Here is a 50,807-nt window from a genome sequence, read left to right as displayed (position 1 = left end):
CGCCTCCCCCGCCGAAGGCAGGGGAGGCGCTTCCGGAACACGGCCTACGCCGACATGGGCCGCTGCATCTTCACGGACTGCAGAATCCCTATGGCCACGAAGTTGGCGAACATCGATGATCCGCCGTAGGAGACAAAGGGCAAGGGGATGCCGGTCACCGGCATGATGCCGAGCGTCATACCGATGTTCTCGAAGGACTGGAAGGCGAACCAGGCGACGACGCCGGCCGCCACGATGGTGCCGTACAGGTCGGTGGCGTTGCGGGCGATGGAGCAGGCCCGCCAGAGGATCACACCGATCAGCAGGACGATGAACGCGCCGCCGACGAAGCCCAGTTCCTCGCCGGCCACCGAGAAGACGAAGTCGGTCTGCTGCTCGGGCACGAACTGCCCGGTGGTCTGGCTGCCGTGGAACAGGCCCTTGCCGAGCAGCCCGCCGGAGCCGATCGCGATCCGGGCCTGGCTGGTGTTGTAGCCGACGCCGGACGGGTCGAGCGCGGGGTTGGCGAACGCCGCGAACCGGTCGATCTGGTACTTGTCGAGGATGCCGAGCTGCCAGACCAGGATGGAGCCGACCACCCCGGTGACGATCAGGCCGAACACCCAGCGGGTGGACGCCCCGGAGGCGAGCAGCACGCCGAGCACGATCGCGCCGAGCACCATCACCGACCCGAGGTCGGGCATCATCAGGATGACCAGGATGGGCAGCGCGGCCAGCGCGAGCGACTGCATCACCCGGCGGTGGTCGGGGTGCTCCTGGTCGCCGGCGTCGACCCGGGCGGAGAGCACCATCGCCATGCCGATGATGATGGCGATCTTCACGAACTCCGTCGGCTGGAGCGAGAATCCGCCGCCGATGATGATCCAGGAGTGCGCGCCGTTGACGGTCGAGCCGAGCGGGCTGAGCACCGCGAGGATGCCGAGGATGGACAGCGCGTAGAAGAACGGCACGATGGTGCGCATCCGGTGGTGCCCTATGGCCATGGCGCCGATGCACAGCGCCAGGCCGATACCGGCGTTCATCACATGGCGGATCAGGAAGTAGTACTGGTCGCCGTGGGTGAGGTTGGTGCGGTGCCGGGTGGCCGAGTAGACCAGCAGCGAGCCGATGAAGCACAGCAGCACCGTGGCGAGGAAGAGCAGCCAGTCCATCCGGCGCACCACGGAGTCCCGCGCGAGCAGCTTGCCCATGGTGGAGCGCTCCGGCGTGAACCGCCGGACGGAGTAGGTGTTCGCGCTCATCATGTGTTCTTCCTGCCGTACAGCAGCTTCTCGGTGCGGGTCGGGGTGAGCGCGGCCAGTACGGGCGCCGGGTCGCCGCCTCCCGCTCCGGCCGGGGTGTTGGCGAAGCTGTCGGCGACCGCGGTGGAGTACGCGGCCTGCTGGGCGCTCACCGCCGCACCGTCGGCGGAGATCTTCGGCAGCGTGGTGACCGGCGTGGGCATGATGCCCTTCTTCGCGTCGATCTTGGTGCTGTCCTTCTGGATGCCGTACATCGACTCGTAGATCCGGCGGATCGCGGTACCCGAACCGCCGGAGCCGGTACCACCCTGGGAGATCGTCATGACGATCGTGTAGTCCTTGGTGTACGTGTCGAACCAGGAGGTGCTCTGCTTGCCGGAGACCTCGGCGGTACCGGTCTTGGCGTGCAGCGGGATCTTGTCCTGCGGCCAGTTGCCGAACTTCCAGTCGGCGGTGCCCTCGGTGACCACGCCGGCCAGTGCCTGGTTGATGTACTTCAGCGTGGACTTGGAGTCGGGGAGCTTGCCGGTCACCTTCGGCTTGATGGGGGTGACCGTCTTGCCGTCGGGGCTTATCACGGCCTTGCCGATGGACGGCTGGTAGAGCGTGCCGCCGTTGGCGAGGGCTGCGTAGATCCGGGCCATCTGGATCGGGGTGACGAGGGTGTCGCCCTGGCCGATCGCGTAGTTCACCGAGTCACCGGCGCGCAGCACGTAGCCGTCCGGGCAGTTCTCGATGGCGATGGCGATGCTCAGCGGCGGGTTCTTGTCGTTCTTGTGCTTCTTGGCGGTCGCGCACCAGTCGGCCTTGTTCTCCTCCCAGAAGTCCTGCTTCCACTGGCGGTCCGGCACCCGGCCGGTGACCTCGCCCGGCACGTCGATGTCCGTCTTCGCGCCGAGGCCGAAGTCGTGGGCCGTCTTGTAGAACCAGTCCTTGGGGTGCTTCGCGTCGGTCCCGCCGTCCTTCTTCCACTGGTCGTAGGAGATCCCGTAGAAGACGGTGTCGCAGGAGACCTCGAGCGCGCGGGCGAGGGAGATCGGGCCGTAGCTCTCGTTCTCGTCGTTGTGGAAGACCTGGGAGCCGATGTTGAACGACGACGAGCAGTCGTACGGGCCGTCCTCGCTGTAGCCGGCCCGGATCGCGGCGGAGGTGGAGACCACCTTGAAGGTGGAGCCGGGCGCGGACTCGCCCTGGATGGCGCGGTTGAGCAGCGGGTAGTTGGACTTGGTGTTGGTCAGCGCCGCGTAGTCCTTGGCGGAGATCCCGCCGACCCACTCGTTCGGGTCGTAGGTGGGCTCGCTGGCCATCGCGATGACCTGACCGGTCTTGTTGTCCATGACGACCGCGGCACCGGAGTCGGCCTTGAAGTTCTTGTGGGTGACCGGGTCGTACGTCTTGCGGGCGGTCACCATGGCGTCGTTGAGTTCCTTCTCGGTGACCGCCTGGACCTTCGCGTCGATGCTGGTGACCAGGTTGTCACCGGGTGTGGCCGGGGTGTCACCGGCCTTGCCGATCACCCGGCCGAGGTTGTCGACCTGGTACTTGGTGACGCCGGCCTTGCCGCGCAGCTGGTCGTCGTAGGTGCTCTCCAGGCCGGAGCGGCCGATCTGGTCCGAGCGCAGCAGCGGGTTGCTGGTCTTCTCGGAAGCGGCCACCTCCTTGTCGGTGACCGGGGAGAGGTAGCCGAGCACCTGGGCGGCGTTGGCCTTGTCCGGCGCGGGGTAGGTGCGCACGGCGGTCGGCTCCGCGGTGATGCCGGGGAAGTCCTCGCGGCGCTCCATGATCTGGAGGGCCTGCTGGGTGGTGGCCTTGTCGGTGATCGGGATCGGCTGGTACGGCGAACCGTTCCAGCACGGGCGCGGGGTCTGCGCGTCGCACAGCCGCACCTTGTCCATCGCGTCCTGCGGCTTCATGCCGAGGACGTTCGCCAGCCGGGTCAGTACGGCCTTGCCGTCGTCCGGCTGCTGGAGCAGGTCGGTGCGGTTGGCGGAGACCACCAGCAGGGTCTGGTTGTTGGCGATCGGCACGCCCCGGTCGTCGAGGATCGAGCCGCGCACGGCGGAGGTGACGACCTGCTGGAAGTGGTTGCTGTTGGCCTGCGCGTCGTATTCCTGACCGTTGCGGATCTGGAGGTACCACAGCCGGCCGCCGAGGGTCAGCAGCAGCGAGACGACCAGCACCTGGAGGATGACCAGCCGGATCGTGACCCGCGATGTCCGCCCGGTCTCCGGGATGTTGCTCATCTCAATCGCTCACTTCTGCGCGCGCTCGGCACGAAACCGCACGCATCGTCGTCGTCTGCCGCCCGGCTGCCTCGCGCGCGTCGTTCGCCGTCATCGCCGTACACCCTTTGCCGTCATGCCGCCGCTGAACCTCGCCCGGCCGAACAGGCCGCGCTGCGGGGTGATGCCGGCGCCGGCGCCGGCCTTCGTACGGGATCGGCCGCGCGGCCGGAAGCGGCCGCCGGAGCCACCGCCGGAACCGCCGCCGAAGCCCCCGCCGAAGCCGCCCGCCGCGTCGTCGGCGAGCGGGTCGTGGTCGAAGCGGCGGGCCAGCGCCATGATGAGCGGGACCACGAACGGCGCGAGCAGCAGGTCGTAGAGCGTCGCGGTGAAGACCAGCTTGGCCAGGCCGACGTGCGCGCCCGCGGTGTCGCCGACCAGGCCGCCGACGCCCGCGTAGAGCAGCGTGGTGGCGATGGCGGCGCCGATCACCACCAGCATCGGTCCGGCGGCGGTGCGCAGTTGGCCGCTTTCGGGCTTGGCCAGGCCGGCCGCGTAGCCGATCACGCACAGCACCAGGGCGTAGCGGCCGACGGCGTGGTCCGCGGGCGGCGCGATGTCGGCGAGCAGTCCGGCGAAGAAGCCGATCAGGCAGCCGCCGACGTGGCCGTAGGTGAGGGCCAGGCCGAGCACCGTCAGCAGCAGCAGGTCCGGGACCGCGCCGGGCAGGTGCAGCCGGGCCAGCACGCTGACCTGGGCGACCAGGGCGATCACCACCAGGACGGTGGAGAGCACGATCCGGTTCAGGCGCATGGCTCAGTCCCCGCTGGTGGTGGTCGAATTGGTCGGCTTGGTGCCCGGGGGAAGCGCGGTGTCCGAACTGCCGGAGCTCGGGGTACCGCCTGGCGTCGGGGAGTTCTTCGCCTTGGGCTTCGCGGTGTGCGGCGGGGTGGGCCGCGGCGGCAGCACGCTGTCGCGCGGATCGGTGCGCGGGCCGACCACGACCACGCCGACCACGTCCAGCTTGGTGAAGCCGACGAAGGGCTGCACCTCGACGGTCTTGGTGAGGTTGCCCGCCGACGGTTCGACGCTGACCACCTTGCCGACCGGGACGCCGGGCACGAACGGCTTGTCCGCCTCGGAGCCGAAGGTGACCACCCGGTCGCCCCGGTGCACGTCGGCCTTGCCGTCGAGCAGTTGGTCCCGCATCGGCCGGTTGCCCTGGCCGCTGGCGAAGCCGATCTCCTGGCTGCCCTCCAGCCGGGTGCCGACGGTGAAGTCCGGGTCGTTGGCGAGCAGGACCGTGGAGGTGGAGCGGCCGACGGTGGTGACCCGGCCGACGAGCCCGTCGCCGTTGATCACCGTCATGTCGCGCTTGAGGCCGTCGTTGCTGCCGGAGTCGATGGTGACCGTCCAGGAGAAGCCCTGGGCCGCTCCTATCGCGATGACCTGGGCGCCCTTGACGGTGTACTGCCCGGCGCCGGCGACCTTCAGGAGCTTGTCCAGCTCCTGGGCGCGGGCGCGGGTGGTGTCCTTGCTGCCGAGTTGCTGCTTGAGCTCGGTGTTCTCGCGTTGCAGCCGCTTGATGGTGCTGCTGTCGTGGCCGGAGTCCCGGACCGCGTCCACGGCGTTGCCGACCGGGTCGACGACGCCGGACACCGCGTTCTCCACCGGGCCGAAGGCGGACTGGGCCGCCCGCCGCGGCCGGTCGAGCGGTGAGTTCTCACCGCCCCGGATGTCCACGGTGATCAGCGCGAGCGCCACCACCACCAGCAGTACCAGCAGCAGCCGGCTCTCCTTTGTGTCCCTCACGGGCGCCAGTCCGTGCCTTCCTCATCGGACCCGCCGCCGCTGGGGCCGCGGCCGGTCGGAGCTACTGTGCTGGGTTGCGCCCGCATCCGGCGCCGCGGTGGTGACCGCGCCTGCGCCGGGTGGGGCGGTTCGTCTTCTGCGTCATCCGCTTCTGCGTCATCTGCGCGGGGCCGCGTCGAGGACCTGCTGAAGCGCCTCGAACTCCTCCACGCACTTGCCCGCGCCGAGCGCCACGCAGTCCAGCGGGGACTCGGCGATGTGGATGGGCATGCCGGTCTCGTGCCGCAGCCGCTCGTCCAGGCCGCGCAGCAGCGCGCCGCCGCCGGCCAGCACGATGCCGCGGTCCATGATGTCGCCGGACAGCTCCGGCGGGCACTTGTCGAGCGTGGTCTTCACCGCGTCGACGATCGCGTTCACCGGTTCCTCGATAGCCTTGCGCACCTCGCCCGCGGAGATCACCACGGTCTTGGGCAGTCCGCTGACCAGGTCCCGGCCGCGGATCTCGGTGTGCTCGTCGTCCTTCTCGGCGGCGAACGCGGAGCCGATGGTCAGCTTGATCTGCTCGGAGGTGCGCTCGCCGAGCAGCAGGCTGTACTCCTTCTTGATGTGCTGGATGATCGCGTTGTCCAGCTCGTCGCCGGCCACCCGGATGGACTGGGCGGTGACGATGCCGCCGAGGCTGATCACCGCGACCTCGGTGGTGCCGCCGCCGATGTCCACCACCATGTTGCCGGTGGCCTCGTGCACGGGCAGCCCGGCGCCGATCGCGGCGGCCATCGGCTCCTCGATGATGTGCACGGTACGGGCGCCGGCCTGGGTGGCGGCCTCGATCACGGCGCGGCGCTCCACGCCGGTGATGCCCGACGGCACGCACACCACGACGCGCGGGCGGACCATGTAGCGGCGGCGGTGGATCTTGAGGATGAAGTAGCGCAGCATGCGCTCGGTGATCTCGAAGTCGGCGATGACGCCGTCCTTCAGGGGGCGCACCGCCACGATGTTGCCGGGGGTGCGGCCGATCATCTTCTTCGCCTCGGCACCGACCGCGAGGATGCCGCCGGTATTGGTGTTGACCGCGACGACCGACGGCTCGTTCAGGACGATCCCGCGGCCCCTGACGTACACCAGCGTGTTGGCGGTCCCGAGATCGACAGCCATGTCACGGCCGATGAACGACATGTTGTTCGCCATGTGGATACGTCTGGCCTTCCCGAGCGTGGGCGGAGGTTCCATCGTAGTCGCGCCGGGCTGAGCGCGGCGTCGGGGTTCCGACGCCCATTGTCATCAGAACACACAGCGGACCTCAGTAATGGTGACGCCGTGTCGGAGTGTTTGGTTCCCGTTCGGCCCGGTACCTGCCGGAACGGGCGCGGCCACAGCGGCAGTCGGACCGTGGTCGCGCCGACTCACGGGACCATACGCGTCGCCGCCGCGTTACGCCAAGGTGGGGAAGAAGAGCTTGATCTCGCGCGCGGCGGACTCCTCGGAGTCCGAGGCGTGCACCAGGTTCTCACGGGTGATGGTGCCGAAATCCCCCCGGATGGAGCCGGGTGCGGCCGCGATCGGGTCGGTCGGGCCGGCCAGTGCGCGCACGCCCTCGATCACCCGCTCGCCCTCGACGACCAGGGCCACCGACGGGCCGGACGCCATGAACTCCACCAGCGGCTCGTAGAACGGCCGTCCGACGTGCTCGGCGTAGTGCTGCTCCAGGGTGCCGCGGTCCAGGGTGCGCAGTTCCAGCGCGTTGACCGACCAGCCGGCCTTGCGCTCGATCCGGCCCAGGATCTCGCCGACCAGGCCGCGGCGAACGGCGTCCGGCTTGAGGAGGACAAGGGTGCGCTGGGACACGGGGCGGCTCCTGACGGGTATGACAAGCGAATGTGACGACGAGCCTACAAGGCACGTGCCGGTCGGTTGTCAGGCGGCTTGTGTCGCGTGCCGGGCCCTGATCTGGTCGACCTTGCGCCCGAAGTGGATCGACGCCCACCACAGGGCGGCGAAGATCACGCCGAGCACGAACATCGTACCGACCACGAAGCCGCTGGCGATCAACCCGATCTGGAGCGCCCAGCCGACCACGACCGCCCACGGGCGGGTGACCACGCCGCACAGCAGTACGCACAGCACCATCGCGATGCCGCACACCGTCCACACGGTGCCCATCGACAGGTCGGGATGCTTCATCGCGACCAGCCCGGCGAAGCCGATCACGAAGAACTCGCCGATCAGCGTGCTCGAACACAGGGTCCGCATACCCGGGCCCCCTTCCCTCTGAAATCCGTCTGAGTCCGCGTACGCGGGTGAGTCCGCGTGCGCGAGTAAGTCCGCGTGCGCGGGTGAGTTCGCGTACGCGAGTCAGCCCGCGTGCGCGAGTAAGTCCGTTGACGCGTCCGCATCCCCGGCTCCCCTACCGGCGGGCCAGCAGCAGGCGGGCCTGGCCGACCGTGATGACAGAACCGGTGACCAGCACCCCGGCGCCGGCGTACTCGCCCTCGTCCTCGGCGAGGGTCACCGCGGCCTCCAGGGCGTCGTCGAGGCGCGGTTCGACCTGCACCCGGTCCTCGCCGAACACCTCCACGGCCAGCGCCGCGAGCGCGTCCACGTCCATCGCCCGGGAAGTGGAGTTGCGGGTGACGACGACCTCGGCGAAGACCGGCTCGAACGCCTCCAGCAGTCCGCGGACGTCCTTGTCGCCGCTCGGCCCGACCACGCCGACCAGGTGGCTGAAGCCGAACACCTCGCTGATCGCGGCCGCGGTGACCCGCGCGCCGGCCGGGTTGTGCGCGGCGTCCAGCACCACGGTGGGGCTGCGCCGGACCACTTCCAGCCGGCCGGGCGAGGTGACCGCCGCGAACGCGCCGCGCACGGTGTCCATGTCGAGGGTGCGCTGGTGCACGCTGCCGATGCCGAAGAACGCCTCCACCGCGGCCAGTGCCAGGGCCGCGTTGTGCGCCTGGTGCTCGCCGTGCAGCGGGAGGAAGACCTGTTCGTACTCGCCGCCGAGGCCGCGCAGGGTCAGCAACTGGCCGCCGACGGCCACTTCGCGGTGGAGCACGCCGAACTCCTCGCCCTCGCGGGCGACCGTCGCGTCCATCTCCACCGAGCGCCGCAGCAGTTCGCGCGCCGCGTCCGGCGGCTGCTGGGCGAGGACCGCGGTGGCGCTCTTCTTGATGATGCCGCCCTTCTCGACGGCGATCTCACCGGGAGTGCTGCCGAGCCGGTCGGTGTGGTCCAGCGAGATCGGGGAGACCACGGCCACGGTGGCGTCCACCACGTTGGTGGCGTCCCAGCTTCCGCCCATGCCGACCTCGACCACCGCGACGTCGACCGGGGCGTCCGCGAAAGCCGCGTACGCCATGCCGGTGAGCACCTCGAAGAAGGACATCCGGTGCGGCTGGGAGCCGTCCACCATGTCGACGTACGGCTGGATGTCGCGGTGGACCTCGACGAAGCGCTCCGCGGAGATCGGGACGCCGTCCAGGCTGATCCGCTCGGTCATGGACTGCACATGCGGGCTGGTGTAGCGGCCGGTGCGCAGTTCGAAGGCGAGCAGCAGCCGCTCGATCATCCGCGCGGTGGAGGTCTTCCCGTTGGTGCCGGTGATGTGGATCGACGGGTAGGAGCGCTGCGGCTGGCCGAGCACGTCCATCAGCGCGGTCATCCGATCGAGGGACGGGTCGAGCTTCGTCTCGGGCCAGCGGCCCAGCAGCTCGTCCTCGACCTCGCGCAGCTGCCGGTCCAGTTCGGGGTCGGCGGGCCGGGCCGGCACGTCGTCCTCCGGGGCGGGCGGGGTGACGTGGGTGCGCAGCGTACGGCTGCCGGCCTCGATGACGGCCATGTCCGCCTCGCGCGGCCCGCCGCCCTCGCCGTCCTCCGAGTCGTCCTCGTCGGTGGCCTGGTGCGCGGCGTCGTAGTCGACCTCGTCCGCGGCCCGGTCGGCGGCGTCGCTGAAGCCGTCGTCCGGGAAATCGTCGTCCTGCCGGTGCTCGCTCACAGCGTCCAGTCTACGGAACAGGCCCGGGCCGAACGGCCCGGGCCTGTGCCACCCCGAGGGGTGCCGTGCGGTGGCTATGCCGCCGGGAGGGCGGCGAGCTGCGCGGTGATCCGGGCGATGTCCTCGTCGGCGGCGGCCAGCCGGGTGCGGATGCCCTCGACCACCTTCTCCGGCGCCTTGCCGAGGAACGCATCGTTGCCGAGCTTCCGCTCCGCCTGCTGCTTCTCCTTCTCGGCGGCGGCGAGGTCCTTCGCGAGCCGCTTGCGCTCCGCGGCCACGTCGATCGTCCCGGACAGGTCGAGGGCGACCCGCGCCGCGCCGACCGGCAGGGTCGCGGTGGCGTGGAAGCCGTCGCCGGCCGGCTGGAGCCGCAGCAGCTGCCGGATGGCGTCCTCGTGGGGCGGCAGGAGGGTGCCGTCGAGCGACAGCTCGGCCGGGACCTTCTGGCCGGGCTGGAGGCCCTGGTCGCTGCGGAACCGGCGGACCTCGGTGACCAGCCGCTGCACCTCGGCGATCTCCGCCTCGGCGGCCGCGTCACGGAAGCCGCCCGGCGCGTCGGCGCCAGCGACCAGCACGGCCTTCGGCCAGTCCGCGGTGACCACCGTCTCCTTGCCGGTGAGGGTGGTCCACAGCGTCTCGGTGACGAACGGCACGATCGGGTGCAGCAACCGCAGTGTGACGTCCAGCACCTCGCCGAGCACCCGGCTGGAGACGCGTGCCGGGTCGCCGCCCTTGAGGAAGGTGGTCTTGGACAGCTCGACGTACCAGTCGAAGACCTCGTCCCACGCGAAGTGGTAGAGCGCGTCGGAGAGTTTCGCGAACTGGAAGTCGTCGTAGAGGGCGTCGACCTCGGCGACGACGGTGTTCAGCCGGGAGAGCACCCAGCGGTCGGTCGCGGACATCTCCTCGGGCGCGGGCAGCGGACCCTCGACGGTGGCGCCGTTCATCAGCGCGAACCGGGTGGCGTTCCACACCTTGTTGGCGAAGTTCCGGGACGCCTGGACCCAGTCCTCGCCGATCGGCACGTCGGCACCGGGGTTGGCGCCGCGGGCCAGGGTGAAGCGGACCGCGTCGGAGCCGTAGGCGTCCATCCAGGTCAGCGGGTCCACCGAGTTCGGGTTGGACTTGGACATCTTCTTGCCGAACTCGTCGCGGACCAGGCCGGTCAGCGCGATGGTGTGGAACGGCGGGACGTCCTCCATGGCGTACAGGCCGAACATCATCATCCGGGCGACCCAGAAGAAGATGATGTCGTGGCCGGTGAGCAGCACGTCGGTCGGGTAGAACTTCGCCAGGTCCGGGGTCTGTTCGGGCCAGCCCAGGGTGGAGAAGGGCCACAGCGCGGAGGAGAACCAGGTGTCCAGGACGTCGGCGTCCTGGGTCCAGCCCTCTCCGGTGGGCTCCGCCTCGTCGGGCCCGACGCAGATCTGCTCGCCGTTCGGCCCGTACCAGACCGGGATGCGGTGGCCCCACCACAACTGCCGCGAGATGCACCAGTCGTGCATGTTGTCGACCCAGTCGAAGTACCGCTTCTCCATCTCCGGCGGGTGGATCTTCACCCGGCCGTCGCGGACCGCGTCGCCCGCCGCGCGGGCCAGCGGCTCGACCTTGACCCACCACTGGAGCGACAGCCGCGGCTCGACGGTGGTCTTGCAGCGGGAGCAGTGGCCGACGGAGTGGACGTAAGGGCGCTTCTCCGCGACGACCCGGCCCTGCTCGCGCAGCGCCTCGACGATGGCGGCGCGGGCCTCGAAGCGGTCCAGGCCCTCGAACGGACCGGGCGCGGTGATGACCGCCCGCTCGTCCATGATCGTCAGCGACTCCAGGCCGTGCCGCTGGCCGATCGCGAAGTCGTTCGGGTCGTGGGCCGGGGTCACCTTGACCGCGCCGGTGCCGAACTCCGGGTCGACGTGGGCGTCGGCGACCACCGGGATGGTCCGGTCGGTCAGCGGCAGCTTGATCCGGCGGCCGATCAGGTGGGCGTAGCGCGCGTCGTCGGGGTGGACGGCGACGGCGGTGTCGCCGAGCATCGTCTCGACCCGGGTGGTGGCGACCACGACGCTGTCCTCGCCGTCGCCGTAGCGCAGCGAGACCAACTCGCCGTCGTCGTCCTGGTAGTCCACCTCGATGTCGGAGATGGCGGTCATGCAGCGCGGGCACCAGTTGATGATCCGCTCGGCGCGGTAGATCAGCTCGTCGTCGTAGAGCTTCTTGAAGATGGTCAGGACGGCCCGGGACAGGCCCTCGTCCATGGTGAAGCGCTCGCGGGACCAGTCGACGCCGTCGCCGAGCCGGCGCATCTGGCCCAGGATGCGGCCGCCGTACTCCTCCTTCCACCGCCAGGTGCGGGCGACGAACTCCTCGCGGCCCACGTCGTGCCGGGACTTGCCCTCCTCGGCGAGCTGCTGCTCGACCTTGTTCTGGGTGGCGATGCCCGCGTGGTCCATGCCGGGCAGCCACAGCGCTTCGTACCCCTGCATGCGCTTGCGGCGGGTGAGGGCGTCCATCAGCGTGTGCTGGAAGGCGTGTCCGAGGTGGAGGGTGCCCGTCACGTTCGGCGGCGGGATGACGATGGTGTACGGCGGCTTGTCGCTCTTCGTGTCGGCTTCGAAGTACCCGCGCTCTACCCACCGCTCGTACAGCGGCCCCTCTACCTCGGCCGGCGTGTACTGGGTCGGCAGATGGGGGTCGCTGTGCTGCCCGCTGTCGGGGCGCGGATGAGTGTTGTCGGTCACGGTCCCGATTCTAGTGCTCCCGCGGCTTCACCCCCGACGGGTTATCCACAGGGCGGGTTGTCCACAGCTCTGTGACGAACCGGTTGCGCTTCTGATGCCGCGGCCGGATTCCGGCGCGGGAGGATGGCTGCTGGTCACGCCCCCGGATTCGGAAGCGAGCATGTCATCCGGGAGGATGGGCGGACTCGTTAACGGAGGGGACGAAACCATGAGTTACAACCAGCCGCCGCCGAACCCGTACGGCGATCAACCCCAGGGTGGCGGCTACGGCCAACCGCAGCCCGGCCCGCCGCCGCAGGGTGGCGGCTACGGCCAGCCGCAGCCCCCGCAGCAGGGCGGTTACGGCCAGCCGCCGCAGGGTGGCGGTTACGGCCAGCCGCAGCCCCAGCCCGGGTACGGCTACCCGCAGCAGGCCCCGCCCCCCGCCCCTCCCTACGGCGGCCAGCCGGCGTACGGCCAGCAGCCGCAGCAGCCCGGCTACGGCCAGCAGCCGCCCTACGGCCAGGTGCCCCAGCAGGGCTACGGCTACCCGCAACCGCCGCAGTCCGGCGGCAACGGCAAGCGCAACGGCATCATCATCGGCATCGTCGTCGCCCTGGTCGCGGTCGCCGGCGGGGTCTACTTCGCCACCAAGGGCAGTGGCAGCAGTTCCTCCTCGCTCCACGACGACGGCAAGAAGTACACCCTCACCACCCCGGACACCGTCGCCGGCGACTACGCCAAGGGCGACGACTCGGACAGCGACAGCTTCGACGACAGCGACCTCACCAAGATCAAGGCGCTGGGCGTCAGCGACCCGACCCAGGTCAACGCGGCCTACAAGGAAGGCAGTTCGGCCCTGTCGGGCAAGCTGCTGGAGTTCGCCGGCGTCTACGGCACCGTCAAGGACCCGGGCAAGGTCGTCGACGGCATGTTCGCGATGCTCAAGCAGGGCACCGAGCAGGACAAGAAGGACGGCACGAAGGTCGAGACCTCCGGCAGCCCGCAGTCCGTCACTCCGTCCGGCATGAAGAGCGAAGCGATCATGAAGTGCCAGACGATCAAGGAGACCGGCCAGGACTCCGGCCAGAGCTTCACCATCAACACGACGGTCTGCGTGTGGGCGGACTACAGCACGGTGGCGTACGTCATCCCGCTGGACTCCGCGCAGCTCGTCACCGGCGGCGGCTCCGCCCCGTCCATCGATGACGCGGCCGCCCTGACCGCCAAGGTCCGCAACGACGTCGAGGTGGAGGCGAAGTAGCCGCCACCGCAGACGAAAAGGGGCGCCCGGTCCGCGAGGGACCGGGCGCCCCCTCGCGTATCCGGGCCGACCGCGGACCCCGGGCGCTCCCGTCCTGCGCAAGGATGGGCGCACTCGTTGACGGAGGGGACGAACCCATGAGCCATGACCAGCAGCCGCCGAACCCGTACGGCAACCAGCCCCAGGGCGGCGGCTACGGCCCACCGCAACCGCAACAGCAGCCGCCGCAGGGCGGTTACGGCCCGCCGCAGCCGTACGGGCAGGTGCCCCAGCAGGGTTACGGGCAGCCGCAACCGCCCAGGTCCGGCGGCAAGGGCAAGCGCAACGGGATCATCATCGGCGTCGTGGTCGCGGTGCTCGCGGTCGGCGCCGGCGTCTTCGTCGCGCACAAGGGCAACAGCGGCTCGTCCGGGCTCCACGACGACGGCAAGAAGTACACCCTCACCACCCCGGACACCGTCGCCGGGGACTACGTCAAGTCCCCCGTGGGCAGCACCGGCCCGCAGCTCGACGACACCGCGGTCGGCACCCTGAAGGCGCTCGGCGTCGACGACGCCAAGAGCGCCGGCACCCTCTATCTGAAGGGCAGCCAGTTCACCGGCGTCTTCCTGAGCTTCGACGGCGTCTACGGCACCGTCAAGGACCCGGGCAAGGCGCTGGACGGCATGTTCGCGCTGCTCGACAAGGGCGGCACGAACCCGACCAGCGACGGCTCGAAGGTCACGGTCTCCCCGTTGGGCACCCCGCAGACGGTGAAGCCGGCCGGCCTGAAGCCCGACGCGCTGATGAAGTGCCAGAAGATCAACGAGACCCAGGAGCAGGACAACCAGAAGATCCCCTTCAAGACCACCATCTGCGCCTGGGCCGACCACAGCACGGTGGCCTATGTGAGCACGATCGACGACGCGCATGTCTCGGACGGCACCGCCACCTGGCCGTCGGTCGCCGACACCGCCGCGCTGGCCGCCAAGGTCCGTGCCGACGTCGAGGTGCCCGCGTCGTAGGGACGAAGCCCCGCCCGCGACCACGACGAAGGGGGCACCCGGTCCTGCGACCGGGTGCCCCCTTCGTGCTTCGTGCTGGGCCTGCGGTGCCGCCGGGGGCTACGCGCTCTTCTGCTCGCCCTGGCCCGAGATGCGCGGGTCGCGCGGCACCAGGGTCGGGTTGACGTTGGAGTGCACGACATCGGCGGTGATGACGACGCGGGCGACGTCCTGGCGGGACGGCACTTCGTACATCACCGACATCAGCACCTCCTCCATGATGGCGCGCAGGCCACGGGCGCCGGTCTGCCGCAGGATCGCCTGGTCGGCGATGGCCTCCAGCGCGCCGCGCTCGAACTCCAGCTCCACGCCGTCGAGTTCGAAGAGCTTCTGGTACTGCTTGACCAGCGCGTTGCGCGGCTCGACCAGGATCTGCAGCAGCGCCTCGCGGTCGAGGTTGTGCACGTTGGTGATCACGGGCAGCCGGCCGATGAACTCGGGGATCATGCCGAACTTCACCAGGTCCTCCGGCATGATCTCGGAGAACTGGTCGGCCATGTTCAGCTCGCGCTTGGAGCGGATGGTCGCGCCGAAGCCGATGCCCTTGGCGCCCGCGCGCGCCTCGATGATCTTCTCCAGACCGGCGAAGGCGCCGCCCACGATGAACAGCACGTTCGTGGTGTCGATCTGGATGAACTCCTGGTGCGGGTGCTTGCGGCCGCCCTGCGGCGGCACGGAGGCGGTGGTGCCCTCCAGGATCTTCAGCAGCGCCTGCTGGACGCCCTCGCCGGAGACATCGCGGGTGATCGACGGGTTCTCGCTCTTGCGGGCGACCTTGTCGATCTCGTCGATGTAGATGATGCCGGTCTCGGCCTTCTTGACGTCGTAGTCCGCCGCTTGGATCAGCTTCAGCAGGATGTTCTCGACGTCCTCACCGACGTAGCCCGCCTCGGTGAGCGCGGTGGCGTCGGCGATGGCGAACGGGACGTTCAGCATCCGGGCCAGCGTCTGGGCCAGCAGCGTCTTGCCGGAGCCGGTCGGGCCGAGCAGCAGGATGTTGGACTTCGCCAGCTCGATGGCGTCGTCGTGGCCAGGGCGGCCGCTCTCCCCTGCCTGGACCCGCTTGTAGTGGTTGTACACCGCGACCGAGAGGGCCTTCTTGGCGGGCGCCTGCCCGACCACGTAGCTCTCCAGGAACTCGTAGATCTCCCGCGGCTTGGGCAGGTCCTCCCAGCGCACCTCGGAGGACTCGGCGAGCTCCTCCTCGATGATCTCGTTGCAGAGGTCGATGCACTCGTCGCAGATGTACACACCGGGACCTGCGATGAGCTTCTTCACCTGCTTCTGGCTCTTTCCGCAGAACGAGCACTTCAGCAGGTCTCCGCCGTCACCGATGCGTGCCACGAGGTCTTTCCCCTTCGCCTGGGCTCCGCCGACCTTCAACGGAACCTGGTGCTTCTCTCATCGACGGTACCTTGCCGCGCCCCCCGTGTGGGCCCCCCTGGACGTACTCGCGATCCGAGTACGGGCGGGGGCACGCACGGAGGGCGCAGCTTACCCGTCCTTCAGACGCCCACGGACGTCTTGCGGGTGGACACGATCTGGTCGACCAGGCCGTAGGCCAGCGACTCCTCAGCGGTGAGGATCTTGTCGCGCTCGATGTCGTCACGGATCTGCTCGATCGGCGTGGTGGAGTGCTTCGCGAGCATCTCCTCCAGCTGCTGGCGCATCCGGATGATCTCGTTGGCCGCGATCTCCAGGTCGGAGACCTGGCCGCGGCCGGTCTCGCTGTACGGCTGGTGGATGAGCACCCGCGCGTTCGGCAGCGCCATCCGCTTGCCGGGGCTGCCGGCCGCGAGCAGCACGGCCGCCGCGGAGGCCGCCTGGCCCATGCAGACCGTCTGGATGTCGGGCTTCACGAACTGCATCGTGTCGTAGATCGCGGTCAGCGCCGTGAAGGAGCCGCCGGGGCTGTTGATGTAGACCGAGATGTCCCGGTCGGGGTCCATCGACTCCAGGCACAGCAGCTGCGCCATGACGTCGTTGGCGGAGGCGTCGTCGATCTGCACGCCGAGGAAGATCACGCGCTCCTCGAAGAGCTTCGCGTACGGGTCGTACTCGCGCACGCCCTGCGAGGTGCGCTCGACGAAGCGCGGGATCACATAGCGGGCCTCGGCGCCGAACACGCCGGGCCGCTCGGCCGCGGTGCGCTCGTAGAGGCCGCTGCCGGGGAAGTTCAAGGGGTTCACGTCCACCGTCTCCAGGTGATGAGGTGCGTCGATGTCGGGGGCCGGGCGGGCGCGGCCGGCGCGTCGGCAGTGCCGGGCCGGCGCGGCCACGCGGCCGGTGCGGGCAGCCTCAGGAGGCGGGCGCGGCGCCGGTGCCGCCACCGCCCGGGACGTGCGCGGCGGAGAGCATCACGCCGTCCACCAGGCCGTACTCCCGGGCCTCCTCGGCGGAGAACCAGCGGTCGCGGTCGGAGTCCTTGGTGATCTGCTCGAAGCTCTGGCCGGAGTGCTCGGCGATCAGCTCGGCCATCCGGCGCTTGGTGTGCAGCAGCTGCTCGGCCTGGATCTTGATGTCGGTGGCGGAGCCGCCGAGGCCCGCGGAGGGCTGGTGCATCAGGATGCGGGTGTTGGGCAGCGCGAAGCGCTTGCCGGGGGTGCCCGCGGTGAGCAGGAACTGGCCCATCGAGGCGGCCATGCCCATGGCGATGGTGACGACGTCGTTCTTGATGAACTGCATCGTGTCGTAGATCGCCATGCCGGCGGTCACGGAGCCGCCGGGGCTGTTGATGTAGAGGAAGATGTCCTTGTCGGGCTCGGCCGCAAGGAGCAGCAGCTGTGCGGTGATCTTGTTGGCGATGTCGTCGTCGACGGCCTGGCCGAGGAAGATGATGCGCTCGCCGAGCAGTCGGTTGTAGACCTGGTCGCCGAGACCGCCGGGGCTCGGCTCGCCGGCGGCGGTAGGCATCGTAGTCGTCACGTATCCACCTGCTCGTTGTCGGACGGTCGAAGCAACCGTCACGGTCTTCGTCCGGGCCGGAGGCGACCGCTGACCCTCGCCGCACCCCTGCCCTCCTACTTGTGGACCCTAACGCGCAGGTGGGGCCCAGCAATCCCCTACGCGGGACTGTTCGCTGTGAGCGCATGCCGCGCGGTACGGGTTTGGAACGCCCGGGTCGCTCGGGCGGACCGGGCCCGGTGTTCGGGCCGCGGGGCCGAAAAAGGGACGCGGGGAACCGCGCGAGCAACCGTGCACCGTGGCGAGCCCGGCCCGTAGGCCCGGCCCCCGCGGCGAGGTCCCGCCACCGGCCGGTGGTGGCCGGGCGGTGGCGGGTCGGTCGCGCGGTTCCCCGCGTCCCTGAGAGGCGAACGCCTTCCGCGGCGGTCCCCCGTGCCCTTCAGGCAGCCTCAGGTCAGCTCTTGTCGGCCTCGGCGGAGTCCGCGGCCTCGGATGCCTCGGGGGCGTCCTCGCCGGCCTCAGCGGCCTCGGGGGCGTCCTCGCCGGCCTCAGCGGCCTCGGGGGCGTCCTCGTCGGCGGCCTCAGCGGCGGCCTCGTCCTCGTCGTCCTCCTCGTCGGACAGGTCGACGACCTCGCCGTTGCTGTCGGTGACCTTGACGGCCTCGACGACGACGGCCAGCGCCTTGCCGCGGGCCACCTCGCCGACCAGGAGCTGCACCTGGTTGCCCTCGACGACGGCCTGCGCGAACTGCTCGGGGGACATGCCGGAGGACTGCGCGCGGCGCATGAGGTGCTCGGTCAGCTCCTCCTGGTTGACCGACAGCTTCTCGGTCTTGACCAGCTCGTCCAGGATGAACTGGGTCTTGATGCCCTTGACCGCCTGCTCCGAGACCTCCGCGTCGAACTCCTCGCGGGTCTTGCCCTCACGCTCCAGGTACGTGTCCCAGTTCAGGCCGAGCGCCGGGAACTGGTGGTGCTCCAGGTTGTGGGTGCGGGTCTCGATCTCGCTCTCCAGCAGCTTCTCCGGGATCGGGACCTCGGTCAGCTCGATGAGCGCGTCCAGCACCTTCTCCTGGGCCTGGGTGGCCTGGTCGTAGGACTTGATCCGCTCAAGGCGCTTGCGGGAGTCGGCCCGCAGCTCCTCCAGGGTGTCGAACTCGGACGCGAGCTGCGCGAACTCGTCGTCCAGCTCGGGCAGTTCGCGGGCCTGGACGTCGGTGACGTCGACCTTGACCTCGGCCTCCTGGCCGGCGCCGGTGCCGCCGCTCAGCGAGGAGGTGAAGGTGGCGCTGCCGCCCTTCTCCAGGCCGGTGACGGCCTCGTCGATGCCGTCGAGGAGCTGGCCGGAGCCGATGGTGTAGCTGACGCCGGTGGCGACGCCGTCGTCCAGCACGTTGCCGTCGACCGACGCCTGCAGGTCGACCACGACCACGTCGCCCTCGGCGGCGGCGCGCTCGACCGGCGTGGTGGTCGCGAAGCGGTCGCGCAGCTGCTCCAGCGAGGTGTCGACGTCCTCCTCGGGCACCTCGACGGCGTCCACGGTGACCTCGATGCCGGTGTAGTCCGGGATCTCGATGGTCGGCCGGATCTCGACCTCGGCGGTGAACTTCAGCTCGTCGCCGTCGTTGAACTCGGTGATGTCCACGTCGGGCTGGCCGAGCACGCTCTCGGAGAGTTCACCCTCGGTGACCGCCTCCGTGTAGAACTTCGGCAGCGCCTCATTGATGGCCTCTTCGAGGACCGCGCCACGGCCGAACCGCTGGTCGATGACGCGCGCAGGGATCTTGCCCTTGCGGAAGCCCGGCACCGTGACCTGCTGGTTGATCTTCTTGTACGCCGCGTCGAGGCTGGGCTTGAGCTCCTCGAAGGGCACCTCGACAGTGAGTCGAACCCGGGTCGGGTTCAGAGTCTCGACGGCGCTCTTCACGGTTGGGTCTCCTTGGGGGCTTTACGTTGATGGGGGCCACTCACTTGCGCGCGATCGGTGCCGCGCGTCGGGTCGCCGACCGCCCATCCTACCGGTAGTGCCAAACGCCGCGGACGGGGTCGATCCCGATCCGCGGCGCGCTCGCCGTCCTCCCACCGCGCCGTCGCGCGACGGCCACGTAACTGCTGGTCGGGGTGGCCGGATTCGAACCGACGGCCTTCCGCTCCCAAAGCGGACGCGCTACCAAGCTGCGCCACACCCCGCTGGTGCGACACGTAGAGTACATGCCTCCGTACGCCCGGGCAGCCCGTATTCACGCCCGCCGCGGAGCCGGTTCGACCGGCTACCATGCGGTGTGCCAGAATCTTGGCGTCGCGGGCGTAGCTCAATGGTAGAGCCCTAGTCTTCCAAACTAGCTACGCGGGTTCGATTCCCGTCGCCCGCTCCAGTTGCGTCGGCGCCGGCGCCCTGACCCACCGGGGCGCCTGGTGCTGTCGGCTGCGGGACCACCTCTTGGTGAGGGGTTTCCCGCGCCGCCAGGCGCGCGACGGCGAGGCGGCGAAGTGCTCGCGGGCGTCTTCCGCGGACAGGTTCATGGATCGAACGCACCCACTCCTCCGCTGGTACTCCGTTCCCCGACAGTGGCGCCGCACCGGTCAAGCGCTCTCCCACAGACGCCGGTCCCGGGCGACCTGGAACACCTGCTGCGCCTGAGCGGCCGTGAGCACTCCCGACAGAGGAGCGAGCGACGACAGGTCACGGTCCTTGAAGGCCCGCACGTCGAGGAGGGTGGGGACCACGCGGAGTTCCGCCGGCGAGACGAAGGCCAGGATGCCCGTGACCGTGATGGGGAACCCGCACGCACTGGTCAGTACGCGGGCTGCGCGTGCGGCTTCCCGGCGTGCGGTGCGGAGGTACGGGTGCGCCTTGCCGTGGTCCACCCGTACGGCGTGGTCGCCGACCCATATCCGCCGGCCGCGGTGGTTCTTGGCGTTGACGGTGAAGACTCCGCCCGGCCCTATCAGCAGGTGATCTATGTCCGCCTCGATGCGTGGGAGCGGCACGGAGTGCAGCACGTACCACCCACGGCGCGTCAGCCGGTTCAGCTCCGCGCCTATGACTTGTTCACCCGCGATGCCGAGGTTCCAGGAGTCAGTTTTGACCGGCCGCCGCATCAGCCATGCGAAGAGGCGCGCGACGAAGCTCGGCGGCTCCGCGGCAAGCTCGCGTAGGGAGTCGCCGGGTCTGTGCAGAGCGAGGTCGAAGTCCGGGGGGATCGGGGGAGGCGTCTGTGCGATCGGCTGCGGGGCAAGGAGAGCGGGAGCGGACGGGGCGGGTTCGGGAGCCTGCGTTTCGTAGGCGGCCAGAGCTGCACGTGCGGCTTCGCCCAGCGCCTCAATGACGATGTGGACCTCACCGGTCCGGCGATCCTGCCAGGCGGCGGCTTCCCCCTTGAGCGTGTTGACGTACAGCCGATCCTGGCCGTACCGCTTCCACACCGAGACCCGTAACTCGTCCACGCCCATCCCCCACGCCGAACCATGTCGTTCGACCCATCGCAGCAGCGGAGCCGATCACCACACAAGACCGCCCAACCGGCCAACGGCCCAGGGTTGTTACAGGTCTCCCTACTTCATTCAAGGCACCCGGCTCGCACGCGCGGCAGGTGCGGCCCGGCGGCCGGGCTCGGGGTCGATGGGTGCAAACCACAGCGCGGTCAAGACGATGCCTCCGGCGGGGGCGCTCCGGCTCCGGGATGACCCAACCCCGATGTCGACCGTGGGTTCGTCGTGGGGAAGTGCGGGAGCTCCCATCCCACCTGCCATCGACCCGGGCAAAGCCGAGCAGCCGCGGCCCAGGGCGTCAAGGTCGTTCGTACAGTGGCGCACTCCACTTGACGTCCTGAACCACGCCCGCTCCACAGGAGTGCGGGCGACGGCAGACGGGATGGAAGCAGGAGGGTCGAGATGGCGGGTGCACTTTGGTCCACAACGTCTGGCGACCGCCGCGCGGAGGTCAAACATGCGGTGGATGGTCTTCAGCGCACCCACCCGCAGTTAGGCGCCGATGCGCTTGTCCTTGCGCCTGCCCTTGTCCCACTCGGTCACGATGAGCGCGTAGCAGGTACTCACCCTGGACCCGGTGCCGCTGTGCTGCGTGCCCCCGGCGGAGGCTAGAGCTGTGATGTTGGCGCGCCACCGGAAGGCCGGATCCTTCTTCCCGATCCTGTGAGCAAGGTCCTTGTCGTCCACCTCGGACCCGTGACGCCCGAGGAACATGCCAATACCCCCGAGCAGCATTCCGTCCCAAGTCTCCTTCGTTCGCCCCCAGGCGTCCTCGGCGACCTTGAGAGTGCGTTCAAGCGTCTCAGGGCCGTACAGGTCCGTAATCCGAAGCACACCAGCAACCGCGCCGACCATGTTCGTTCCGGTGGAGCCCATCGCCAGATTCCGCTTGCGCAAGGCGGACTCGGTGTCGACGAAGAGCGGCAGGCCGGCCGTAAGACCAATCTTGTACTCGTCCAGCGGAGTGGGTTTGCTCGACTCCCTGTTCTTGATCAAGAACAGGACAGCCTCTTCCTGCTGGTCAAGACCGTGATGCACTTCTGCCACCAGCTCAGGGATGCCGGTGAGCTTGCATACGTGCCAACGGTGCATGCCGTCAACGATGAAGCGATCTCCGTCGGAACGCTGTGAGACGACGATGGTGCCAAGAGCTTCAGGAACCAGATTGCTGGCCATGCTCCTCGCCCGCGCCTCGTTGAGAGTGCGCTGGGCCTTCTCGTCGATCTTCAGCTCTTCGACAGGGATCTGGACTCCGTGCTCTACACGGTGCTTACGGAGCTCGTACGCGTACTTTTTGGGCATGTCTGTGCCTCTCAACGTCGCGCTCAGGAGGTTGGCGTATTGCCGGAAGGGGATGCGACGCGTCCGAGGACAGTACACGACTGGCGCAGATATTCGACCCAACTGCCTCTCTGTCACGGCTGGTTGACTCGAAACGCCGCAGAGAAGACCCGCAGCCACGCTCCTACTAGCCGCAGGAGTCCGCTCGTAGCCCCACTGCGAGATGGGCTTGAAGTCGCTTTACTACGTTCCGTGCGTAGGTGCTCACACTCGGAGGTATGGGTGGTGGGCGCACCGGACAGCGGCATGTGTGTGAGGACTGCGGCGACCCGGGCGGCCGGTGCAGAAGCGCGGGGTGGTGATCGCGCTTGAGGCGATGTGGTGCGATCCGTGTTGGAACCGGCTCGCCAACGAGATGGCGCAGACCGACGGGCAACTGCTCTGCCAAGGCCCGACCCAGGCCCGGAGAGCTTCGATCCGATCGAGCCCGACGAGTGCCCCAGGTGCGGCATGGCGGTGCGGACCGTGCTCACCAATTACGACCGCTGGGTACGTCTGGCGACCAGACCGACGCGGGCCAGGGAGGTACCGCGTCGGTACTGGTGGCGGATCGAGCCGATCCGGGCTAGCTACTCAACGTACGTCGTCGGCTCAGTCGCCGTACGGGTCAGAGGGATAGAGCCGCCCTGCCCAACGACCTCGTGATGCCGGCGCACACCGTTGTCTGCGCAGACCTCGAAGCGATCGATGAGGTACGGCGTGCCCGGCTCGCCGACGTGGAACGGCAGTACTGGTTGCCGCCGTCCGTCGAGGAGTTCGAGGACGAGTGGCGGGTGTGCCCCGCGTGCCCGCCACGTGCCCGTCTGAGGGGCGAAGGAGGGGGAACCACGGGGAGCAGCGGGCCGGACGCCTCAAAGGCGCTGTACGGGCCCGTACGAGGTCACCAGGGGTTCCCGCGCCGTGCTCCCCCGGAGCTTCGCCTGGGAGGTACCCCCGCGCGCCCCTGGGGATGTGCGGCTCCCATCGGGGCAGGCAAGGGGGAGCCGCGCTTGCGGGGTCAGAAGCCGTGGGGGAGCCAGGGGGCGGGGGTGGTGTGGAAGGCGTCGCAGGCTGTGGGGAGGGCGCCGGGGCGCAGTTCCCGGATCAGGCCGGCGCCGGACATGGCGCGGAGGGTGGGGCCGCCGAGGTAGGCGGCGCCGAGGTCCTTGACGTCGAGGGCGAGGTCGGCCGGGTCGGTGGTGCGCTCGCAGGTCGCGCCCTTGGGGTCGCCGGTCAGCCGCCAGCGCCCGGCGTTCCAGGGGCAGAAGGCGTCGGTGACGTCGAGCACCAGGTCGACCGGGACGGAGTAGGCGCGGGCGGCCAGCGCGGCACCGACGTCGACCAGCCGCAGGTGGAGGCTGTCGAGCACGCCGAGGTCGCAGCGGCGCTGGTCGGAGACGAGGTGCAGCAGCGGGTCGTCGACCGGGCGGTTGTCGAAGTGCACCGCGCTGGTGAGGTCGATCGAGGCGAGGTAGCGCCACAACGCGGCATAGGTCGCCGGGTCGAGGGCCGCGATGTCCCGCAGGTTGACGGTGCTTTCGCGGTGACCGCCGACCGACCGGTGGGCGACGGCGTAGCGGGCGTAGCCGCGTACCTCGCCGTCGGTCTCGGCCAGGACGCACACCAGGGGGCCGGCGCCGTGGCGGGCCGCGGGCGCGTCGACGATCGGCAGGTTCTCCCAGTTCGGCTGCCGGGCGAGCATCCCGGCCCGCCCGGGCACCAGGTCGGCGTAGACCGCCTCGCAGGCGGCGAGCGCCGCGGGGTCGGCGGGCCGCACCAGCCGCAGCCGGACCGCGTCGGTGCCCTCGGGGACGGCGAACGCGACCCGGGTGGTGTCGACGGTGCCGGTCAACTCCTGGGTGGCGGTGCCGTATCCGAAGCGGCCGTAGATGACCGGCTCTGAGGCGGTGAGGATCGCGACGGACTCGCCGCCGTCGTGCAGCGAGTCGAGCTGGCGGCGCATCATCGAGGTGAGGATGCCGCGCCGGGTGTGGGTGGGCTGGACGGTGACCATTGTCACGCCGGCGGCGTCGAGCAACCCGCCGCCGGGGACGGTCATCCGGAACGAGTGCAGGCCCGCGGTGCCCACCGCCTCGTCGCCGTCCCAGGCCGTGGTCAGCCGGTCGAACTCGAAGACGGTGCGCCATCCGGCGCGCTCCTCGACGGCGTCGGGGTTCGCGTGGAAGGCGCGCACCACCCGGTCGAAGAGGTAGTCCCACTGGTCCGGGTCGGCGCCGCGCAGTTCGATGGTCATGCCTCCTCCCTACCAGGCGGGTGCGGACTGCGGCGAACACATTTCCGCGCCGCCGGACCCGTTGCTCGTCAGGACCGCGGTGGGCACCCTGTCCTTGCGGCCCCGCGCAACCTCACAGGCCATCCGCCCTGCACGGCGCGGCAATCGGTGGGTAGGGTCGCCGGGACATGGATAAAGCGACGGCAAAGGGTGAGCTCGGGCTCCGGTGGCGCAGAAGGCTGCACCGGGCCCGGTTGACCGTGCGCCGTTCCGCGGTCGACTACTTCAGGGGCGACGCCTCGGAGTGGGCCGGGCTGGCGGCGGTGGCGGTGGCGATCCCGGCCCTGGCGTACGCGTCGGTCAACGTGCCGGTGTGGTGCCCGCCGGAGGCGCTGGTGCTGCCGATCCTGGCCGGCGGGCTGCTGCTGCGCCCGGCGAGCCTGCTGCTGCTCTACGCGGGCTCGGCGCTGGCGATGGTGGTGGAGTCGGCGGTGCTCGGCCCGTACCGGGAGGGCCCGGGCCGGGTGACGCCGGGCACGGTGCTGCTGGTCACCGCGGTGGCGCTGGTCGGCCTGGTGATAGCCCAGTTCAGAGCCCGGGTCGGGGTGCCCTGGCGGCGCGGCCACAGCATGCTCTTCGACCTGCGCGAGCGGATCAGGGTGCAGAGCCGGCTGCCGCGGCTGCCCGGCGGGTGGCACGCGGAGATGGCGCTGCGCCCGGCCGGCGGGCAGTCCTTCTCCGGTGACTTCGTGGTCGCCACCCGCAGTTCGGACGGCCGGGTGCTGGAGGCGGTGCTCACCGACGTGTCCGGCAAGGGCATGGACGCGGCGTCCCGCTCGCTGCTGCTGTCCGGGGCGTTCGGCGGGCTGCTGGGCTCGCTGCCGTCGCACGCGTTCCTCGGCGCTGCCAACGGCTACCTGCTGCGGCAGAACTGGGAGGAGGGCTTCGCCACTTCGGTGCACCTGGTGCTCGATCTGGAGAGCGGCGACTACGAGTTGCTGTCGGCGGGCCACCTGCCGGGGGTGCAACTGCACGCGGGGACCGGCCGTTGGGAGGAGATGGCGGCCGAAGGGCCCCTGCTGGGGGTGTACGACGGGGCCGAATTCCATGGCGTCAAGGGCACGTTGGGGTCGGGTGACGTGCTGATGCTGTTCACCGACGGCCTGGTGGAGACGCCGGACCGGGAGATCTCCGAGGGCATGGACCGGCTGATCGGCGAGGCGGACCGCCTGGTGGCAGGCGGATTCCGGGGCTCCGCTTGGCGGTTGATCGAGGCGGTCGCCAAAGACGTCAACGACGACAGGGCGTTGCTCGTGGTGTGCCGGGACTAGCCCACGGGAATGGGACTATGGGTCCAGACACGTCTCCTGTGTCCGTGGCTGATGGCACCATGGGAACGGGCGAGGCGGGGGCGGCGGCGCGGTCCCCGGACCGGCATTACCGAAAGAGGAAGTGATCCGTCATGGTTATCTCCCTGTCTGCCGCACTGCTGCTGGCGATCGTGCTGGTCGTGATGATCCGCTCGAAGTCCATAAAGCCCGGACCGGCCATCGTGGCCGCGCTGTTCGGGTTCTTCCTGGCCTCGACGAACATGGCGCCGGACATCAACCGCTTCCTCAACTCAGTGGCCGACACCATCAACCAGATAAAGCTCTGACGCCCGCAGCGCCTGCGGGGCGGCCCGCAGGATCGCGTCCAGGGTCTGCCCGGCGTCCTCGCCCTCGGGGGTGGCCAGCAGCGCGGCCAGCACCGCGATCCGGGCCTGAGCGGGGCGCAGCGAGCCGGCCAGCCGTGCACCGGCGGCGACCAGGTCGACCGCCCCGCCACCGGTGTACAGCGGCGCGACGGCCCCCGCGGCGACCCTGGTGCTGACCAGTACCAGCACGCCGTCGGCGACGGCTTCGCGCACCGCGGCGGCGACCTCGGGGTTCGCGTTGCCCGCGCCGGTGCCGGCCACCACCAGGCCGCGGGCGCCGGCCCCCAGCGCGGCGTTGAGCAGCACCGCGTCGGCGTCGCTGTGGTGGGTGAGGATGTCGACCCGGGGGCCGACCGCGTCCATCGCAGGCATCGGCAGCGGGACCGGCCGCGGGCGGCGGCGGCCCCAGCTCACCCGGCCGAACTCCAGCCGGCCGAGCGGCAGTCCGTCCGGATCGCCGAAGGCGTGCGCGTCCACGGTGTGCTTCTTGACGGTGCCCCGGGCGGCGTACACCTGCCCGCCGAAGACGATCACGGCGCCGATGTCGCGGCCGGAGGCGGCGGTCAGCAGGGCGTCGTAGAGGTTGCCCGCCGCGTCCCCGTCCTCGGCGTCGAGCGGCTTCTGGGCGCCGGTGAGCACGACCGGTCGGCGGTCGTGGTGGAACAGGTCGAGGAAGAAGGCGGACTCCTCCAGGGTGTCGGTGCCGTGGGTGACCACGACGCCGTCCACACCGGGATCGGCGAGCGCCTCGTGCACGGCGTGCAGCAGCCGCAGTTGGTGGGCGGTGGTGAGCCGTGAGCTGTTCACGGTGAACAGGTCCACCACGCTCACGTCCACCCCTTCGGGCACGGCGCCCGCGGCGAGTACTTCCTGTCCGGCGGCCTCGGCCGCGTATCCGTCGCCCTGCCAGCGGCTGGCGATGGTTCCCCCGGTGCTGATGACCACGACGTGACGCACGATGCGCAGCCTCCCTGACTGGTGTCGCGCCTCCCCGGGCGCACGGCATTCCCCAGCACAATGATATGCGCGTAGACCTGCCATATGATTGCTAATACTGATCGGTAGTCCGCCATATCGTGGTAGGAATCCCTCTTATGGATGCCATCGACAGAAGTATCTTGCGCGAGCTCCAGGCCGACGGCCGGCTGACCAACCAGGAACTGGCCCATCGGGTGGGCCTGACCCCCTCCCCCTGCCTGCGCCGGGTGCGGCAGTTGGAGGACGACGGAGTGATCCAGACCTACCGCGCGGTGGTCGAACCGGCCGCGGTCGGCCGGGGCTTCGAGGTCTTCGCGTCGGTCGAGGTGCACCGCGACCGCGACTCGGTCGCCGCGTTCGAGGCCGAGGTGCAGTCGACCCCCGACGTGGTGGAGGCGTACCGGCTCTACGGCGCGCCGGGCTGCCTGCTGCGCATCGCGGTGGCGGACTCCGACGCGTACGAGAGGTTCTGGACCGACAAGCTGATCGCGCTGCCGGGGGTCTCCGACGTGAACTCGCAGATGATCATGAAGCGGATCAAGTCGCCGCAGGGCGTCCCGGTGGACTGACCGCCGCCCCGCCGGATGCCCGTACGGGACCGGGTCCGGTGGTCTCCCGGGTTCGGTGGTCTCCCGGGTTCGACGGTCCGCGAGGTGCGGCGGTCCGGCGGTCCGGCGGTCCGGCGGGCTCAACGGCCCCGGGGGCTCGGCGGTCCGCCCGGCTCGGCCGTCGGACGTGCGCGCTCAGCGGTCGGCGGCGAGCGCGGACTCGGGCGCCGGCGGCTGGCAGGTGGGGCACCAGAAGAGGTTGCGGTTCGCGAGCGGCCGGGTGCGCACCTCGGTGCCGCAGATCAGGCACGGCTGCCCGGTGCGGCGGTAGACGTAGACCTCGCCGCCGTGGTCGTCGCGGCGCGGCGGGCGCCCCATCGCCTCCGGTTCGTGCTCGGGGCGCACCGTGTCGATCCGGTTGGTGCGCACGCCCTCGCGCATCAGCACGACCAGGTCGGCCCACATCGCGTCCCACAGCGGGCGGGACAGCGCCCGGCCGGGCAGGAACGGGTCGACACCGTGCCGGAAGAGCACCTCCGCGCGGTAGACGTTGCCGACGCCGGCGAGCACCTTCTGGTCCATCAGCAGCGCGGCGACGGAGATCCGGGAGCGGGAGATACGGGCGTAGGCGCGGCCGGGATCGTCGCCCGCGCGCAGCGGGTCGGGGCCGAGCCGGTCGTGTATCGCCTGCTTCTCACCATCGGTGATCAGCTCGCAGGCGGCCGGGCCGCGCAGGTTCATCGCCTGGTCGCCGTGCCGGCCGCCGACCAGCCGCAGCCGTACGGTGTCGGTCACCGCGTCCCCGTCGAACGCGATCTTCCCGATCAGGCCGAGGTGGATGTGCACCCAGCCCCGCCCCTCGAAGCCGAGGAACAGGTGCTTGCCGTGCGCGTCCACGCCGTCCAGCACGGCGCCGTCCAGCAGCGCCGCGCTGTCGGCGAACTTGCCCTGCGGGCTGCCGACCCGGGTCGTCCAGCCGGCGAACCGCTCCAGGCACTCCTGTGCCAGCCGGTGGATCGTGTGGCCCTCGGGCATCGGTGGTGTCGGTCCTGCCGTGTGGAGTCGGTCCTGCTGTGCGGTGTCAGTCCTGCTGCGGGTGGTGAGCCGGGATCGGGGGGAGCTCGCCGGTCGCCTCGTAGGCGTCGAGCATGTCGATCCGGCGCTGGTGGCGCTCCTCCTGCGAGTACGGCGTGGCGAGGAAGACCTCGGCGAACTTCACCGCCTCCTCCTGCGTGTGCATGCGGGCGCCGATGCTCAGCACGTTGGCGTTGTTGTGCTGGCGGGCGAGCGAGGCGGTCTGCTCGCTCCACGCGAGTGCGGCGCGGACGCCCTTCACCTTGTTCGCGGCGATCTGCTCGCCGTTGCCCGAGCCGCCGATCACGATGCCCAGGGTGCCGGGGTCGGCGACCGTACGGCTCGCCGCGCGCAGGCAGAACGGGGGGTAGTCGTCCACCGCGTCGTAGATCTGCGGACCGCAGTCCACGGGCTCGTGGCCGTTGGCCTTCAGCCACTCGACGAGGTGGTTCTTGAGTTCGAAGCCGGCGTGATCCGAGCCGAGGTAGACGCGCATGCGGTGATTCTTCCACCCCCCGGGGTGCCCGGCCCGGTCGCCCCCGGGGAGCACCTGCCCGGTGGGGGTCCCTCCGGGGTGGGCGGTTCCGTCGGAACGGGACCACCTGCCCGGTGGAGGGCTGGTCGCGCAGTTCCCCGCGCCCCTTTGGGCGCGGCCGACCCAGGACCGGCGGGTGGTCCCTGAACCGACAGCACCGGGCACCCCGGGGGGGCAGGGCACCCTTCTTGCTCAGCGGTCGAGGGCGCGCCACACGGCGGGGAGGAAGCCCATCGCGAGGGCGGCCTTGAGCGCGTCGCCGAGCAGGTAGGGGCGCAGGCCGAGCCGGAGGGCGTCGGCGGTGGAGAGGTGGGCGGCGTGCGCGAGGTAGGGCACGCCGACCGCGTAGACGACGGCGGAGCCGAGCACCATGACGCCGGCGGTCCGCAGCACCGTACGGTCACCGCCGCGGCGGGCGAGGGCACCGACGACCGCGGAGGCGAGCATCATCCCGAGGATGTAGCCGAACGTGGGCATGGACCAGCCGGAGCTGCCCTCCGCGAACCAGGGCAGCCCGGCGACCCCTGCGACCGCGTACAACCCGAGGGCGGCGAAGCCGCGGCGGGCGCCGAGCGCGGTGCCGACCAGCAGCGCCGCGAAGGTCTGCCCGGTGACCGGCACCGGCGACCCCGGCACAGGAACCGAGATCTGCGCGGCCAGACCGGTGAGCACGGCGCCGCCGACCACGAGCGCGGCGTCCCGCAGCCGGGCCCGGTTGACCGAGGAGGCGGGCAGCAGATCGGCGAGTACGGTGCCGGGGGCCGAGGAAGCGGCGGTGCTCATGGGTGACTCCGCGAGGTGCGAGGGCGGTCGGGACATCGCGACGCTAGCGCAGCACCCGCGCGTTGATCATCGTCGGACCCCGACAAAGCACGGCGGCCGCCCTTGGAGGCTTCACCCGCGACCCGAGCCCTACCGCCGCTCCCCCACCGGCCCGTCGCCGTACGCCCTTTCAGCAGCTCACGTGAGACTCGTCACGCCATGAGGACCCGCGAACACGGGTACGGGGCGGCCGGTGCGGGGCCGCCCCGTACGCCGCGGGCGCTGTGGGATTCCACCAAGGCGTGTACCCGCGCTACGCGGGCTGGAGCAGGTCCCAGCGGTTGCCGTACAGGTCGCGGAAGACGGCGACCGTGCCGTACGGCTCGCGCCGGGGCGGCTCCTCGAACACGACGCCTTCCGCGGCCATCCGGGCGTGGTCGCGGGCGAAGTCGTCGGTGTGGAGGAAGAAGCCGACCCGGCCACCGCTCTGGTCGCCGATCCGCTCGGCCTGGGCGGGGGTGGCGGCCCGGGCCAGCAGCAGGGCCGACTCCCGGGCGCCGGGCGGCGCGACGACCACCCAGCGGCTGCCGTCGCCACGCGGGCTGTCCTCGCGCAGCTCGAAGCCGAGGGCGCGGGTGTAGAAGTCGAGGGCCTCGTCGTAGTCGCGTACGACCAGGGCCGTCAGGGCGAGGTGCGGCATGGCGGGGCGGGTGCTCCTAGTCGAAGATCGGGCCCTGGGTGCGGGTGCGCTTGATCTCGTAGAAACCCGGGATCGCGGCGACCATCAAGGTGCCGTCCCACAGTTGGGCCGCCTCCTCGCCCTTGGGCGCGGGGGTGACGACCGGGCCGAAGAAGGCGATCTGCTCGCCGTCGGCGCCGGGGACGGCGATCACCGGGGTGCCGACCTCCTGGCCGACCTTGTCGATGCCCTCCTTGTGGGAGGCACGCAACTGCGTGTCGTACTCGTCGGAGTCCGCGTGGTCCGCGAGCGACGCGGGCAGGCCGACCTCCTCCAGGGCCTCCACGATGGTCTCGCGGGTCTTGGGCTTCGCCTGGTTGTGGAAGCGGGTGCCCAGCGCGGTGTAAAGCGGGCCGACCACGGCGTCGCCGTGCAGCTCCTGGGCGGCGATGACGACCCGGACCGGGCCCCATGCCTCGCGCAGGAAGGTGGAGTACTGCTCCGGGAGGGTGTCGAGCTTGTCCTCGTTGAGCACCGCGAGGCTCATCACGTGCCAGCGCACCTCGACCGGGCGGACCTTCTCCACCTCCAGCATCCAGCGGGAGGTCATCCAGGCCCAGGGGCACAGCGGGTCGAACCAGAAATCGGCCGGGGTCTTCTCAGCGGCGGTCGCGGTCACGGCATGCTCCTCGTTCACAACATCGTGTCAGGGACGGGCGGTCGGCGGTCGTCGGTCGGCACCTTCCATCCTGACGTACAACGCACTCCGCACCCCGGGTCATTCCCCGCTGCCACCTCGCAGGGGCCGTGGGAGGATGCCAGGGCGCCGCGATCCGGCGCGTCCACCGGCAGGAGTGCCATGACCGAGAGGAGCCGCCACGTGCCCGGCGAGAACCTGAGCCGTGAGGAGGCCCGCGAGCGGGCCGCGATCCTGTCCGTGGAGCGGTACGACGTGGCGCTGGACGTGCGCTCCGCGGTCGGGCCGGCCGCCGAGGGCGAACCGCGCACCTTCCGGTCGACCACGGTGATCGACTTCCGCTGCGCGCGGCCGGGTGCCTCGACCTTCGCCGACCTGATCGCGCCCTCGGTGACGTCGGTGCGCCTCAACGGCCGGGAGCTGGACCCGGCGGCGGTCTTCGACGGGGCGCGGATCGCGCTGGACGGCCTGGCCGAGCGCAACACCCTGGTGGTGGACGCGCGGTGTGCCTTCAGCCGGACCGGCGAGGGCCTGCACCGCTTCGAGGACCCCGAGGACGGCGAGGTCTACCTCTACACGCAGTACGAACCGGCCGACTCCCGGCGGGTGTTCGCGAACTTCGAACAGCCGGACCTGAAGGCGCCGTTCTCCTTCCGGGTGACCGCGCCCGAGGGCTGGACGGTGCTCAGCAACGGCGCGGCGGACGGTGACCCGACGCCGGCCGAGGGCGGCGGCGCCACCACCGCGTTCGTGCCGACCCAGCCGATCTCCACCTACATCACCGCGGTGGTCGCGGGGCCGTACCACGTGGAGCACGACCACTACGCGCGCACGCACCCCGACGGCGCGGTGCTGGACATCCCGCTGTCCGCGCTGTGCCGCCGCTCGCTGGCCCGGCACTTCGACGCCGACGCGATCTTCGACGTCACCAAGCGCGGGCTGGACTTCTTCCACGAGAACTTCGACTACCCGTACCCGTTCGGGAAGTACGACCAGGCGTTCGTGCCGGAGTACAACCTCGGCGCGATGGAGAACCCCGGGTGCGTCACGTTCCGCGAGGAGTACGTCTTCCGCGGCAAGGTGACGCGGACGTCGTACGAGCACCGGGCGAACGTCATCCTGCACGAGATGGCGCACATGTGGTTCGGCGACCTGGTGACCATGCGGTGGTGGGACGACCTGTGGCTCAAGGAGTCGTTCGCCGACTTCATGGGCGCCTTCGCGCAGGTGGAGGCGACCGAGTTCACCGAGGGGTGGATCACCTTCGCCAACCGCCGCAAGGCGTGGGCCTACCGGGCCGACCAACTCCCCTCCACCCACCCGGTGGTGGCCGACATCCCGGACCTGGAGGCGGCGAAGCTCAACTTCGACGGGATCACGTACTCCAAGGGCGCCTCGGTGCTCAAGCAACTCGTCGCGTACGTGGGGCGGGAGGCGTTCCTGGAGGCGGCCCGGCGGTACTTCAAGCGGAACGCGTACGGCAACACCACGCTGGCGGACCTGCTGTCGGTGCTCGCGGAGACCTCGGGCCGGGACATGGCCGCCTGGTCGGCGGCGTGGCTGGAGACCGCGGGTGTCAACTCGCTGACGCCGCAGGTGGTCTGTGACGCGCAGGACCGGATCACCGAGCTGTCGGTGGCGCAGACCGCGGACGGCTCGCAGCCGCGGCTGCGCCCGCACCGGGTCGCGGTGGGCCTGTACCGGCGCACGCCCGACGGCACGTTGGAGCGCTACGCCCGCGCGGAGGCCGACGTGGCCGGCCCGTCCACGACGGTGGCCGAGCTGGCCGGGCAGCCGCGGCCGGACCTGGTGCTGGTCAACGACGACGACCTGACGTACGCCAAGACCCGTTTCGACGAGGTCTCGCTGGCCACGCTCCGCGAGCGGCTCGGCGACCTCGCGGACCCGCTCGCGCGGGCGCTGGCCTGGTCGGCGGTGTGGAACCTGACCAGGGACGCGTTGATGCCCGCGCGGGACTACCTGGACCTGGTGCTGCGCTTCGCCGGGCAGGAGAGCGACATCGGGGTCCTCCAGACCCTGCACCTCCAGGCGCGGACCGCGCTGGTCCACTACGTGGCGCCGGACGCGCGGCAGGAGGCGGGCGCGGCTCTTTCGGAGGGCGCGCTGCACGAGTTGCGGCTGGCCGAGCCGGGCAGCGGCCACCAGCTGGCGTGGGCCCGCTTCTTCGCGGCGGTCTCCTCCTCGGCGGCCGATCTGCAACTGCTGCAGGGGCTGTTGGACGGGTCCGCGAAGATCGACGGGCTCGATGTCGACCAGGAGCTGCGGTGGACGTTCCTGGAGTCCCTCACCGCTGAGGGCGTGGCCGGCGCGGACGTGATCGCCGCGGAGCGGGCCAGGGACGACACCGCGTCCGGCAACCGGCACGAGGTGCGGTGCCTCGCGGCCCGGCCCGACCCCGAGGTCAAGGCTGCCGCCTGGGCCTCCGTCGTCGAGTCCGACGCCCTGTCCAACGCGCTCGTCGAAGCGACCATCGCGGGGTTCTCCCAGCCCGGGCAACGGGACTTGGGCGAGCCCTACGTCGCTCCCTACTTCGCCGCGATCGAACGGGTCTGGGCCGAGCGGTCGATCGAGATCGCGATGGATGTCGTGCGCGGGCTCTACCCCTCCCTCCAGCAGGGGTCCCTCGTCCTCGCGGCGACCGACGAGTGGCTCTCCGAACGGAGCGAAGCGGCTCCCGCGCTGCGGCGCCTCGTCCTTGAGGGCCGCGACGACCTGGCACGGGCGGTTCGTGCGCAGGAGTGCGACGCCCGCCGCTGAAGCCTTCGGCGGGCGGACCGACTCGCCGCGGAAGCTTTCGGCGGGCGGGCCGACTCGCCGCGGGGGCTGGGCTTGCGGGCCCGGCGCGCCGCGGTGGTGGGCTGAGCGCGCGGTTCCCCGCGCCCCCCTTGGGGCGCGGGGGCCGGGCTGGGGGTCACGGCTGCGTCGTCGTGGCCGAGGGGGTGGAGGAACGTTCACTCGGGTGGCGGGAAGGGAAGGAGCTCGGCAGGGGCGGGGCGGGACTTTAGCCCGGCGTTGTCCTGGTTTGTCGACGAGCGTGTAACAACGGTTAGTAACCACCCGTTCCGCGGGAAACACTCGGCCATGAACGCGAACGACCTCACCCCCCACGCCCTGGACCGCCTCGACGACTGCGACGAGACCGTACTGACGTTCCGTCAACTTCGTGAACTCGGCCTGACCGCGGCCGAGATCGCCGACCGCTGCCGCCCGGGCGGCCGTTGGCAGCAGATCCTGCCGCAGGTGTGCCTGCTGCACTCCGGCCCACCCAGCAGCGAGGAACGCGTACGGGCCGCGCTGCTGTACGCGGGCCGCGATCCGGGCGGCCACGGCCCGGTCGGGGGCGGCCGGGAGGCGATGGTGACGGGGCTCGCCGCGCTCGCGCTGTACCACTTCGCGTCGGTGCCCCCGCTGATCGGCCTCCCGGTGATCGACGTGCTCGTGCCGTGGCAACGGCGGTTGCGCGACGCGGGTGACGTCAGCGTGCACCGCACCCGCGAACTGCCGCGCCCGCTGGACGTGGTGGGGCTGCCCTGCGCTCCGGTGCCGCGCGCGGTGGCCGACGCGGTCGCCGAACTCGACGACACCGACGCCGTACGCGCGCTGCTCTCCGAGGCGGTGCGGTCCGGGTACTGCGACGGCACCGCCGTACTGCGGGAGTTGTCCCGGGCCGGGCTGCTGGCCCGCCCGCAGGTGCGGCGCGCGGTGGACGTGCTGCGCAGCGAGGACCGCGCGATGGCCGAGCAGCGGCTGTACATGATGGTGCACTGCCACCAACTGCCCGACCCGGTATGGAACGTGGACCTGCGGCTGCCCGGCGGCCCGCCGCTGGGCGGGGTGGACGCGTTCTGGCCCGAGCACGGCGTCGCGGTCTGCCTCGACCCGGACGACGCCGCGCTGTGGTCCCACTACGCCCGGCAGCGCGAGCACCTGGAGGCGCTGGGCATCACGATGGTGTTCCTGTCCCCCGCCAAACTGCACGACGCGATGGAAGTGCAGGCGGCCGTGGTCAGGACCGCGCTGATGGCGTCCTGCGAACTCGACCCGGCCGCCTACGTGGTGGTCACCCCGCGCTGAGCGGCTTCCGGCCGGCCCCTCGGCGCGCCTTCACCGTCCTCACCGCTTCCCGAGCAGCAACTCGGCGTTGCGGTCGTGTGCGGCACCGCTCGCCGAGGAGATGTCGGCGCCGGGCGCGTTGAAGGCCAACTCCCGGTACAGGGAAGCCAGTCCGGCGGTCGACAGATCGTGGAAGTCGGTCCGGTGCGGCGCCGCGGACTCGATCAGCGTGGTGATCAGCGACAGCGTCCCGTCGTGGTTGTCGACGATCTCGATGACCCGGCCGAGCTGCGGATAGTCCACGTGGGAGGCGGTGTTGACCTCCCAGAAGGTGCCTCGCGGGTCGATGCGGTTGTGGTGGCTGTGCCCGTTGATCCAGGCCAGCACGTTCGGGTGCTTCTTCAGCAGCGCGGTCAACTCCGCGCCGCTGTGCCGCTTCTCGCGCGGGCGGGCCGGGTCGGTGCGCAGGTTCGTCATGCTGTGGGCGGCGTGGTGGCTGAAGACCAGGATGTGCTGGTCCTCGTGCGCGGCCAGGGTGCGCCCCAGCCAGGCGAGTTGCTCGGAGCCGATCGAGCCGAGGAACGAGCCGCCCCGGTCGGTGGTGTCCAGGCTGATGCCGAGCACGCCGTCGGCGACCGGGAAGCTGTAGTACATGTGGTCGGCGTCCACGCCCTCGGCGGCGTAGCCGTGACCGACCGGACCGGCGCCCGTACGGCGCGGGTCGAGGTGCGCGGCCAGGTACTCCTGCGGGGTGAAGGGGGCGCGGCGCACATCCGGGGTGACCGTGCGCGCGGTGCGGGCGTAGTGCTGGAGCACCTCGCGCACCAGCGTGCCGTCCGGGTCCTGCTGCGCGTTGACGGCCTTGTACACGCGCAGCATGTCGGCGTGCGGCACCTGCTCCAGCTTGCGGTCGCCGACCGCGATCTGCCCGGCGAACGACCCGTGCGGGCCGGACCGGTAGGCACCGCTGAACAGGGCGTCGTGGTTGCCGACCGTCGAGTACCACGGGATCTTCAGGCCGGGCGCGGTGAGCGGGCGCATCGCGGCGGACAGGTAGCCGGGCAGGTGCGGGAAGCCGAGCTTCTTGTCGGCGTCGGTGCGGGCGCTCTCCGGCTGCCAGAACAGCGGCAGCCCGGAGTTCTGGATGCCCTCGAAGGCTTGCGGGTCACCGGTGTTGGGGTCGATCCGGCCGCCGCTCATCGCGGAGAGGAACCAGTCCAGCTCGATCGTGGAGTTGTTGTCGGTGTTGTCGCCGGTGGTGATCGCGAACGACAGCGGGTGGCCGGTGACCGGGCCGCCGCGCAGGCTGTTCACCCGGTCGATGAGCGAGAGCGTGCTCAGCACGGACAGCGCCTCGTGCGGGCGCCAGTCGTGCGGGCCGTGCTCGCGCATCCACTCCATCCGCAGCGGCGACTGCACGTCCATCACGTGCAGGTCGGTGAGCTGGACGAACGCGGCGATCGCGGTACGGCGGTCCGCGCGGCCGGGGTGCGCGGGGGCGAGGTCGGCGCGGACCACCCGCTTCCACCCGGGGCCGTCGGCCAGCCGGCGGTACGCGCCCTTGCCGGTGGGGGTGGCCACGGAGTGCAGGGTGGTCCCGACGGTCGTCGGCACCGACGGCACCGGCGGCGCCGTCGGGGCTGCCGTGGTGGCGCCGGTCGCGGTGCTCGGGGTGCTCGGGGTGGAGACGGACACGGAAGCGGTCGGCGCCGTGGCCGCCCGGGCGCTGGCCCGGTCGGAGCCGGGGCCGAACAGCCAGGCGGCGGCGCCTCCCGCTGCCGCGAGGCCGGTACCGGAGGCGATCAGCAGGGTGCGGCGGTCGACGTGGGGAGGGGTTCGGGCGGGCTCGGGTGCGGGCATTTCGTTCCCCCGTGGGGAGGCTGAGGCGTACGAGCGGCCCCGGGCGTGGGGCACCCACGGGGATGCTTGGCAGCGGAAGTGACGTGTGCCGTAACGCGGCACGAACGCGGAATGCCCATCTCCGGGCGCGAATGTCCGTTTCCGCGTGAGTCATCCTGCGGGGGCCCGCCGTTACGGTTCCCGTCTCGTTCCCGTGGCCCCGCCCGGCGGGGGCCAGGCGGGGCCACTCGGGCGGAGGGGCTACTCGGGCGGAGCCGTCGCCGCGGGACGCCGCAGGAGCGCCCGGGTGGGAAGGGCGGTGGCGGCCAGGGCCAGCACCAGCGCACCCCCCACGATGCCGCCGGCGGTGCCCGGCGGCACGTACGGGCTCGCGCCCGTCAGCCCGCGGGCGATCGGCACGAGGGTGATCCACGCGATCGCCCCGCCGATGACGAGCCCGCCCGCGGCGACGACCAGCGCCTCCCAGCGCATCATCCCGAGCACCTGCCGCCGGGTCGTGCCCGCCAGCCGCAGCAGCGCGATCTCACGGCGCCGGTCGAGGACCGTCATCACCAGGGTGTTGGCGGCGGCGACGGTCGCGAATCCGCCGAGCACGGCGGCCATCACCTGGTTGGACCAGGCGTTGAGTTCGAGGTTCTTGTCGGCCTGCGCGCGGTATCCGGCCCGGTCGGTGACAGTGAGCCCGGGCACCCCGAGCCCGGCCAACTCCCTTTGCACGGCGGCCGGGTCGGCGCCGGGCGCGTCGTGCACGAGCACCTGCGCGTCGTACGCCGTGCTCGCGTGTGCGGCGACGGCGGCGCGCGGCATGAGCAACTGGCCCATCCCGAGGCCCCGTTCGTAGACGGCGACCACCTTGGGCCGGATCTGGGTGCCGTCGCCGAGCCAGAGCGAGAGGTGGCCGCCGACCTTCGCGTGGGCGCTGCCGGCCAGCAGCGTGTCGACCGCGACCGTACCGCCGTCGCCGGTGAGGTCGGCCAGCGAGCCGCTCTTCACGCCGAGTTGGAGCACCTTGGGCAGGGCGGCGGGGTCGCCGGAGACGCCGATCAGGTTCTCCGAGTCCAGTGCCCCGCTCTCCCGGATGAGCGCGCCGGTGCGCAGGACGCCGACCGCGGTGTCCACGCCGTGCAGCGCGGCGGCGCGGTCGGCGGTGGCGGCCGGCAGTCCGGCGCCGTCGGAGCCGACCACCTGGTCCGCGACGACCGCCTGGTGGATCTGCCGGGACGTGGCGTGGGTGATCGACCCCTGCATGCACAGCAGGGTGCCGCAGAAGGCGGTGACCAGCGCGATCGGGGTGATCGCGGCGGCCAACCGGCGCGCGGCGGCACGGGTGTTGGCGGCGGCCAGCATCCCGGAGACCGAGCCGGACGCCCGCAGCGGCAGCCCCAGCAGGGACGCGGCGAGCCACGCCACCACCGGACCGAGGAAGGCCACTCCGGCCATCAGGCTGAACACGACGCCGAGTGCCACCGAGGCGGCGTCGTCGCCGGTCTCGTGTGCGGCGACCGCGGCCAGGAAGCAGCCGCCGACCACCGCGGCCACGCCCAGCACGGTACGGATCACGCCGGGCCGGCGGCGTTCCACCGCGGCCTCGCCCAGTGCCTCGCTGGGCCGGGCCTTCGAAGGGCGGCGCGCAGCGAGGTAGCCGGCCACGAGCGACCCGAGCAGGCCGGCGCCGACCGCGACCACCATCGGAATCCAGCCCACGGACAGGGTCACGCCGTGCGGCACCGCGTCCTTGTGGACGAGCTGGCGCAGCCACCAGCGGGCCAGTCGGACGCCGGGCCAGATCCCGGCGGCGCCCGCGAGCGGAGCGACCAGCAGCGCCTCGGTCGCGACGGTCCTGCGGATCTGCCGCGGGGTGGCGCCGATCGCGCGCAGCAGCGCGATCTCCCGGGAGCGCTGGCCGACGGCGAGGGCGACGGTGCCCATCACCACGAACACGGCCGTGGCCGTGGCGATCCCGCCGAAGGAGCCGCCGATCGCGGTCATCATCTCCTTGGCCTCGGCGAGCTGCGGCTGCTCGGCCGCGCCCCGGTCGTCGCCGGTGCGCACCTTCGCGTGGCCGCCGACGGCGTGCCGGGCCTGGTCGGCCAGCGCGTCCGTGCCGACACCCGGCTTGGGGAAGACCGCGATGGCGTCCGCCCGGCCGGGGTGGCCGGAGAGCGGCCCGGCGACGGAGTCGGCGAAGTACGCGGTGGGGCCGGCCGAGCGGTCGGCGGGGACCAGCCCGGAGACGCGGTAGGCGGCGGTCCGGCCGGGCGCGGTCAGCGTCAGGGTGTCCCCGACGGAGACGTGTGCCGTGCGGGCGGTGCCGGCGTCGAGCACGATCTCGCCCGCGCCGGGCGCGTGGGCCGTGCCACCGGCGGCCGTGCCGGAGGGGGCTGTACCGGACGAGGCCGTACCGGACGGGGACCCGGGGGGCTGGGAGATCAGGTGCGCGGACCAGTCCCGGCCGGTCAGTTGCGGCAGACCGGCACCCGAACCGGCACCCGCACCCGTGGCGCGCTGGTGGGCAGCGCCCACCGGGAAAGCGATGTCGGGGACGGCCGCGGCCACGCCCGGGCGGGCGGCGATCCGGGCGGCCATGCTCGTGGCGAGCCGGGGCTGGTCGGTGAGCGGCTCGGAGTCGGAGTCCTGGTTGTCGCCGTGCCCGGTGGTGATGTGGGCCTGCGGGTCGGCCGCGACCACGACCGGTACGTGGGCGTACCGGACCGGCGGCACGTGCGCGGTCAGGCCGGTCTGGAGCAGGGTGCCGCACGCGGTGACCACGGCGGCCGCGAAGAGCAGTGCGACGAACGTGCCGACGAAGGACGCGGGCCGGAAGCGCACGGAGGCGCGGGCCAGGCCGTTCACGCCACCCTCCCCCGGGTGGCGCGGGCGGCCTCGGCCACGGAGTCCCGGTGGGCCCGGCCGTCGGCACCGCGGCCGGGCCCGCCGGTCCGCGAGGTGAGCGCGACCATCCGGTCCGCGACGGCCGTCGGGTCGGGCGCGACCAGCTCGCCCGCGAGGTTCCCGTCGGCCAGGAAGAGCACCCGGTCGGCGTACGACGCGGCGACCGGGTCGTGCGTCACCATCACCACCGTCGCGGCCGGGCCGGAACCGTCCAGGCCGCCGTCGACCGCCTGCCGCATCAGCGCCAGGATGTCGCGGGCCGTACCCGTGTCGAGCGCGCCGGTCGGCTCGTCCGCGAAGATCACCTCCGGGCTGGTCACCAGCGCACGGGCGATCGCCACGCGCTGCTGCTGCCCGCCGGAGAGCTGGCCGGGCCGGCGCCTGCCGTACCCGTCCAGGCCGACCCGCGCCAGCATCGCCGCGGCCCGGCGCCGGTCGGGGCGCTGCCCGGCCAGGCGCTGCGGCAGCAGTACGTTCTGCTGGACGGTGAGGGACGGCAGCAGGTTGAACGACTGGAAGACGAAGCCGATCCGGCTGCGGCGCAGCCGGGTCAGCTTGTTCTCGCTCAGTCCGGTGATCTCCTCGCCGCCGAGCAGCACCGAGCCGCCCGACGGGCGGTCCAGGCCGGCCGCGCACTGGAGGAAGGTGCTCTTGCCGGAGCCGGACGGCCCCATGACCGCGGTGAAACTGCCGCGCGGCAGCGCCAGATCGACCCCGCGCAGCGCGTGCACCGCCGCGTCGCCCCGGCCGTAGGTCCGGCGCACACCGCGCAGTTCCACCGCGGGGGTCGCGGTGCCTGTCGCGGTGCCTGTCGCCGTGCCGACCGGCATGCCGATCGGCATGCTCGGCGTGCTCGTCGTCGGGCTGGTCATCGGGCTCGCTCCGTATTCGTCCACGCTTCGAAACTACGAAGCGCGGGCCGCGCGGACCATGGCGCTCTCCGGCGTCCTCGTGGTGGGGTTTTCCCGACCAGCCACCCGGAGGGATCTCCCCGACCGGCCCCTGTTCGCCCGCGCCGGCGGCGGTTCCGCGCGGGTGAGACCCCCGGGGCGGGGTAGGAGGGGGGCGCCCCGGGGTAGGGGTGTGTGCACCCACTGTGAGGACGGAGGCCCGATGGACCGGGTACGGCTGGCCGGGTTGTACGGCGTGGACGTGACGTACCGCCCGACCGCGGATACGGAAGTGCCCGTGCCGGAGGAGACGATCGTGGCCGTGCTGGCGGCGCTCGGGGTGGACGCGAGCACGCACTGCTCGGTGAAGGACGCGCTGGCGGCGTACGAGCGTCGCGAGTCGCACCGGCTGCTCAACCCGTGCACGGTGCTGCGGGCCGGCCACGGCACGCTCGACACGGTCCGGGCCCGGCTGCCGCGCGGCACCCGGCTGACCGTCGCCACCCGCACCGGCGAGCCGCTGCCGGCCGCCCCGACCGCGCCGGGCCGCTACGTCCTGCGCGCCACATCCGCCGACGGGCGGACCGCGACCGGCGACCTGGTGGTCGCGCCGGAGCGGCTGCCCGGCCCGCCGGAGCGCACCTTCGGCTTCATGGCGCAGCTCTACTCCACCCTGTCGTCCCGCTCGTGGGGCATGGGCGACCTCGCCGACCTGGCCGACCTGGCCGCGTGGTCGGGCCGGACCCTGGGCGCGGGCTTCGTGCAGATCAACCCGCTGCACGCGGCCGTGCCCGGCCGCCCGACCGACCCCTCGCCGTACCGCCCGTCCTCGCGCCGCTTCCCCGACCCGGTCTATCTGCGGGTGGAGGAGATCCCCGAGTACGCCTACCTGCCGGCGGAGTCGCGCGAGCAGGCCGCGGACGTGCTGCGCGAGGCCGCCGAACTGCGCGACCAGGTGCTGCTCAAGGACGCGCTGATCGACCGGGACGCGGTGTGGGCGCTGAAGTCGCGGGCGCTGGAGCTGCTGCGCACGGTGCCGCTGAGCCCGGGCCGCCGGGCCGCGTACGCCGACTTCCTCGCCGAGCAGGGGCAGGCGCTGGACGACCACGCCACCTGGTCGGCGCTGGCCGAACTGCACGGCCCGGACTGGCACAACTGGCCGCCCGGGCTGCGCGACCCGCGCTCACCGCAGGTGGCGCGGGCCCGCAGCGAGCTGATGGAGCGGGTGGACTTCCACTCCTGGCTGACCTGGCTCACCGACGGACAGCTCGGCGCGGCGCAGCGGGCCGCACGGGACGCGGGGATGGCGGTCGGGGTGGTGCACGACCTGGCGGTGGGCGTGCACCCGGCCGGTTCCGACGCCTGGTCGATGCAGGACGTGCTGGCCGCGGGCATCTCGGTCGGGGCGCCGCCGGACGCCTTCAACTCCCGCGGCCAGGACTGGGGGCTGCCGCCGTGGCGGCCGGACGCGCTGGCGGCGACCGGCTACGCGCCGTACCGCGACCTGATCTCCCGGATGCTGCGGCACGCCGGGGGCCTGCGGATGGACCATGTGATGGGCCTGTTCCGGCTGTGGTGGGTGCCGCAGGGCCGGCCGCCGACGGAGGGCACCTACGTCAGGTACGACGCGGAGGCGATGCTCGGGCTGCTGGCGCTGGAGGCGTACGAAGCGGGCGCGGTGGTGATCGGCGAGGACCTGGGCACCGTGGAGCCGGGGGTGCGGGAGGAGTTGGCCGACCGGGGCGTGCTGGGCACGTCCGTGCTGTGGTTCGAGCGGGACTACTCCGGGGCCGACCCGGACCGCCGGCCGCTGCCGCCCTCGGCGTGGCGGGAGTCGTGCCTGGCGACGGCGACCACGCACGACCTGCCGAGCACCGCGGCCCGGCTGACCGGCGAGCACGTCGGGCTGCGGCACCGGCTGGGACTGCTCAGCCGGCCGCTCGAGGCGGAGCAGGCGGAGGACGCCGCGGAGGTCGCGGAGTGGATCGCGCTGCTCGGCCGGCTGGGGCTGCTGCCGGAGGGCGCGGCGGACGAGGAGGCGGTGGTGAAGGCGGTGCACCGGTTCCTGGCCCGGACCCCGGCGCGGATGATCGGGGTTTGGCTGCCGGACACGGTCGGGGACCGCCGCCCGCAGAACCTGCCGGGCACGTCCACGGAGTACCCGAACTGGCGGCTGCCGGTGGCCGGTCCGGACGGGCGGCCGCTCACCCTGGAGCAGCTCGCCGCGTCACCGCGGCTGCACGCGCTCGCCGACGAGGTGCGGCGGGCGCTCGCGACGCGCCCGACGCGCCTGTAAGGCACCCCGCGCGCACGGGTCACAGGTGTGGTCACTACATTGAGTACGTGGACAAGAAGCTCACCAAGAAGGTCGTGCGCGCCGGGGTCGTCACCACCGGTACGGCGCTGCTGCTGTTGATGTCGTCCCCCGCCTTCGCCGTGGCGCACGACGACGGTGACGACCCGGGTTCGGGTCTGAGCGTGCTCCAGACCCTCGGCCTGTTCGTGGCCATTCCGCTGGTGCTGTTCGGGGTCATCGCCGGGCTGGTCATCGTGACGGACAAGTCCCGCAAGCAGCAGCAAGAGCACTGATCGCGCGGTAGGACGACCGAGGCCGGGCGGCCCGGCCGTCCCCGTACGCGTCCCCGCCCACGCCCGTGCAACCCCCGCCCGCGCCAGGCGCGTCCGGGGGTTCAGTGCTGCCCGGAGCCGTCGGCCCGGCCGGCTGACGATCCCGGCCCACCCTGCGTGCCCGGTCCACCCTGCGTGCCCGACGGGCGGGCCTCGGTCGAGGCCAGCAACTGCCGCAGCAGGTCGGCCAGCAGCTCCGCCTGGCTGTCGTCCATGCCGTCGAGCGCGGCCTGTTGCACCTCCACCCCGGCGGCGACCGCCTCGTCGATCACCCCGACCCCGCGCGCGGTGAGCGAGACCCGCAGACCTCTGCGGTCGTCCGGGTCGGGCGAGCGCTCCAGCAGTCCGGCCCGCTCCAGCTTGTCCAGCCGACCGGTCATCCCGCCGGTGGTCAGCATCAGCGTCGCGGAGAGCTGCCGGGGCGAGAGGGTGTACGGCTCGCCCGAGCGCCGCAGGGTGGAGAGCACGTCGAACTCGCCGCGGCCGATGCCGAACCGGCGGTACTCCTTCTCCATCCGGTCGCCCATCAGCCGCGACAGCCGGTAGATCCGGCCGAACACGGCCATCGCGCGCGTGTCCAGTTCCGGGCGCTCACGGTTCCACTGGCCGGTGATCGCGTCGACGGCGTCGGTTTCCATGCTCCGAGTATCGGCGCGGGGTCGGTCGAAGGCAAGAAAGTAGCTTGAAGGTAAGTTACTTCTGCAAAAGTCGCTTGCCTGTGAGTCGCTTACTGCTAAGCTACTTAGCAACGACTTGGTCTTGCGGGGGTTCCGATGCAGCGCAGCAGCACACGTTCGGCGGCCCGGACCGGCCAGGAGGCCCGGCGCCAGCCGGGGATTCCCGGCGAGCGGGCCATGCTCACCGCGATGGGGGTCGACGCGGTCGGCTCGGGCATGTACGTGCCGTTCAGCCTGGTCTTCTTCCACCACATCACCGGGCTGTCGTTCACCGTGGTCGGTGCGGTGCTCACCGCGGTCGGGCTGGCCGGGATGGCCGCGTTGCCGCTGGCCGGCACGGCCGTCGACCGCTACGGAGCGCGCCGCGTGCAACTCCTCCTCTACGGGGTGCGCGGCATCGGCTTCGCGCTCTACCCGTTCGCGACGACGCTGCCGGCCTTCGCCGCCGTCGCCCTCTTCACCGCCTTCGGCGACCGCGCATTCCCCGCGGTGCAGCAGGCGTGGATCGGCGAGGTCGCCTCCGGCACCGACCGGGACCGGCTCCAGGCGGCGTCCCGCGCGCTGCGCAACGGCGGGCTCGGCGCGGGCGCCCTGCTCGCCTCCCTGGCCATCTCGGTCGCCGGCGGCAACGGGTTCACGGTCGCGGCCTGGCTCAACGCGGCGAGCTTCGCGGTGGCCGCCCTCCTCGTGCGGGGCGTGCGGAGCGCGCGGGGCGGGCGGGGCGTGGACGGGCGGGGCGTGGACGGCGCGGCGCCGGTGCCTGCGGCCGCGGGCCGCCGACCGCTCCGGCCGCTCCCCCGCCGGCCCCTCCGGCCGCTCCGTCCGCTCGGGCGCGGTCGCGCGGGTCAGGGCTCGGCTGCGGGCTACCGGGTGGTGCTGCGCGACCGGGCCTTCCTCGGCCTGACCGGCGCCAACTTCCTCACCGCGCTGGGGTATTCCGCGCTGCCGGTGATGTTCCCGCTGTTCATCGTCGGCCGGCTGGGTCTGCCGCAGGCGCTGACCGGGGCCGCGTTCACGCTGAACACGGTGCTGTGCGCGGTCGGCGGGGTGGCGGTGGCCGGGGTGGTACGGCGCCGCGGCGGCCGGCGGACCCGGGCGGCGGCGCTCGGGGCGACCCTGTTCGCGACCGCGTTCGCCGGGCTCGCGCTGCTCGGCACGGTCCGGCCGCACTCCGGATGGGTGCTGCCCGCCGGGCTGTTCGCGCTGGTGGTGCTCTACACGACCGCCGAGACGGTGCACAACCCGGCGTCCGGCTCGCTCGCCGTGGCAGCCGCACCCGGTGAGCTGCGCGGCCGCTACATGGCCACGTACCAGCTCTCCTGGTCGCTGGCGAGCACGCTCGCTCCCTCGCTCTTCACCGCGCTGAACGCCGCCGACGCGCGGCTGCCCTGGCTGCTGCTGACCGGGACCGCGCTGTCGGCCGCGGCGCTGCTGGTCCGTCTTGAGAACCGGCTCCCCGTGGACGCCGTACGGTTCACGGCGCCGGCCGCGGTGATGACGTCCCTCCCTACGGTGACCACCGCCGATCCGGCCCCCGCGCCGGCCGCCGCGCCAGCCGCGGGCACCGGCCTGTGCGCCGCCGTACGCACCGCGCCCGGGGCCTCCCGCCGGGCCGTTGCCGCCGGCACGGCATCCCGGACCTTCTGACCCGGCCCGCTGCTCGCGGCAGGGTCCACACACGCGGTCCCGCGCCTCTGGAGGGGGGCGCGGGACCGTTTCGACGGCTCACCTGCCGGTCACGTGTGGGGGCGGTTGCCCTTCTCCTGCTTGGGGAAGCTCTGGTCGGCGCCCGGGAGCGTCGGCTTGGGGAGGGTGGCGACCTCCTGCTCGGCCTCGGCCAGCTGCTCGGCGGTGTTGTCGGGCAGCCGCGGCGGCTTCCGCGTCGTGTCGGAGAAGCGGAACGCCGAGGTGAGGTCGCCGAAGGTGCGGCGGCGCCACTGCGAGATGTTGGGCTCCTCGACCCCGGTGAAGCGCTCCAGGAACCGCAGCGACGAGGTGTGGTCGAACGCCTCGCTCGCCACCCAGCCGCCGACCGTCCACGGCGAGATGATGATCGACGGCACCCGGAACCCCGCGCCGATCGGCAGCCCGTTGATGAACTCGTCCGGCGTGCCGGCCTTCGGGGTGGGCGGCACCACGTGGTCGAAGAGGCCGTCGTTCTCGTCGTAGTTGAGGATGAACGCGGTCTTCGCCCACACCTTCGGGTTGGACGCGATCGCCTCGATCTTGGAGGCGACGAAGTCCGCGCCGGCGGCCGGCAGGTAGTCCGGGTGCTCGGACTGGTAGCTGGTGGGCAGAATCCACGACACGGCCGGCAGCCGGTCGTTGCGGGCGTCGTCCTCGAAGGTGCCCTCGGGCTGGAAGACCATCGCCCGGTCGTGCAGCGGCTCGCCCGGCTTGGCGTCCTGGAACTGCTGGAACTCCGACAGCATGTTGGTGCCGTAGTTGTCGGTCTCCTGGTAGACCCGCCAGTCCACGCCGGCCGCCTGCAGCCGCTCCGCGTAGGTGGTCCAGCGGTACGGGCTCGGCGCCACGTTGCTGATGATCGGGCCGCCCTTGGTGCCGCCCGGGTCGACCGTGCCGGTCATCCAGTACAGCCGGTTCGGCCAGGTCGGGCCCATCATCGAGCAGTAGTAGTTGTCGCAGATGGTGAACGTCTCGGCCAGCGCGAACTGGAACGGGATGTCCTCGCGCGTGTAGTAGCCCATCACGTAGGGGCCGTTGGCGCCGTCGGCCGCGCGGTGCGCCGGCAGCCACTGGTCCATCGCGCCGCCGTTCCACGCCTGGTGCTGCACCGCGTAGGCATGGCTGGTGGAGGGGATCGCCTGGGCACTGGTGCTCTTGGTGTCCAGGTGGAAGGGGAGCGTGTAGCCGTCGGGGTTCTCGGCGTCCGGCTGGTAGAAGACCGAGCGGCCGGTGGACAGCCGCTTGGCGTGCGGGTCGTTGAAGCCGCGCACGCCGGACAGGGTGCCGAAGTAGTGGTCGAACGACCGGTTCTCCTGCATCAGCATGACCACGTGCTCGATGTCGCGCAGCGAACCGCTGCGCGGCGGGCCGGCGGCGACCGCCTTCTGCACGCTCGGCGGAAGCAGCGCCAGCGCGGCCGCGCCGCCCACCACTCCAGCCGTCGATCCGAGGAGTCTGCGTCGCGTCAACTCGGCCATGAACGTCCCTCCTTGAGCCGTCGGTGCGGCCCCCTTCGCCGAGGCCCCAGGGCACTCTGAACGGAGGGAGGCATGGGCCGATGGGGGCCGCCGGTGAACAAGTGGCCAACGTGCAGGAAGCAGTTGGCCACACCTTTACCTCTGTTACCGCTACGCCACTCCCGCCGCGGCGCGTTGTTCACCTGAGCGCCGCACGACCCTCCGAACGCGCCCGCCACGCATGGCCGATGACGCTCCCTCAGCCCACGGCAGACGCAACGGTGCCCCGGCCGAAAACGACCGGGGCACCGTCGTCGAACCATGCGCCCGCCAGGCGCGAGGCGGTGCTACGAAGCGGCCGCCCGGCTCGCGGCCTCGTCGGCGGCCTGCGCCTTCAGGGCCCGCTCGACGCCGGAGCGGGACTCCACCACCAGCCGGCGCAGCGCCGGCACCGGCTCGGCCGAGGCCAGCCACGCGTCGGTCGCGTCCAGCGTCGACTGCGAGATCTGGAGGGACGGGTACAGGCCGACCACGACCTGCTGCGCCATCTCGTAGCTGCGCGAGTCCCACACGCCCTTCACCGAGGCGAAGTACCGCTCGACGTAAGGGGCGAGCAGCTCGCGCTGGTCGCTCTGCACGAAACCGCCGATGACGGCCTCCTGCACCGCGTTGGGCAGCTTGTCCTCGTCTACGACCGACGCCCACACCTCGGCCTTGTTCTCCGCGCCGGGGCGGGCGGCCCGGGCCGCGGCGGCGTGCTGCTCGCCGGCCGAGGTGGGGTCGCGGACCAGTTCGGCGTCGATCGCGTCCTCGCCGGCCCGGCCGGTCGCGGCCAGCCGGGTCAGCAGCGCCCAGCGCAGGTCGGTGTCCACCGCCAGGCCGTCGATGCTGTCGCTGCCGTCGAGCAGGCCCTGGAGGACGTCGAGTTGCTCGGGGGTGTGGGCGGTGGCGGCGAAGGCACGGGCCCAGGCGAGCTGGTGGTCGCTGCCGGGGGCGGCGGCCCGCAGGTGGTCGAGGGACGCCTGCGTCCAGCGGGCCACACCGGTCTCCCGCCACTGCGGCGCCACGTACGAGTCGAGGGCCAGCTTGACCTGGCGGTGCAGGGTCTGCACCACACCGATGCCGCTCTCCTTGCCGATGCCGTGCAGCACCAGCTCCAGGTAGTCGCGGGCGGCCAGTTCGCCGTCCCGCGTCATGTCCCACGCGGCGGCCCAGACCAGTGCGCGCGGCAGCGACTCGGTGAAGTCGCCGAGGTGGTCGCGGACCACGGCGAGGGACTGCTCGTCGAGCCGGATCTTGGCGTACGACAGGTCGTCGTCGTTGAGCAGGAAGACATCGGGGCGGGGGGTGCCGGCCAGCTCGGGCACCTCGGTGAGGGCGCCGTCGACGTCCAGCTCGACCCGGCGGGTGCGGACCAGGGCGCCGTCCTTCAGGTCGTACGCACCGATGGCGATGCGGTGCGGGCGCAGCACCGGCACGCCCTTGGCGCCGATCGGCAGCTCGGGCGCCTCCTGGCGGACCGCGAAGGAGGTGACGGTGCCGTCGGCGCCGATCTCGATCTCCGGCCGCAGCACGTTGATGCCGGCGGTCTCCAGCCATGCCTTCGACCAGGACTTCAGGTCGCGGCCGGAGGTCTCCTCCAGCGCGCCGAGCAGGTCCGACAGCCGGGTGTTGCCCCACGCGTGGCGCTTGAAGTACTGCTGCACGCCCGCGAAGAACTCGTCCATGCCGACGTAGGCGACGAGCTGCTTGAGGACGGAGGCGCCCTTGGCGTAGGTGATGCCGTCGAAGTTGACCAGGACGTCTTCCAGGTCGTTGATCTCCGCCATGATCGGGTGGGTGGAGGGGAGCTGGTCCTGGCGGTACGCCCAGGTCTTCATGCTGTTGGCGAAGGTGGTCCAGGAGTGCGGCCACTTCGAGCCGGGGGCGTGCGCCTGGCAGGCGATGGAGGTGTAGGTGGCGAACGACTCGTTGAGCCAGAGGTCGTTCCACCACTCCATGGTGACCAGGTCGCCGAACCACATGTGGGCCAGCTCGTGCAGGATCGTCTCGGCCCGCAGTTCGTAGGCCGAGTCGGTGACCTTGGAGCGGAAGACGTACTGGTCCCGGATGGTGACCGCGGCCGCGTTCTCCATCGCGCCGGCGTTGAACTCCGGGACGAAGAGCTGGTCGTACTTGGCGAACGGGTACGGGTGGGCGAACTTGTCGTGGAACCAGTCGAAGCCCTGCCGGGTGACGGCGAAGATCTCCTCGGCGTCCAGGTGCTCGACGAGCGACGGGCGGCAGTAGACGCCCAGCGGCACGCTGCGGCCGCCCTCGCCCTCCCAGGTGCTGTGCACCGCCGCGTACGGACCGACGATCAGCGCCGTGATGTACGACGAGATGCGGGGGGTGGGCTCGAAGACCCACACGCCGTCGGCGGGCGGCTCGGGCGTCGGAGAGTTCGACACGACGGTCCAGCCGGCGGGCGCCTTGACGGTGAAGGCGAAGCTGGCCTTGAGGTCGGGCTGCTCGAAGCTGGCGAAGACCCGCCGCGCGTCCGGCACCTCGAACTGCGTGTACAGATAGGCCTGCTTGTCGACCGGGTCGACGAAACGGTGCAGACCCTCACCGCTGTTGGTGTACGCGCAGTCGGCGACGACCCGCAGCTCGCTGGGACCGGCCGGCAGCGCGTCGAGCGCGATCCGGGAGTCGGCGAACACCTGGGCCGGGTCGAGCGAGGTGCCGTTGAGCACCACTTCGTGCACGGCGGGGGCGACCAGGTCGATGAAGCTCGACCCGGGCTCGCTCGCCGCGAAGCGCACGGTGGTGACCGAGCGGAAGGTTCCTCCGTCCTGGGCGCCGCGCAGGTCCAGCTCGATGTCGTACGCGTCCACGGTGAGCAGGCGCGCACGCTCCTGCGCCTCCACACGCGTGAGGTTCGTACCAGCCACGACGGCCCTCTCCTTCGCTACCGAACTTGTCGAACGGATCGATCCGGATATCGCTCACCCGGGTCCCGCTCACCGGATCTCCCCCGATGGCACGACCATCCTCGCACGTCCGGGCGTTCACCCGCGGAGCCCCTGTGGATAACTCACGGGCGGCTCCTCGGCGGCCTTCCGGCCACGTTGCCGGGGCCGGGCGACGGGCCGGCCCGGCCTCCGGAAAGGCCCGCACGGCCCACCTGTTGGCGGTGGGGCCGCGTGTGCCGCACGGCGTGCGGCCGTACCCGTGGCGCAGGCGTACCCGTGGTGCAGGCGTGGCGGATGCCGCCGTCGCGTTCCGTCTGTCGCGATCATGCGGCCCACGTGTCACGGGGTTGTCGCGGTCATGGCCACGGGCAACCGGCCCGGGTGCCGCGGAACTCCATGAACGCAGAAGGGTCCGCACCATGTGGGCCGGCATCGATCTACGGAGTGGCAATGCGCAGCAGCAAGAGGCTCTCGGTCATCG

Annotated in this window: 38 protein-coding genes and 2 tRNA genes; 11 read left to right on the top strand and 29 right to left on the bottom strand. The window is 71.6% G+C overall.

The window, feature by feature from the left end; all coding sequences use genetic code 11:
• Positions 1 to 44: 44 nt before the first annotated feature.
• From rodA to AB0399_RS28800, 9 genes are all read right to left on the bottom strand, one after another.
• Complete coding sequence (gene rodA, locus AB0399_RS28840; protein WP_329369417.1) at positions 45 to 1,244, bottom strand: rod shape-determining protein RodA; 1,200 nt, start codon at positions 1,242 to 1,244, stop codon at positions 45 to 47.
• Positions 1,241 to 3,484, bottom strand: coding sequence for a penicillin-binding protein 2 (gene mrdA, locus AB0399_RS28835; RefSeq protein WP_366413339.1), 2,244 nt, complete (start codon positions 3,482 to 3,484; stop codon positions 1,241 to 1,243). The genes rodA and mrdA overlap by 4 nt, the downstream gene beginning before the upstream one ends.
• A 90-nt stretch (positions 3,485 to 3,574) precedes the next feature.
• Positions 3,575 to 4,276, bottom strand: a complete 702-nt coding sequence (gene mreD, locus AB0399_RS28830) for a rod shape-determining protein MreD (RefSeq protein WP_329369414.1) — start codon at positions 4,274 to 4,276, stop codon at positions 3,575 to 3,577.
• A gap of 3 nt (positions 4,277 to 4,279) precedes the next feature.
• Positions 4,280 to 5,275 carry a rod shape-determining protein MreC gene (gene mreC / locus AB0399_RS28825; RefSeq protein WP_329369412.1) on the bottom strand — a complete coding sequence of 332 codons (996 nt, stop codon included), beginning with the start codon at positions 5,273 to 5,275 and terminating at the stop codon, positions 4,280 to 4,282.
• Positions 5,276 to 5,431: 156 nt separating this feature from the next.
• Positions 5,432 to 6,454, bottom strand: a complete 1,023-nt coding sequence (locus AB0399_RS28820) for a rod shape-determining protein (protein WP_328474074.1) — start codon at positions 6,452 to 6,454, stop codon at positions 5,432 to 5,434.
• 255 nt (positions 6,455 to 6,709) lie between these two features.
• Positions 6,710 to 7,123: a nucleoside-diphosphate kinase gene (ndk, locus tag AB0399_RS28815; RefSeq protein WP_329369410.1), complete on the bottom strand. Its 414-nt coding sequence runs from the start codon at positions 7,121 to 7,123 to the stop codon at positions 6,710 to 6,712.
• Between the two features lie 69 nt (positions 7,124 to 7,192).
• The gene (locus tag AB0399_RS28810) at positions 7,193 to 7,528 is read right to left on the bottom strand and encodes a DUF4233 domain-containing protein (RefSeq protein WP_329369408.1); all 336 of its coding nucleotides are present in this window, start codon (positions 7,526 to 7,528) and stop codon (positions 7,193 to 7,195) included.
• A gap of 154 nt (positions 7,529 to 7,682) precedes the next feature.
• Positions 7,683 to 9,269, bottom strand: coding sequence for a folylpolyglutamate synthase/dihydrofolate synthase family protein (locus tag AB0399_RS28805; RefSeq protein WP_329369407.1), 1,587 nt, complete (start codon positions 9,267 to 9,269; stop codon positions 7,683 to 7,685).
• A gap of 74 nt (positions 9,270 to 9,343) precedes the next feature.
• Complete coding sequence (locus AB0399_RS28800) at positions 9,344 to 12,004, bottom strand: valine--tRNA ligase (protein WP_366413338.1); 2,661 nt, start codon at positions 12,002 to 12,004, stop codon at positions 9,344 to 9,346.
• A 208-nt stretch (positions 12,005 to 12,212) separates the two neighbouring features.
• Between AB0399_RS28800 and AB0399_RS28795 the strand changes: the two genes are divergently transcribed.
• Both AB0399_RS28795 and AB0399_RS28790 read left to right on the top strand, forming a co-directional pair.
• Positions 12,213 to 13,247 carry a hypothetical protein gene (locus AB0399_RS28795; RefSeq protein WP_366413337.1) on the top strand — a complete coding sequence of 345 codons (1,035 nt, stop codon included), beginning with the start codon at positions 12,213 to 12,215 and terminating at the stop codon, positions 13,245 to 13,247.
• A 137-nt stretch (positions 13,248 to 13,384) separates the two neighbouring features.
• Complete coding sequence (locus AB0399_RS28790) at positions 13,385 to 14,251, top strand: hypothetical protein (protein ID WP_366413336.1); 867 nt, start codon at positions 13,385 to 13,387, stop codon at positions 14,249 to 14,251.
• A gap of 99 nt (positions 14,252 to 14,350) precedes the next feature.
• Here AB0399_RS28790 and clpX read toward each other — a convergent pair whose 3' ends face one another.
• From clpX to AB0399_RS28765, 5 genes are all read right to left on the bottom strand, one after another.
• Positions 14,351 to 15,634: an ATP-dependent Clp protease ATP-binding subunit ClpX gene (clpX, locus tag AB0399_RS28785; RefSeq protein ID WP_328464172.1), complete on the bottom strand. Its 1,284-nt coding sequence runs from the start codon at positions 15,632 to 15,634 to the stop codon at positions 14,351 to 14,353.
• Positions 15,635 to 15,795: 161 nt separating this feature from the next.
• On the bottom strand, positions 15,796 to 16,470 hold the full coding sequence (locus tag AB0399_RS28780; protein ID WP_272933143.1) for an ATP-dependent Clp protease proteolytic subunit: 675 nt from the start codon (positions 16,468 to 16,470) through the stop codon (positions 15,796 to 15,798).
• A gap of 118 nt (positions 16,471 to 16,588) precedes the next feature.
• Positions 16,589 to 17,203: an ATP-dependent Clp protease proteolytic subunit gene (locus AB0399_RS28775; protein ID WP_202238536.1), complete on the bottom strand. Its 615-nt coding sequence runs from the start codon at positions 17,201 to 17,203 to the stop codon at positions 16,589 to 16,591.
• Between the two features lie 445 nt (positions 17,204 to 17,648).
• The gene (tig, locus tag AB0399_RS28770; RefSeq protein WP_366413335.1) at positions 17,649 to 19,121 is read right to left on the bottom strand and encodes a trigger factor; all 1,473 of its coding nucleotides are present in this window, start codon (positions 19,119 to 19,121) and stop codon (positions 17,649 to 17,651) included.
• A gap of 186 nt (positions 19,122 to 19,307) precedes the next feature.
• Positions 19,308 to 19,384: transfer RNA gene (locus AB0399_RS28765), tRNA-Pro, on the bottom strand.
• Between the two features lie 111 nt (positions 19,385 to 19,495).
• Here AB0399_RS28765 and AB0399_RS28760 point away from each other — a divergent pair.
• Positions 19,496 to 19,569: transfer RNA gene (locus AB0399_RS28760), tRNA-Gly, on the top strand.
• A 208-nt stretch (positions 19,570 to 19,777) separates the two neighbouring features.
• Here the strand turns inward: AB0399_RS28760 and AB0399_RS28755 are convergent.
• From AB0399_RS28755 to AB0399_RS28745, 3 genes are all read right to left on the bottom strand, one after another.
• Positions 19,778 to 20,647 carry a nuclease-related domain-containing protein gene (locus AB0399_RS28755; protein WP_366413334.1) on the bottom strand — a complete coding sequence of 290 codons (870 nt, stop codon included), beginning with the start codon at positions 20,645 to 20,647 and terminating at the stop codon, positions 19,778 to 19,780.
• Positions 20,648 to 21,178: 531 nt separating this feature from the next.
• Positions 21,179 to 21,988, bottom strand: coding sequence for a DUF6551 family protein (locus AB0399_RS28750; RefSeq protein ID WP_366413333.1), 810 nt, complete (start codon positions 21,986 to 21,988; stop codon positions 21,179 to 21,181).
• A 1,036-nt stretch (positions 21,989 to 23,024) separates the two neighbouring features.
• Complete coding sequence (locus tag AB0399_RS28745; RefSeq protein WP_366413332.1) at positions 23,025 to 24,260, bottom strand: GNAT family N-acetyltransferase; 1,236 nt, start codon at positions 24,258 to 24,260, stop codon at positions 23,025 to 23,027.
• 167 nt (positions 24,261 to 24,427) lie between these two features.
• Between AB0399_RS28745 and AB0399_RS28740 the strand changes: the two genes are divergently transcribed.
• A complete protein-coding gene (locus AB0399_RS28740) occupies positions 24,428 to 25,570 on the top strand; it encodes a PP2C family protein-serine/threonine phosphatase (protein ID WP_328464178.1) in 1,143 nt (380 codons plus the stop codon).
• 131 nt (positions 25,571 to 25,701) lie between these two features.
• Entirely contained in the window at positions 25,702 to 25,896 is a 195-nt protein-coding gene (locus AB0399_RS28735) for a hypothetical protein (protein WP_328464179.1), read from the top strand.
• Here AB0399_RS28735 and AB0399_RS28730 read toward each other — a convergent pair.
• Positions 25,861 to 26,892, bottom strand: a complete 1,032-nt coding sequence (locus tag AB0399_RS28730; protein ID WP_366413331.1) for an asparaginase — start codon at positions 26,890 to 26,892, stop codon at positions 25,861 to 25,863. The genes AB0399_RS28735 and AB0399_RS28730 overlap by 36 nt on opposite strands.
• A gap of 137 nt (positions 26,893 to 27,029) precedes the next feature.
• Here AB0399_RS28730 and AB0399_RS28725 point away from each other — a divergent pair, with 137 nt between their 5' ends.
• Positions 27,030 to 27,482, top strand: a complete 453-nt coding sequence (locus AB0399_RS28725) for an Lrp/AsnC family transcriptional regulator (RefSeq protein WP_366413330.1) — start codon at positions 27,030 to 27,032, stop codon at positions 27,480 to 27,482.
• Between the two features lie 174 nt (positions 27,483 to 27,656).
• Here the strand turns inward: AB0399_RS28725 and AB0399_RS28720 are convergent, their stop codons facing one another.
• The 5 genes from AB0399_RS28720 to AB0399_RS28700 form a co-directional block, all read right to left on the bottom strand.
• A complete protein-coding gene (locus AB0399_RS28720; RefSeq protein WP_366413329.1) occupies positions 27,657 to 28,496 on the bottom strand; it encodes a DNA-formamidopyrimidine glycosylase family protein in 840 nt (279 codons plus the stop codon).
• A gap of 46 nt (positions 28,497 to 28,542) precedes the next feature.
• Positions 28,543 to 29,031 carry a ribose-5-phosphate isomerase gene (locus AB0399_RS28715; RefSeq protein ID WP_366413328.1) on the bottom strand — a complete coding sequence of 163 codons (489 nt, stop codon included), beginning with the start codon at positions 29,029 to 29,031 and terminating at the stop codon, positions 28,543 to 28,545.
• Positions 29,032 to 29,262: 231 nt separating this feature from the next.
• Entirely contained in the window at positions 29,263 to 29,853 is a 591-nt protein-coding gene (locus AB0399_RS28710; protein ID WP_328464189.1) for a biotin transporter BioY, read from the bottom strand.
• A 292-nt stretch (positions 29,854 to 30,145) separates the two neighbouring features.
• Positions 30,146 to 30,532 carry a VOC family protein gene (locus AB0399_RS28705; RefSeq protein ID WP_328464191.1) on the bottom strand — a complete coding sequence of 129 codons (387 nt, stop codon included), beginning with the start codon at positions 30,530 to 30,532 and terminating at the stop codon, positions 30,146 to 30,148.
• A 16-nt stretch (positions 30,533 to 30,548) separates the two neighbouring features.
• Complete coding sequence (locus tag AB0399_RS28700; RefSeq protein ID WP_328464193.1) at positions 30,549 to 31,190, bottom strand: DsbA family protein; 642 nt, start codon at positions 31,188 to 31,190, stop codon at positions 30,549 to 30,551.
• A 201-nt stretch (positions 31,191 to 31,391) separates the two neighbouring features.
• On the opposite strand from AB0399_RS28700, the gene pepN (AB0399_RS28695) reads away from it, so the two are divergent.
• Together pepN (AB0399_RS28695) and AB0399_RS28690 are read left to right on the top strand one after the other, a co-directional pair.
• On the top strand, positions 31,392 to 33,986 hold the full coding sequence (pepN, locus tag AB0399_RS28695) for an aminopeptidase N (protein WP_366413341.1): 2,595 nt from the start codon (positions 31,392 to 31,394) through the stop codon (positions 33,984 to 33,986).
• 324 nt (positions 33,987 to 34,310) lie between these two features.
• The gene (locus AB0399_RS28690) at positions 34,311 to 35,303 is read left to right on the top strand and encodes a hypothetical protein (RefSeq protein WP_366413327.1); all 993 of its coding nucleotides are present in this window, start codon (positions 34,311 to 34,313) and stop codon (positions 35,301 to 35,303) included.
• A gap of 39 nt (positions 35,304 to 35,342) precedes the next feature.
• Here AB0399_RS28690 and AB0399_RS28685 read toward each other — a convergent pair whose 3' ends face one another.
• The 3 genes from AB0399_RS28685 to AB0399_RS28675 form a co-directional block, all read right to left on the bottom strand.
• On the bottom strand, positions 35,343 to 37,142 hold the full coding sequence (locus AB0399_RS28685) for a TIGR03767 family metallophosphoesterase (RefSeq protein ID WP_366413326.1): 1,800 nt from the start codon (positions 37,140 to 37,142) through the stop codon (positions 35,343 to 35,345).
• 240 nt (positions 37,143 to 37,382) lie between these two features.
• The gene (locus AB0399_RS28680; RefSeq protein ID WP_366413325.1) at positions 37,383 to 39,995 is read right to left on the bottom strand and encodes an FtsX-like permease family protein; all 2,613 of its coding nucleotides are present in this window, start codon (positions 39,993 to 39,995) and stop codon (positions 37,383 to 37,385) included.
• Positions 39,992 to 40,876, bottom strand: coding sequence for an ABC transporter ATP-binding protein (locus AB0399_RS28675; RefSeq protein WP_366413340.1), 885 nt, complete (start codon positions 40,874 to 40,876; stop codon positions 39,992 to 39,994). The genes AB0399_RS28680 and AB0399_RS28675 overlap by 4 nt, the downstream gene beginning before the upstream one ends.
• A gap of 271 nt (positions 40,877 to 41,147) precedes the next feature.
• On the opposite strand from AB0399_RS28675, the gene malQ reads away from it, so the two are divergent.
• On the top strand, positions 41,148 to 43,220 hold the full coding sequence (gene malQ, locus AB0399_RS28670; RefSeq protein ID WP_366413324.1) for a 4-alpha-glucanotransferase: 2,073 nt from the start codon (positions 41,148 to 41,150) through the stop codon (positions 43,218 to 43,220).
• 47 nt (positions 43,221 to 43,267) lie between these two features.
• Positions 43,268 to 43,513 carry a hypothetical protein gene (locus AB0399_RS28665; RefSeq protein ID WP_328464203.1) on the top strand — a complete coding sequence of 82 codons (246 nt, stop codon included), beginning with the start codon at positions 43,268 to 43,270 and terminating at the stop codon, positions 43,511 to 43,513.
• Between the two features lie 101 nt (positions 43,514 to 43,614).
• Here AB0399_RS28665 and AB0399_RS28660 read toward each other — a convergent pair whose 3' ends face one another.
• Entirely contained in the window at positions 43,615 to 44,190 is a 576-nt protein-coding gene (locus AB0399_RS28660; RefSeq protein ID WP_366413323.1) for a MarR family transcriptional regulator, read from the bottom strand.
• A 135-nt stretch (positions 44,191 to 44,325) separates the two neighbouring features.
• On the opposite strand from AB0399_RS28660, the gene AB0399_RS28655 reads away from it, so the two are divergent.
• Complete coding sequence (locus tag AB0399_RS28655) at positions 44,326 to 45,876, top strand: MFS transporter (RefSeq protein WP_366413322.1); 1,551 nt, start codon at positions 44,326 to 44,328, stop codon at positions 45,874 to 45,876.
• An 89-nt stretch (positions 45,877 to 45,965) separates the two neighbouring features.
• Here AB0399_RS28655 and AB0399_RS28650 read toward each other — a convergent pair whose 3' ends face one another.
• Entirely contained in the window at positions 45,966 to 47,393 is a 1,428-nt protein-coding gene (locus tag AB0399_RS28650; RefSeq protein WP_329369373.1) for an alkaline phosphatase family protein, read from the bottom strand.
• 326 nt (positions 47,394 to 47,719) lie between these two features.
• On the bottom strand, positions 47,720 to 50,305 hold the full coding sequence (gene pepN, locus AB0399_RS28645) for an aminopeptidase N (protein ID WP_366413321.1): 2,586 nt from the start codon (positions 50,303 to 50,305) through the stop codon (positions 47,720 to 47,722).
• Positions 50,306 to 50,807: the final 502 nt, after the last annotated feature.

Source organism: Streptomyces sp. NPDC088194 (assembly GCF_040702025.1).
Lineage (GTDB): Bacteria > Actinomycetota > Actinomycetes > Streptomycetales > Streptomycetaceae > Actinacidiphila.
This window is presented reverse-complemented; position numbering and strand designations above follow the sequence as displayed.

Coding starts and splice junctions, on each gene's coding strand:
- rodA (WP_329369417.1), bottom strand. CDS start 1,244: ATGATGAGCGCGAACACCTACTCCGTCCGGCGGTTCACGCCGGAGCGC.
- mrdA (WP_366413339.1), bottom strand. CDS start 3,484: ATGAGCAACATCCCGGAGACCGGGCGGACATCGCGGGTCACGATCCGG.
- mreD (WP_329369414.1), bottom strand. CDS start 4,276: ATGCGCCTGAACCGGATCGTGCTCTCCACCGTCCTGGTGGTGATCGCC.
- AB0399_RS28820 (WP_328474074.1), bottom strand. CDS start 6,454: ATGTCGTTCATCGGCCGTGACATGGCTGTCGATCTCGGGACCGCCAAC.
- AB0399_RS28810 (WP_329369408.1), bottom strand. CDS start 7,528: ATGCGGACCCTGTGTTCGAGCACGCTGATCGGCGAGTTCTTCGTGATC.
- AB0399_RS28795 (WP_366413337.1), top strand. CDS start 12,213: ATGAGTTACAACCAGCCGCCGCCGAACCCGTACGGCGATCAACCCCAG.
- AB0399_RS28790 (WP_366413336.1), top strand. CDS start 13,385: ATGAGCCATGACCAGCAGCCGCCGAACCCGTACGGCAACCAGCCCCAG.
- AB0399_RS28775 (WP_202238536.1), bottom strand. CDS start 17,203: ATGCCTACCGCCGCCGGCGAGCCGAGCCCCGGCGGTCTCGGCGACCAG.
- AB0399_RS28755 (WP_366413334.1), bottom strand. CDS start 20,647: ATGGGCGTGGACGAGTTACGGGTCTCGGTGTGGAAGCGGTACGGCCAG.
- AB0399_RS28750 (WP_366413333.1), bottom strand. CDS start 21,988: ATGCCCAAAAAGTACGCGTACGAGCTCCGTAAGCACCGTGTAGAGCAC.
- AB0399_RS28745 (WP_366413332.1), bottom strand. CDS start 24,260: ATGACCATCGAACTGCGCGGCGCCGACCCGGACCAGTGGGACTACCTC.
- AB0399_RS28740 (WP_328464178.1), top strand. CDS start 24,428: ATGGATAAAGCGACGGCAAAGGGTGAGCTCGGGCTCCGGTGGCGCAGA.
- AB0399_RS28735 (WP_328464179.1), top strand. CDS start 25,702: ATGGTTATCTCCCTGTCTGCCGCACTGCTGCTGGCGATCGTGCTGGTC.
- AB0399_RS28725 (WP_366413330.1), top strand. CDS start 27,030: ATGGATGCCATCGACAGAAGTATCTTGCGCGAGCTCCAGGCCGACGGC.
- AB0399_RS28720 (WP_366413329.1), bottom strand. CDS start 28,496: ATGCCCGAGGGCCACACGATCCACCGGCTGGCACAGGAGTGCCTGGAG.
- AB0399_RS28715 (WP_366413328.1), bottom strand. CDS start 29,031: ATGCGCGTCTACCTCGGCTCGGATCACGCCGGCTTCGAACTCAAGAAC.
- AB0399_RS28710 (WP_328464189.1), bottom strand. CDS start 29,853: ATGAGCACCGCCGCTTCCTCGGCCCCCGGCACCGTACTCGCCGATCTG.
- AB0399_RS28705 (WP_328464191.1), bottom strand. CDS start 30,532: ATGCCGCACCTCGCCCTGACGGCCCTGGTCGTACGCGACTACGACGAG.
- AB0399_RS28690 (WP_366413327.1), top strand. CDS start 34,311: ATGAACGCGAACGACCTCACCCCCCACGCCCTGGACCGCCTCGACGAC.
- AB0399_RS28685 (WP_366413326.1), bottom strand. CDS start 37,142: ATGCCCGCACCCGAGCCCGCCCGAACCCCTCCCCACGTCGACCGCCGC.
- AB0399_RS28675 (WP_366413340.1), bottom strand. CDS start 40,876: ATGCCGATCGGCATGCCGGTCGGCACGGCGACAGGCACCGCGACAGGC.
- malQ (WP_366413324.1), top strand. CDS start 41,148: ATGGACCGGGTACGGCTGGCCGGGTTGTACGGCGTGGACGTGACGTAC.
- AB0399_RS28660 (WP_366413323.1), bottom strand. CDS start 44,190: ATGGAAACCGACGCCGTCGACGCGATCACCGGCCAGTGGAACCGTGAG.
- AB0399_RS28655 (WP_366413322.1), top strand. CDS start 44,326: ATGCAGCGCAGCAGCACACGTTCGGCGGCCCGGACCGGCCAGGAGGCC.
- AB0399_RS28650 (WP_329369373.1), bottom strand. CDS start 47,393: ATGGCCGAGTTGACGCGACGCAGACTCCTCGGATCGACGGCTGGAGTG.